The organism is Streptomyces kurssanovii (assembly GCF_040677245.1).
GTDB classification, from domain to species: domain Bacteria; phylum Actinomycetota; class Actinomycetes; order Streptomycetales; family Streptomycetaceae; genus Streptomyces; species Streptomyces kurssanovii.
In genome coordinates this window covers 1-45,748 of the sequence record NZ_JBFAQK010000060.1, presented here as the reverse complement: position 1 = coordinate 45,748, position 45,748 = coordinate 1, and the positions used below count along the sequence as shown (strand labels likewise).

Sequence of the window (45,748 nt, the reverse complement as noted above, 5' to 3'; positions counted from 1 at the left end):
CTCCTTTTTTTTGTTTTCCTCGCGGCGCGGCGGCCCGCCGCCCCCCCCCCCCGCCCCACGATCCCCCCTCGATTCCCCCGCGTCCCCCGCACAGTTTCTATCCACCCAGGCCCTTCGGTTCACCCCTTCGAGCAGGCGCTCGGAGTGAACCGGGGTGCACTGGGGGGCGCGTTCGAGATCCGCGCTTCTCTTCTTGATCATCGTCTGCCTAACGTCATCCGTATGGGACGCGCTGACCTGGCAACTTTGGTACGGATCTGCGATCCGGCCGGTCGGCCGCACGGCACCGGCTTTCTCGCCGACGACCTCGGCACGGTCGTGACCGGCCATGACGTCGTCCATGGCCTGGCCCGGCCCGTCGTGCTGCCGTTGGACGGCGGTGGTCCCGCGGTCGAGGCCGACTCCGTCACCCCGCTGCCCGGCAGCGGCCTCGCCCTCGTGCACACGAGCGGTCTTCGCGTCGTGCCCCTGCCGATCGGGGCACGCGAACGCGTGGAACCGGGCACGTACGTGCGCCTCGCGGCGGGTGGCTGGCGTGAGGCGCGCGTCCTCGCCGCCGCGCACGGCGTCCTGGAGCTCGCCATCGGCACGGACGGCAGCGACGCCCTGCGCCTCGTGGGCGGAGCCACCGGCGGGCCGGTGCTCGACGCGGCGACCGGGGCGGTCCTCGGCGTGCTCGCCGCCCCACCGCCACCGGGCACCGCCACGGCGGCCGTGCTCGTGCACCCCCTGGGCACCGCTCGCTCCGAGCCGCACGCCGCGCTCCTGCGCAGGAACGGCGCCCTCGCGCCCGCGTACGGACCGGACCTGAATCTGGCCGCGGTACTGGAGCTGACCGCGACCTCGCTCGCCCAGGCCGCCTGTCCGGACGCATGGCCCGAGCCCGTCCCGCGGCCCGAGGTCGCGGAGGAGTTCGCGGCGTTCACCGCGCACCACGGCGCGGCCGTGGTCCTCGGACTGGTCGGCGCACCCGGCACGGGCCGTACGACAGAGCTGCGCGCGCTCGCCGCTCGCCGCGCCCAAGGGCCGCGGCCCGCGCCCACGCTGTGGTTGCGCGGCGCCGACGTCCGGGCAAGCGACGCCTCCCTCGCCGACGCCGCGGCCCGCACGCTGCGCGGGGCCGCCCGCATCGTCGCCGTACCGGAGCACGCGGACGGCCGCGAGCGCGGGGCGAGCCCGGACCGGGTGGCGCGCCTGGCCGCAGAGGCGGGCCGGCCGCTGCTCGTCGTCCTCGACGGCCCGGAGGAGATGCCACCCGCGATGGCAACGGCGCTGCCGGGCTGGACGGCGTCCACCGCGGCGTGGCTGGCCGCCTCGGGCACCCGGCTGGTCGTGGCATGCCGTCCGGAGCACTGGGAGCAGGCCGGGGCGCTCTACCCGCCGCACCTGCTGCACCGCCCGGTCGGCGGGCCGACGCGATGGCCGGCAGGGGCCGCCCGCACGCAGACCGAAGGCATCCCGGCGGGGCCGGTGCGGGGGCAGGCGCGGATGCACGGGGCTGCGGCGGCGCGTGGAGTGCATGGAGCGCATGGGGTGCGGGAAGCGCAGGCGGCTCATGCGGAGCAGGGGGCCCAGGGAGCCCACGTGGTCCGGGGGCCTGCCGTCCGGGCCGAACACGGACAGCAGGCGGCGCAGGCGGCTGACGCAGCTCATGCGGAGCAGGCGGCCCAGGGAGCCCACGTGGTCCAGGGCCCTGCCGCCCGGGCAGCACAGGGACAGCACGCGACGCAGGCGGCTGACGCAGCGCACGCGGCGCCGGCAGTTCAGGCAGCGCACGCGACGCCGGTGCACGCTGCACACGCGACGGTGGCAGCTGACGCAGCCCACACGGCGTGGGCGGCTCATGCAGCGCCGCTGATCGGGGACGAGCCGGAACGCAGGGTTCCGGCGCCCCGTTCCCCGCACGCGCCGCCGCCGTCCCCCGCCGCAGGACCGGGCTGTCCCCACCCCCGTGTCCGGGACCCGCAGCCGCCGCCCGCCGTGCGTCTCGGCGACCTGAACCCCGAGCAGGCCCGGGCGGCCCGGCAGAGCTACGGGCTGGGACCCGGCAGCGTGGCAGCCGAGGACGAGCGGCATCCGCTCGTGCTCCGGCTCCTCTCGGAGGTGCACCGGGCCCTGCCCGGCGCCGTGCCGGGCACACCGGGGCGGGACGACGTCTTCGGCGCCTACCTCGACCTCCTCTGCCTGCGGATCGCGGTACGCATCACCGCCGCGGCCGGGTCCCCGCCCCGGGGCACTGCCGTCCGCCGGCTCGCCACCCGCGTCGCCGGGCGGGTGCACGAGGCCGCCCGGCGCTGCCTCGGGACCGGTCACGGCCAACTCGACCGTGCCTCGTTCGAGGAGCTGTTCCCCTGGGCGGGCGGCTGGGCGTCCGCCGCTCTCACCGAGACCCTCTTCGTCCCGGCGGGCAGCGGCTACCGCTTCGCCCATGAGGAGCTCGCCGACTGGATCCAGGGCGCGCATCTCGACGTCGACGCCGCGCTCCACTCGCTTGTCCACCGCCGTGAGCAGCACGGGCCGGGGGAGGACGGCCCGCCGCCCGTGCCCCGCCATCGCATCGGTCCCGTCTCCGAGGCCCTGCTGCGTCTCGGCCGCGAGCGCGGAGCACACCGACTGGCCCACCGGCTCGCCGGACTGGCCGAGGTGGCCCAGGACGACGCCCACGGCCGGCGGGACCCGGACGCTCGCTGGTGGGCCGTCAGGCTGCTGCACGAGGTGCTCGGCCGGGTGCCGGACGCCGAGCCGTGTCTCGCCGTCCTGCAACGGCTCGCGGAACGGCCGGGCGACGACTTCGGGCCCGCGTTCTGGGCGGGTCTGAGGCTCGCGGACCCGGCGAGGTTCGACCTCCTGCGGCGGCTCGTACCCGGCGACCCTTCCCCGCCGAGCGGCACCACACCCCACTTCCTGGAGCTCGCCGACGCGCGGCTGGCCGCCGCCCCCGCTGCCGTCCAGCCGCTGCTGTGCCGGTGGTTCGACGACGACACGCCCCTCACCGCGGGACCCGGCGCCACGGTGCGCCCCACGGTCGGCGCGGCCGCGCAGGCGCTGCTCTACGCCCGCCGGGACCTCGCGGCCGACGACCTGGCCGAAGCCCTGGCGGACACCTCCCATCCCCGCGCCGCCGAACTTCTCCGTGCGCTCGCGGAGGACGAACCGTCCGCGATGTGCCGGGCCGTGGACCGCTGGGCCCGTGACCCGCGCCCCGGGCGACGGGCCGCCGCCGCCCACTTCGGGCCGCTCATCGCGGCCGCGGCCATGAGCGACACCGACCGGGAACTGCTGCGACGGGCCGCCCGCGCCCTGCTCGCCGGCACCCGGGGCGCGCACGGACCCGCGCTCACGCTGCTGGTCCGCGACCCACTGAGCCGGGAGAGGCACCTGCCGCGGGCACTCGAGCTGTTCGCCGCCGGCGACCCCTGTCTGCCCGTCGACGCCCTCGCCGACGCGCTGACCACCCATCCCGGCCCGGTGCTCGCCGCGTTCAGGAGCCGGCTGCTGAGGCCGGGCACCTCCGCCCGAGCGGGAGAGACACTCGCCGCGCTCGCCGATGCCGCCACCTCCGCCGTGGCCCGCCGGGCGGCCGCCCTGGTCTGCGAGTACGTCGACCACCGCCCGGACGGCGCGGTGCACGCCGCCGCGTACCTCCACCACCGCCTCGAGCACGGACCGGACGGCCGGGACGTGCTGTTCCCGCTCGTCACCCACCTCGTGCGCGGCCGCCCCGCCCGGGTGCGCGGCGCCCTCGCTCCCGTGCTCGCGGCGGGCGGGGCTCCCGCATCCCGCCCCCTGCGCGCCGAGCTGCTGGAGGTCCTGTTGCGGTACGAGCAGTACGAGGCCCGTGACCTCACCGTCCTCGACGACCTGCTGTGCGCCGCCGCGCACGGCTGCGGGACCCGCGAGGAACAACGGACCCGGTCGCTGGTCCACCGGACGGGCCTGCTGCTCGTCCGCACCCCCAAAGGCGCGGCGTGCTTCGACCGGAGGCTCACCGAGCTGGCCCGTGAAGTGCCCGGCTTCGCCGTGCTCATGGCACGCTGGCCGGTCGCGGATCCGAAGCAATGGGCCGCGGTGGAGGCATGCCGGGCCCTCGGGATACGGGGGAGCCCGGTGCCGATGCCGACCCGGGCCGCCGGGCATGGCAGTCTTAGACCTGCGTAATCGGCAATCACGTACACAGGTTCGGGCGAGGAGCGGTCACAGTGCAGCGCTGGCGTGGCTTGGAGGACATCCCCCAGGACTGGGGACGCAGCGTCGTCACCATCGGCTCCTACGACGGCGTGCACCGTGGGCACCAGCTGATCATCGGACGTGCGGTCCAGCGGGCGCGCGAGCTGGGCGTGCCGTCCGTCGTGGTGACCTTCGACCCGCACCCCAGCGAGGTCGTCCGCCCGGGCAGTCACCCGCCGCTGCTCGCGCCGCACCACCGCCGTGCGGACCTGATGGCCGAGCTCGGCGTGGACGCGGTGCTCGTCCTGCCTTTCACCGCCGAGTTCTCCAAGCTCTCACCGGCCGACTTCATCGTGAAGGTGCTGGTCGACAAGCTGCACGCACGGGCGGTCATCGAGGGCCCCAACTTCCGCTTCGGTCACCGGGCGGCCGGCAATGTCTCCTTCCTCGCGGAGATGGGCCGGACGTACGACTACGAGGTCGAGGTCGTCGACCTGTACGTGCGGGGCGAGGCGGGCGGCGGTGAGCCGTTCTCGTCGACGCTCACCCGCCGGCTGATCGCCGAGGGCGACGTCGAGGGGGCCTCCGAGATCCTCGGCCGCCCGCACCGCGTCGAGGGCATCGTCGTGCGCGGCGCCCAGCGCGGGCGCGAGCTGGGCTTCCCGACGGCCAATGTCGAAACCCTGCCGCACACCGCGATCCCGGCCGACGGCGTGTACGCGGGCTGGCTGACGGCCGCCGGCGAGCGGATGCCGGCGGCGATCTCCGTGGGCACGAACCCCCAGTTCGACGGCACGGAGCGGACCGTGGAGGCGTACGCGATCGACCGGGTGGGACTCGAGCTGTACGGGCTGCACGTGACGGTGGACTTCCTGGCGTACGTGCGCGGCCAGGAGAAGTTCGACACCATCGACTCGCTGCTCGTGGCGATGGCGGACGACGTGAAGAAGTGCCGCGAGCTCACAGCGTCGTACGACGCCGGTCACTGACCCGCCGCAAGGCCGGGCGGCCTCGGGGCCGACCGGGGCGAGGCGCCCCCGGCCGCCCCACCAAGGAGCCTCAGTCCGCCTTCGTCGCCCAGTGACACGCCACCTGAGGTCCCGGCGCGTTCGGCAGGACCGGCAGCTCCCGCGAGCGGCACAGGTCGGCCACGCCGGCACGGGCCGCTTCGCCCGACGCCAGGATCTGGCAGCGGGCGTGGAAGCGGCAGCCCTCCGGGACACGGGACGGGTCCGGCGGTTCGCCGGTGAGCACCACCGGCGCGGACTCCGACTCCGGCAGCACCGACAACAGAGCCTGTGTGTAGGGATGCCGAGGTGACGTCAGCACGTCCTCCACGGGACCGGACTCGACGATCCGCCCGAGGTACATCACCGCCACCCGGTCCGCGATGTTCCAGGCGAGGCCCAGGTCGTGGGTCACGACCAGCGCGGAGAGCCCCAGTTCGTCCCGCAGCCGCAGCAGGAGCGCCAGGATCTCGCCGCGTACGGAGGCGTCGAGGGAGGCCACCGGTTCGTCGGCCACGATGAGTTCTGGCTCCAGCACCAGGGCACCCGCGATGACGACGCGCTGCCGCTGGCCGCCCGACAGTTCGTGCGGATAGCGGAGGAAGAAGCGCTCCGGCGGGCGCAGTCCGGCCCGGGACAGCGCCTGGGCGACCGCCGCGCGCTCGTCGCCCGCGTAGCCGTGGATCCGCAGGCCCTCCGCCACGGCGTCGTACACGGTGTGCCGGGGGTTGAGCGATCCGCTCGGGTCCTGGAGCACCAGTTGCACCCGCTTGCGGTACGCCTTCAGGGCGCGCGAGGCGTATCCGAGCGGCTCCCCGCCGAAGGTGACGCGCCCGGAGGTGGGCGGCACCAGGCCGAGGAGCGAACGCGCGAGCGTGGTCTTGCCGCAGCCGGACTCGCCGACCAGGGCGACGATCTCGCCCGCGCCGATGTCGAGGTCGACGCCGTCGACGGCCCGGGCGGAGGGCCCGCCGCGACGGCCGGGGAAGGCGACGTGGAGTCCGGTGGCGGAGAGCAGGGAAGAGGTGGTGGTCATGACGTGCTCCTGTGTCACTGCTGCTTCTCCGTCCCCACCAGCAGGCACGCCGCCCGGTGTCCCTCACCCGCCGTGACCAGTTCCTGGTCCTGCTCGGCACACGAGTCGAGCGCGACGGGGCAGCGCGGGTGGAACGTACAGCCGCCGGGAAGCGACGACGGGTCGGGCGGGTCGCCCGGCAGCCCGCGTGGGGCCCGGCGGGAGGCGGGGTCGCCGATGCGCGGGAAGGCGGCGGACAGGGCCCGCCCGTACGGATGCTCCGCCGTGCCGTACACGGCGCGGGCGGGACCCTCCTCCACGACCCGGCCCGCGTACATCACGGCGAGACGGTCGCAGGTGTCGGCGAGGACGCCCAGGTCGTGGCTGATCATCAGCAGACTGATGTCCTTCTCGGCGACCAGCTGCTCGATCAGCCGCAGGATCTGCGCCTGGATCATCACGTCGAGCGCGGTCGTCGGCTCGTCGGCGACGATCAGCTGCGGATCGCACGCCAGAGCCATCGCGATCATCACACGCTGGCGCTGCCCGCCGGACAGCTCGTGCGGGTACGCGTCAGCCCGGGCGGCCGGCAGCCCGACGTGCTGGAGCAGTTCACCGACACGGCGTTTCGCCTCGGCCGGTGTCGACCTCCGGTGCAGCATGATCGGCTCGGCGATCTGGTCGCCGACACGGTGCACGGCGTTCAGGGAGTGCATCGCGCCCTGGAAGACGATCGACGCGCCCGCCCACCGCACCGCCCGCAGCCGGCCCCACTTCATCGTGAGGACGTCCTCGCCGTCGAGCATGATCTCGCCGGTCAGCCGGGCGGAGACCGGCAGGAGCCGCAGCAGGGCGAGTGCCAGCGTCGACTTGCCGCAGCCCGACTCGCCCGCGACACCGAGCTTCTGCCCGGCGGCGAGGGACAGGTCGACACCGCGTACGGCGGGCACCGCGCGCTTCCCCGAGCCGTAGGTCACATGGAGGTTCCTGACCTCGAGCACACTCAACGCGCCACTCCCAGCTTCGGGTTGAGTACGGACTCGATCGCGCGCCCGCACAGGGTGAAGGCGAGCGCCACGAGTGCGATGGCGATTCCGGGCGGGGCGAGATACCACCAGTGCCCCGAGGAGACGGCGCCGGCCTCACGCGCGTCCTGGAGCATTCCGCCCCAGGAGACGACGGTCGGGTCACCGAGGCCGAGGAACGCGAGCGTCGCCTCGGTGAGGATGGCGCTGGAGATGCCCAATGTCGTCTGGGCGAGGACCAGCGGCATCACGTTGGGCAGGACATGCCGGTTCATGATGTGCCCGTGGCCGCCGCCGAGCGCCTTGGCACGTTCGATGTAGGGGCGGGACTCCACGGCGATGGTCTGCGCCCGGACGAGCCGCGCCGTGGTGGGCCAGCTGGTGATGCCGATGGCGATGATGACCGTCCACACGTTGCGGGACATCACGGTCGCGAGCACGATCGCCAGCACCAGTGCCGGCATGACGAGGAACCAGTCCGTGATCCGCATCAGCACGGTGGAGAACCAGCCGCCGTAGTGTCCGGCGATGATGCCGACCAGTGTGCCGATGGCGACCGACAGCGCGGCGGCCAGCAGACCCACGGTCAGCGAGATCCGCGCGCCCCATACCAGCAGTCCCAGCAGCGAGCGGCCGAACTGGTCGGTGCCGAGCGGGAATTCACCGCTCGGCTTCTCCATCGCCGTGCCCGGCGCGTTGGTGACGCTCTGGACGTCACCGCCGACGAGCAGCGGCGCGGCCAGCGCGGTCAGCGCGATGAGCGCCAGCGCGGCGAGGCCGAAGAGCCCCGCCCGGTGGCCGCGGTACGCACTCCAGAAGCGGGCCACGGAGTGCCGGCGGCGCGCCCACGTCAGGGACCTCGCGGTCGGGGCGTTCTTGCCGGCCGGGTCGGCCGGGGCGGCGGGAGCGGTCTTGGTCGGCGGCGTCGGTGTCGTCGTCATCGGCCCACCCGGGGATCGAGCAGCGGATACAGAAGGTCGGCGAGGAGGTTCATCACGATCATCGCGCCGGCGAAGACGACGAACAGTCCCTGGACGAGCGGCAGGTCGGGCACGCTGAGCGCCTGGTAGAACAGCCCGCCGAGCCCGGGCCAGGAGAACACCGTCTCGACCAGGATCGAACCGGCGGCCACATGGCCCAGGTTGATGAACACCATGGTGACGGTCGGCAGCAGCGCGTTCGGGACGGCGTGCCTGCGCCGTACGACATCGTCACGCAGGCCCTTGGCCCGTGCCGTCGTCAGGTAGTCGCTGCCCATCTCGTCGAGCAGCGACGACCGCATCACCAGCAGTGTCTGCGCGTATCCGACGGCGACCAGTGTGAGGACCGGCAGCACCATGTGATGGGCCACGTCGACCACGTACGCGAAGCCGCTCTCGGTGCCCGACTCCATGCCTCCGGTCGGGAACATCCCCGGGATCGGGCCGATCCCCACCGAGAAGGTGATGATCAGCAGCAGCCCGAGCCAGAATCCCGGCACCGACCACAGGGTGAGCGCCACGCCCGTGTTGAGCCTGTCGCCGAGGCTGCCGTGCCGCCAGGCGGATCGCGTGCCCAGCCACAGCCCGATCGCCGAGTAGATGACGACCGCCACACCCGTGAGCAGCAGCGTCGCCGGCACCTTCTGGAGAATCAGCTCTCCCACGGGCGCACGGAACTGGTACGACATCCCGAGGTCGCCGCTCAGCGCGCCGGCGCAGTAGTCCGTGAACTGCTGCCACATCGGCTTGTCGAGACCGAACTGCCGTCTCAGCGTGGCCATCTGCTCCGCCGACGTCGGCATGCCATGGGTCATGGCCTTCACCGGGTCGCCGGGGATGATCCGGAACAGGAAGAAGCTGGTGACGAGCACGGCGAGCAGCGAGACCGCCGCTCCGCCGATCTTGCCCGACACATAGAGCAGATAGGCGCGTACGTTGCCGCGCGCGGCGCGGGCCTCGGAGGCCCGCGCCACAGCGGTCGTGCCGGTGGTGCTTGTGGTGCTCATCGACTATTCACGGTCTTCCGCGGTGGAACGGCGACGCATCGCGACGAACAGCCCGAGAGCGGCGGCGAGGACGACGACCGCGCCGATGCCGATCGCCACACCCGCGGAGGAGCCGCTGTCCGAAGCACTCTCGGCCGCGGCCGGCTCCGCCGACCACCAGCTCCAGTAGCCGTCCTGGCCGTAGATGTTGCCGGCCGCCTCCGGCATCGTCGTGATGGACTTGATGTGGTCCGTACGGTACGCCTCGACGGCGTTCGGGTACGCGAGGATGTTCATGTAGCCCGTGTCGTACAGCCGCGACTGCATCTGCTTGACCAGGTCGGCGCGCTTGGCCGCGTCGTACTCGACGGCCTGCTTGGCGTAGAGGTCGTCGAACTGCTTGTCGCAGATGAAGTTGTCCGTCGCGCCGGTGTCCTTGGGCGTGGCGGGCAGTGCCGCGCAGGTGTGGATCGACAGGACGAAGTCCGGGTCGGGGTTGACGGACCAGCCGTCGAAGGCCAGGTCGTAGTCCCCCGCGAGCCACGGGTCGGAGACGTTGTCGAGGCACTCCACCTTCAGCCCGATGCCGAGCTCGCCCCACCACTCCTGGAGGTACTTGCCGATGGCCTTGTCGTTCGGGTCCGTGGCGTGGCAGAGGATCCGGAAGCCGAGCGGCTTGCCGTCCTTGTCCAGGCGCTTGCCGTCGGCGTTCTTCTTGTATCCGGCCTGGTCCAGGAGCTGGGCCGCCTTGGCCGGGTCGTAAGCGATCTTCTGGCTCGCCTCCGGCTTCCAGAAGTACGACTCGAAGCGGGGCGGGATGTAGCCCTCGCCCTCCACGGCGTGGCCCTGGAAGACCTTGTCGACGATGGTGGCGCGGTCGGTGGCGTGGAACAGCGCCTTGCGCACGGCCGGGTCGAGCAGCGCCTTGTGACCGTTGCCGAACTTCTTGCCATCCTTGGACTGCGCGCCCGGGTTCGTGGCGAGCGCGAAGAAGCGACGGCCGGGAGCGTCGTTGACCTTGATGTTATCGGCGCTCTTCAGCGCAGCGGCCTGGGCCGGGGTCAGGCCCTGGACGAACGACACCTCACCCTTCTGCAGGGCCGCGACGGCCGCGTCACCGTCCTTGTAGTACTTGAAGACCAGCTCGTCGAACTTGGGCGCGCCGCGCCAGAAGTCCTTGTTCGGCTTCAGCTTCAGATACTGGTCGACCTTGAAGTCCGTGATGACGAACGGGCCGTTGCCGACGATCGGGAACTGCTTGTCGTTGTTGAACTTGGAGAAGTCGTCGACCTTCTCCCACACATGCTTCGGGACGATCGGCACATCGAGCGCCGTCATCGTCGCCTGAGGCTTCTTCAGCTCTATGACGAGCGTCTTCGGGTCCGGAGCCGTGACCTTCTTGAAGTTGGAGGTGAAGCTGCCGTTGGCGGTGGCGGCGTTCTCGTCCGTCATCATCTTGTTGAACGTCCAGGCCGCGTCCTCCGCGGTGGCCTGCTTGCCGTCCGACCACTTGGAGTCGTCGCGGATGGTGTACGTCCACGTCAGCTTGTCGGGGGACGACTCCCACGCGGTGGCGAGTCCCGGGACGGTGTGGCCGTCCTTGACGTCGTAGTTCGTCAGGTAGTCGTAGGCCAGGCGGTGGATGGAGGTGCTGACCAGGCGCTGCGCCAGGAACGGGCTCAGCGAGTCGATGCTCTGCGACACCGCCACGGTGAGGACCTGCTTGCCGTCGTCGGCGGCCGCGGCCCGCGCCTGCGACTGCGCGACCGGACGGTCCTGCGGCCGGGCCTGTGCCTGGGGGGCCACGGCCCCCGCCGTCACCAGTGCCGTGGCCGCGGCGCCAGTGGCCAGGACCAATCGGAAGCGGGGGCGTTGCCGGGTTCTCTTGGATGAAGCCGTTGTGACCATGGACAGTGACCTCGCGTCATTACTCGCACGGAGAGGGCGGGTTGGTGATCTCTGGTTCGCCGGTTGGTGAAGCGAAGGTTTATCAGGGTGGTCATGCCGCGTCAACGGCCGCTCAAACCCCGTGTGGGCTGCGGGAATGCGACGAGGGCCCGCACCGGGGAGTCGGTGCGGGCCCTCATTGGTCAAGACCTCTGTCGCGTTACTGCTGAGGGGCTGGCGGCGCCTGCGGAGGCTGCTGCTGCGGCCATCCGGCGGGCGGGAACCGGCCGGGTGGAACGTGTCCTTGCGGATCGGTCACGGCGCCTGCGGGAGGCGTCGGACCGGCGGGGTTCGCCGGCGCCGTGGCCTGCTGCGGATGAGTTTGCTGCGGGTGCGGCGGCTGCTGGTGCGGCTGCGGCTGGGCGGGATGCGGCTGCTGCCAGCTCTGCGGCGGGTGCTGTCCCTGCTGCGGCGCGCCGTAGGGCGGCTGGGGCTGCTGCTGCGGGTGCTGAGGCTGCTGGTGCTGCGGCGGGTACGGCTGGCCGGGCACCGGTCCGCCGGGGGCGGGCTGGTGGCCCTGTGGGTGCTGCGGGTGAGGCTGCTGGGGCTGGCCGTGAGGCTGGCCCTGGGGGTGTCCCTGCCACTGTCCCTGGCCGTGGCCCGGCATCGGCGGGGCGGCCTGGGGCGGCGGGTTGCCGTCCGCCGTCCAGAGCCCCTGCTGCTGCTGGGCCCGCACGAAGTCCTCGGCGATCAGCGCCGACAGATTGAAGTACGCCTCGCGGGTCTTGGGCCGCATCATGTCGAGATCGACCTCGGCGCCCGCCGCCAGGTGCTCGTCGAACGGCACCACGACCACGCCGCGGCAGCGGGTCTGGAAGTGCTGCACGATGTCGTCCACCTTGATCATCTTGCCGGTCTCGCGGACCCCGGAGATGACCGTGATGGAACGCTGCACCAACTCGGCGTACCCGTGGGCGGACAGCCAGTCGAGCGTCGTCGACGCGCTGCTCGCACCGTCGACGGACGGCGTCGAGATGATGATCAGCTGGTCGGCCAGGTCCAGCACGCCGCGCATCGCGCTGTAGAGCAGGCCGGTGCCCGAGTCGGTGAGGATGATCGGGTACTGCTTGCCCAGCACGTCGATCGCGCGCCGGTAGTCCTCGTCGTTGAACGTCGTCGAGACGGCCGGGTCCACGTCGTTGGCGATGATCTCCAGACCGGAGGGCGCCTGAGAGGTGAACCGGCGGATGTCCATGTACGAGTTGAGGTACGGGATCGCCTGGACCAGGTCCCGGATCGTCGCCCCGGTCTCCCGGCGCACCCGGCGGCCGAGCGTACCGGCGTCCGGGTTGGCGTCGATCGCGAGGATCTTGTCCTGCCGCTCCGTGGCGAGGGTCGAGCCGAGCGCGGTGGTGGTCGTGGTCTTGCCGACACCGCCCTTGAGCGAGATCACCGCGATCCGGTAGCAGGACAGCACCGGCGTGCGGATCAGCTCCAGCTTGCGCTGCCGCTCGGCCTCCTCCTTCTTGCCGCCGAGCTTGAAGCGCGTGGCACTGGAGGGGTTACGGCTCGACTTGGGCTTCTGCTTGTTGTTGCGCAGCAGCCGGTCGGAGGAGAGCTCGACGGCCGCCGTGTATCCGAGCGGAGCTCCCGGTACGGAACGCTCACGCTGGTCGTGCGTGACCGGCGTGGGCCAGGCGCCACCCGTACGCGGGTCGACGGCCGGACCGGACGGCTGGGGAACGGCGTAGGCCCCGCCGGGCTGGGGCGCCGCCTGCGGAGGCGCGGCGTGAGGCGCCTGGCCCTGAGGGGGCTGGTGGCCCTGCGGCTGCTGACCCTGGTTCTGCGGCGGTACGGGGGCACCCGGCTGCACCGGCTGCTGTCCGGGCTGCTGCTGCCCCGGGTGGCCCGGCTGCTGCGCCGGCTGACCGGGCTGCTGACCCGGCTGGGGGAAGCCGTAACCGCCCTGTGGCGCGGCGGCATTGGGCACAGGAGCGCCGGGGTGTCCCGGCCCGCCCTGTTGCGGGAAGCCGTACCCGCCCTGCGGCGCGGGCGCCGGCTGACCCGGTGCCGCGGGCCCGGCCTGCTGCGGGAAGCCGTAGCCGCCGCCCTGGGGCGCGGTGGGGGGCTGTCCCGGGGCGCCCTGCTGCGGGAAGCCGTACGCGGGGGCCGGCGCGGGCTGCCCCGGTGCGGCGGGCCCGGTCTGCTGCGGGAAGCCGTAACCGCCTTGCGGCGCGGGGACCGCGGGCCCGCCGGGCTGCCCCTGCTGCGGCGGCTGCTGTGCCGGTTGCGGGAAGCCGTAGCCGGGGGCCTGGGCGGGCACCTGGGCGGCCGGGTCCGCGGCCGGTGCGGGCACGGTCCACTGCGGCGCGGCCGTCGGCGCCGCCGGCTGGAACTCGGGCGGCAGGGGCGGCAGTCCACCGCTCTGCGGCGGCGCCGCGGGAGCGGGGGCCCACGGCGCGGCTCCGGCAGGAGCGTCCTGCGGCTCGGCAGGGGCGGGCGCGGCGTCCTGGGGGGCGGCGGGCGCGGGAGTGGCGTCGGAGGGCTCGTCGTCGGCGTGCGGACCGGAGTCCGTGACGGCGGCGGCCTCGCCACCGTCCGTGTCGTCGCCTTCGTCGCCCGTGCTGCTCGCATGACCGCTCGGGGCGTCGGCGGACGACGCGTCGTCGGCCACGGGCTCGTCGGAGGCGTCGCTGTCCGCTCCGTCGGCACGTCGGGGGTCGTCCGAGGCGTCCGCAACGGATGCGTCGGCGACCACCGGCCCGGGCACGGCGCCCTCGGCCTCTGCTCCCGGCCCGGTCTCCGTCTCCGCCGGGGCCTCGGATTCCGCAGCCGGTTCCGTCTCCGCGTCCGGCTGCGGGCCGTCGGCGGCCTCGGCGTCCGTCCTGCCGGCCTCCGCGGCGGCCAGCTCGGCCATCTCGCGCTTGAGGGCGGCGGGGGAGAAGCGCATGGTGGCGCCGCTCTCCACGTCCCCGTCACCGAAGGACTGCCACGACAACTCCGGTGCCTGCGGCGTCGCGGGATCCTGCGCGGGCTCCTCGGCCGGGGCGGGCGCCTGCTCGGCCTCAGGAGCGGGCGCGGGAGCGGCGTCAGGCACGGGCACAGGAGTGGGCGCGGGAACAGCCGGAGGCGCGACGGGCGCCGGCTCCTGCGGGGTGGATTCCTGCTGCTGGGCGGGCGTGGGGGCGGGCGGCGTCTGCGACCAGTTCGGTTCGAACCCGCTGCCCGTGGGCAGTCCCGGCACCGCGACCGGCGCGCCCTGCGGCGGGGGCGGCGGAGGCGTCTGTGCCCCGGTGCCGCCCGCAGTGTCACCCGACGCGTTCTGTGTGTACCAGGCAGGCGGGGTGTAGTCGATGGTGAACTCACCCGTCAGCTCGGCGGGCTCCGCGTCGGACTCGTCGACGGGAATGTTCCAGCCCCCGTGGATGTCGTCCCGATCGCCGTTCACTTTGCCTCCTGGTGTGGTCGAGCACCCTTGTGCCGTCGTGGGTGGGGGCCACCGCCTTCTTCGGATCGGCCCGGCTCTCCCCCTGGGACGCTGTCGGCACACCCGTAGGTTCTTGTGCCGCGCCCCGACCCACCCTAATCGCCAACAACGCCACTCCGGCAGGCCCGTCAGGCCGTCGGCCACTGTCCAGTGCGTCACGCCCTGGCCACAGGTGACCCTGCTGCATCAGAGCGTGAGAAATCCGGCAGATCAAACCGGGACAACCCCGAACGGAACCGCCCGCACGGTCCATTCACCGGGCGCTGCCCAACAATCCGGTCTCGGCATCGGTGGCCCGTACCGCTGCGTTCTCGGCCGGGCATCAGGGAGGCCGGGGCGGGAGCCTGAGCTCCTGACCTCCGGCCTCGCCGACGCGGGACGTTACGCGGCCCGATCGTCAGCGCAGATCGAACTCGCCGTCGCGGGCGCCCATGACGAAAGCGCGCCACTCGGCTTCCGTGTAACGCAGGACCGTGTCGTGGTCCAGGGACGATCGCATCGCGACGGCACCGCCGGGAAGATGGGCGATCTCCACGCGCTCCTCGTCCGGGCTCGTGCCGGGGGCGCCGTGCCACTCGGCTCCGGAGATGTCGAGGGCGTACAGCTCGTCCTTCTCCTGCTGGCTCCCCATGGTTCAACTTCCTTTCGGTATCAGCCGAGATGAACGCGCCCCTACGCCGAAGGGGCGGCGGACAGCGGAGTGCCTCACGCCTTCGCCTACGGCATCCTAGGTCAGCTCGGCCACCGAGGTGGGCGTCCATCGGACTGTCCACCTGGGAGGGTGACACCGGAGAAAGCGGCCCGTCCGGCGCCCGGCTGTCAGTCCATCCGGCGGGCAACCCCGAGGAGGCCGGTCTCCGCGTCCGTACCGCTTGTCAGCACCCACTGGCGTTCACGACCGGAGCACCACAGGGTCACACCGTCCGCGAGAGTCGGCAGGGCGTCGCTCTCGCCCTTGGTCAGACCCAGGATCCGTCCGATCTGTGCGGCTTCCTGCGGTGAGACCCGCTGGATGCCCACCATGGTCGAGTCCCGCAGGAGCCGGGGGGCCACCGGGCTCAGGTAGGGCAGCAGCGTCAGTACGGACTGCCACGGTGACGAGACGACGCGACCGCGCGGGGGCCGCATGCCACAGTCCCGCACCACGACCACGGGGCTTCCCACCGTCGCACCCATCGGCGGGACGCGGCCCACGTCGTGGAGCGTGATGCACTGCAGGCCGGCACCCGCCGCCTGCGCCAGAGTGGTCCACTCCTGGGGGCGGCCCGTTTCCACGGCCACCCGGGCGCCCGTGCCCGCCGCGCGCAGTGCCAGCACCTGCGCAGTCCACAGACCGCCGATCAGAAGCACCTCGTACGGAGTCGAACGGTGGAAGCCCACGATCTGCGGGCGGCCCTCCGCGTCGTCACCGATCACGACGCCGTCGTCGCCGACCGGCAGAGAGAGGGCCCCGAGGTGATCAGCGACCATCGTGTGTCCGGCGTGACGCGGGCCGAGAACGCCCCGCAGGCCTCGCTTCGTTGTGGACCGGGCCATCAGCGGGCACCTCCCAGCGGCATCGTGGCCAGCACACCGGGCAGCTGTTCCCGGTCGAGGCGTACCAGGCCGACCTTCGCGGAACGTGCCGCCTGCTCCAGTGCCCGCCGGACGCCGACCAGTTCGGTGTCGGAGCCCCCGGTGACACGTACGTGCCCGCCCACGTCGATGGTCCCCTGCCGTGCGCCACGGCGCACCGTGAGACTGAAGGTCGTCGCGTAGGCCGGAGCCGCGGTGAGCAGCGACACCAGCTTCGGCAGCGGCGTCGCGCCACGGCCCAGGACCGGCCAGCGGCCCACCGCGTAGGTGGTGTGCCACCGGTCGTCGCACCGCCAGACACGTGCCGTCTCCGCTGTACGCCGCTGCGGTGCCGCGTCCGGACCGCCGGGACGGGTCGCCAGCCGGGGGCTCGCGCATGCGGCAGTAGCCATGGTGGAGTTCAGCTCCTCCTGGTCAAGTACCACTGCCTGGAAGCCGGCACCGGTGATACGGCTCGCCACGTGGTCCGCCATGCGAACCAGGCATCGCTGGGCGCCTGCGACGCCGCCGCCACGTGCCTCGATCGCCTCCCGGCAGAGTTCCGGATCGAGTTTGACCGCCACCCACGTCATCCGCAGTGCGGGTGCGCCGGTCCGCTCCTGAAGCGGGGCGTAGGAGAGCCGGGCCACCGACTGCTGCGGCAGATGCGGCGCGGGGGCCGAACGCACCTGCTGGACCAACTGCGCCGACTCCAGGGCGATGTCGTCCACTTCGAGAGCGTCACCGAGCAGGGACAGGGGCAGCGCGCGGGCTCCGGCGGCCGGGCGCAGCGCCGCCCCGCTCGCCTCCACCCGCACCACCGCGGTCAGGAACGTGCCGTCACCGAGCATGCCGACGGTGCGGCGCTCGCGGTCGACGTAGGGGAACGGCCGGATCCCCGGCACCCCTTCCACGACGGGGGCGAGCGAGACGTCCACATCCGCCGCGGAAGGGGCAGAGGCCCGCTTGCGGGAACGCAGGGCCACAACCGTGGCGAGCCAGTCCGGCAGGGCATGACCGCGGCGGCGGATCACTGCCAGCAGTACCAGCACGGACGCCACGGAGCAGGTCGGGATCAGCCAGAGACCACCGAGCGCGAAACCCACGGCCGCCATCGCCAGCCCCGCCTCGACGAGCACCAACTGCCGCAGTTCGACAGGTCCCACACGGCTGGTGCGGGAAAGGGGACGGAGGGTGGTCGTCGCCGGGACGGCCTGCGGCGCAGCGGTGGAAGGCGCGCCATTGCGGCGTTGCCGTCGGGAATTGCCGGAGGCTCGAGCGGGAGTCCGCCCACTTCGCGTGCGAGTCGCGGTACTCATCGCCGCGTTGCCCCCTCGTGTCCGTAATTACCAGAATCCAATGGACGTTGACCGGGCGATCACCCTACCTGAGCAGTGGGGCGCAAGCGCCAGCAGGCATAGTAGGGGGCGGTTACGACGGCAGGGCCCTCTCGATGATGTGGGAACCTGGTCGCCCAGCGGGGAGAGGGACAGCGGACAGATGGCATCACGACGGGACGAACTCAACGCCTACACCTTCGCGAAGCGAAGGCTCGTTGCGCAGTTCCTCCAGCCGAATGCGACAGGATCCGAGGAGGGAGCTCCGCGTCCTCTCCGCGCGGTCTTTCCGGGCGCCATCGTCGGTGTGGTGATTCTGGCCATTTTCGGGGCGTGGGGAATGTTCAAGCCCGTCGCGCCCAAGAACTGGAACGCTCCCGGCGAGAACGTCATCATCGCCAGCAAATCGACCACCCGCTACGTGGTGTTGAAGACGGACGGCAAGACACAGCTCCACCCGGTGCTGAACATGTCCTCCGCCCGGCTTCTGCTCAACCCTGACAAGGGCAAGGTCATCAACGTCGACGAGTCGGTCCTCGACAGCGGCAAGATCCCGCACGGAGCCACCCTGGGCATTCCTTACGCGCCCGACCGGCTCCCGGACGCGAAGCAGGCAGGGGCCGCCAAACGATGGGCGGTGTGCGAGAGGCCGGGCGAGGGCGGCCGGGCCATCCAGAAGGCGGCGTTCGTCTTCGCCGAGCGCGAGCAGAACAGGACCGAGGGGACCAACCGCCTCACCGGCGGCGAGCTCATCTACGCAGAAGGCCCGGACAAGGTCCGGTATGTGATCGATGCCGCCGGCACGGCCTACCCGGTAGCGGACGACGAACTGCTCCTGCGTCAGCTGGTCGGCCAGGGCAGGGTGCCCCAGCGGGTGTCCACGGCGTGGCTGGACACCCTGCACAAGGGCGATGAGATCGCCTTCCCGAAGATCCCCGGAGTACCCGGCGAGGCCGCCGGTGTCCCGGGGGACCTGGCCCCCGACGCGAACAGGGTGGGTATGGTCCTCACCGCCACCGACGGCACCAGGGACCAGCAGTACGTGGTGCTGCCCGGCCGGGTCGCCCCCGTCTCCGACCTGATCGCCAAGCTCCTGCTCAACAGCAAGGACCTCATCGGCCTCGGACAGGCCGGCAAGGTGAAGTCGGTGAGCGCCGGCGCCTTCCAGCCCGGTCAGGCCTTCGGGCAGGACAAGAAGTGGCCGCAACCCGCCCCGGAAGCCGTGAACTCGGCGAGCACTGCGGACGGCAGCCGTAACACCGTGTGCAACGTCCTGCGCAAGGTGGACGAGGACAACGGCACCACGACCCTCAGCACCTGGGCCGGGACCTCGTTCCCGGCGACTCTCCCGACGGGCGCGAGCAGTGCCTACGTCACCCCCGGATCGGGCCAGCTCTTCCGGCAGTTCACGGGGTCCACGACCAGCTCCGGCTTCCTCTTCCTCGTCACCGACACAGGGCTGCGCTACGCCATGCAGTCCAACGGCGACACCGTGGCCGACGACTCCGGCATCGGTTCCTCCGGTTCCGAGGAGGAGAAGCAGAAGCGCCTCCAGGAGGCGCAGCAGGCCCAGAGCCGACTCGGCTACAAGGACGTGCAGCCGCTGCCCGTGCCCGCCGCCTGGTCGTCCTTCCTGCCGACCGGCCCCCGATTGTCGACCGGCGCCGCCCGCCAGCCGCAGGGCTCGTGAGGACGGGGCCGACGTGACATCCATCAAAAGGCGCCTGCTCGCGTCCGCGGCCGCCACGGCGGTCGCCCTCATCGGTCTGCCGACGACCCCGGCCGTCGCCGACTCACCGGGCCAGTGCACCTACCCGAACAAGAAGTACGAAGGCCGGCCCTGGGCCCTGCAGCGGGTCCTTCTCGACGAACTGTGGAAGCAGTCCACGGGCAAGGGCGTCCGGGTCGCCGTCATCGACACGGGCGTCGACACGAGGCACCCGCAGCTCCGTCCCGCCGTCGACGCCGGGAGCGGCAAGAACCTGTTGCCCAAGAAGCTGAAGGACGCGAACGGCAACGAGATCGAGCGCGGCAAGGAGAACGGCACCACCGACGTCGTCGGCCACGGCACCAAGGTCGCCGGCATCATCGCCGCCCGGCCCGGGAAGGGAACCGGCTTCGTGGGCCTGGCCCCCGACGCCACGATCATCCCGATCCAGCAGAACGACGCCGACGGGCACGGGACGGCGAAGACGCTCGCCGAGGCCATCGACTACGCGGTGGACCAGAAGGCGGGTGTCATCAACATCTCCCAGGACACCGCGAACGCCGTCGAGCCGACCCCCCTGCTCAAGCAGGCCGTCGACCGGGCCCTCGCCGAAGAGGTGGTGATCGTGGCCTCGGCGGGCAACGACGGTCTCGGTGGCAACGTCAAGAAGACCTATCCGGCGTCGTACGACGGCGTGCTCGCCGTCGCCTCGTCCGACCGCAACAACGAACGAGCCGCCTTCTCCCAGTCGGGCGACTTCGTCGGCATCGCCGCCCCGGGTGTGGACATCATCACAACCGTGCCGGGCGGCGGTCACTGCGCCGACAACGGCACCAGCTTCTCCGCGCCCTACGTCGCGGCAGTCGCGGCCCTCGTCAAGAGCAAACACACGGACTGGGAGCAGGAGCAGATCGTCGCCCAGCTCCAGCAGACGGCGGAACGCTCCACGGCGGGCCCGGACCGGCTGGTGGGATGGGGCGTCGTCGATCCGGTCCGCGCGCTGACGGAGGACGACAAGCCGATCGAGAAGCCCGTCGCCGGCGGAGGCATGACCAACGCCGAGGCCCCCACCCCCGCCGAACTCCACATGGGCGAGACCCCGGATGAACGCAACGCCCGCCTCGCGACGTACGTGATCGTGGGCGGCGGCGTCCTGGTCGCGGCCATCGCCGGCGGCGCGGTCGCCCTACGGGACTCACGGCGCCGGTCGAGGCGATCGGTCGCGGGAGGCGCAACGTGACGAGAACGACGCCTTCCGGTTGCAACCGCACAGGGAAGCGCGACGTCTCATCCAGGAAACGTTGTACGGGGTAAGCCACTTGGGCCTGTCATGGCCAGTGACTAGAGTGGTTGCAACGCAATCGCCAGGACGGCGAGTCACCACGATCGCAATGTATGACCAGGCTGGAGCAAACGGGGAGGAACGGGCATCGTGCTCGAGGCAGTTGGTGGGGGCGGCGGAGCAGGCGACCTCGAGCGCGGGCTCGGCGCTCTGAAGGACTTCCACAAAAAGGTGATAGCGCTCCTCAGCGAGCTGGAAGGCAGCCCCGGCAGCAGCACGAAGGTCGCTCAGGCGACCGTCACCCGTGCTTCTTTCGGCTCGGGCGCACTCCAGTTCCCCGAGGCGGACGACTTCTTCTCCGAGTATCAGCGCGTTCATCAGTCGATCGTCAGACTGTCCAAGCAGCTGGGTGACCAGATCGAGGCCCTCAGCATCGCCGTCCACGGTGCCGACGTCGGATACGGCAACCTTGAGGAAGATCTCCGCCATCGTTTCTACGCCATCCAGGCGCGCCTGGACAAGGAGCGGGAGAAGCAGCAGGAGCAGCGCGAGAAGGACCAGCCGAACGGGCAGCAGCAGCCCCGCGACGACGACAAGTCCCTGCCCACGGACATGGGGTGACGTTCCATGAGTGACGAGAAGCAGCCGGCGACACCGCCGCAGCCGCCCAAGGAGCCGCAGACGGCGGCCGAGCACATCGCGGACCAGCAGAAGTCCGTGGAAGCGGTCAAGCAGAATCTGACGACCACCGACGGCGTCGTCAAGGTCATCGACAAACTCCCCTCGATATTCGGTCTCAACCGAAACGGCGGGAACTTCTTCGGCTCGTCCAGCTTCGAGAACACCGACCTCAACCGCATGCTCGACATCCTCGACAGCGCGGTACCGAGCGAACTGGAAAACGCCGGCGACGCCCTGCAGAAGGCGAACGAGGCCCTCAACAAGGCGGCCAAGGAGCTCGACGAGTTCGTCAGGAAGACGGACTGGAAGGGCGAGGGCGCCACCGCTTTCCAGAAGTACAGCGCCGATTTGGTCCAGCACGCGTGGGACGTCAGCAAGTACGCCAACACCGTCGGCGCCCAGATGAAGGTCGCCAGCACGGGGCTCACCACGGTGCGCAACTCCAAGCCCCCGCGCGACAGCCGGTCCGTGGAGAAGCGGCCGCATCAGTTCTCCGAGGCGGAGAAGACACCGGACAACCCGGATTACCAGAAGGCCGTCGCGGTGGAGAAGGACCGCCAGGAGGCCATCAACCTGATGAACCGCCTGGCGTCCTACTACGCGGTTTCGCGCGGGACGCTGGCGAGCCAGCCGGAGCCGCAGCTTCCGGAGGGGCTGAAGGCGGCGGTGCCGCGGCCGCGGGTCGGTTTGGAGGAGAATTCTTCCACCGGAGAGGCGAAATCCGAGACGGCGCGCTCTTTTACGCGGGATGCGTCGATGACCCGTTCGGAAGAGACTGGGTCGCGAGGCGAGGTCGTTCGGGAGTCCCTCGGACCTGTGGTGGGGCCCCGGACCCCCGACACGTCCATGGTCATCGACAGCGTGGCGCCACCGCAGTCGCCGACGGTCCCCACCGGCCCGACGACCGCGCCGCCTGTCACGGGGCCGACAGGACAAACGAACACCACGCCGCCGTTCGTGCCCGGCATTCCCGCGAACTCGGTCAAAAGCACTGCCAAGGCCACGGGGCGCCCAGGAGCTCCGCGTATTCCTGGCGGCCCGAACCCCATTGCCACGGGACGCACCGGCCAGACGAACGGCGGCACGCCACCTATGGGTCGCACAGCGACCGGCGGCCGCCCCGGAATTCCCAGTACCGGTCCTACGGCGACCGGCCGTTCCGGCGAGATGATGGGCCGTCCGACAGCCACAGGAGGTCCTGCCGGCCGAGCGGGCGGCCCCACCCCGACGGGGCAAGGCCCCATGGCAGGGCGCCCCACAACCACGGGACAGCCCGGGACCGGCCGTGCGGGCACATCGGGGCCCACGGGTACGCGAGGCCGTGCCGACGGGATCATCGGCGGAACTCCGCAGCGAGCGACAACGGCCTCGTCGGGCCCCAGAGTTCCACGAGGAAACGTCATCGGCGCCGACGGCCCGGCGCAAGGCCGCTCCTCGGCCGCTCGGCCCGGCCAGTCGGGTGTCGTCGGTGGATCCGCGGCCCAGCCTGGGCAGCGTCCCGCAAGGCCGGGGCCTTCCGGTCCCGGTGGCGTCGTAGGAACTCCCCGCGACACGAACCGAGGCCCGCGCCCTGGTGCGGGCGGATACACGACGGGCGGGGCGGCTGTCCTTGGCGGCAGACGTAATCAGCGCCGCCCCGAGGACGACCAGGACAACACGGACGCCACGCGGCCGGACTACCTGACCGAAGACGAAGAGACGTGGGCGGCCAGGCGCCGTCCTGCCGCGCCCCCGGTGATCGAGTGAGTACACGAAAGGTTCGGAAGTCGGGATGACCTCAAGGAAGAACCGGGTGGGGGGCTTTGGCGTCTCCGGCCTTCGCGGGGCCACGCTCTGTGCCCTGGCTACGGCGATGGTGTGGAGCGCCGGTGCTGTCGGGTTCGCCGCGCCGGCGTCCGCAGAGGACATGCGGTCGAAGCAGTGGTACCTCGAAGCCATGGACGCGGAGAAGATCTGGAAGACCGCGACCGGAGAAGGCATCAAGGTTGCGGTCATCGACTCGGGAGTGAATCCTGACACGCCTTCCCTCAAGGGCAAGGTACTCAAGGGCCTTGATGCCACGGACGCGGCCGGTGAAGCAACGGACGACTACACGGGGCACGGCACGACCATGGCCGAACTCATCGCGGGCAGTGGAGAGGGCGGAGGGCTTCACGGGCTTGCCCCCGGGGCCGAGATCATGCCCATGCGTATCGTCGCTAAGGGCTTCAAGCCCAAGAAGGTGAATGAAGCGAGCATCGCCACGGCCATCCGTGCCGCGGCCGACAGTGATGCGCACATCATTTCCATGTCCATCGGAAGCGAGTTCCGGGATGATGTGGAACACGAGGCGATCAAATACGCGCAGAGCAAGGGGAAGCTGCTCATCGCCGCAGCCGGGAACAGCGGGGACGAGGACAACAAGCCTTCGTATCCCGCAAAGTATCCAGAGGTCGTGGGCGTGACAGCCGCAAGCCCCGAGGGTGAGGTGGACGACTATTCTCATCACGGTGCCCTTGTGGATCTGGCCGCACCTGGTAGCGACATCCCCAAGTGGTGTGATGCGACCTTCACCCGCTACTGCGACGGTAGCGACGGAACCAGCGCCGCCACCGCAATCGCCTCCGCCTCCGCCGCGCTGATCTGGTCGGCCCACCCCGAGTGGACCGCGAACCAGGTCCTCCGTGTCATGTTCGAGTCCGCCGGCGCGGGCAAGGACGGCAACAAGAAGACCCTGAGCAACTACTACGGGCACGGAGTCGTCCGACCCGGCGCCCACATCAACCGGGGCCTCGGCAAGCCGGGTGACGCGAACATCAGCCCGCTCACCAACAAGCCGACCGGCAGCGCCTCCTCGCCGGCCTCCTCCCAGCCCTCTGCACCGGCTTCGTCACAAGCCCCTGAGGGCAAGCCCGGAGCCGACGCCGCCGTGGCAGGCTCCAGTACGAAGACCGAGGACGACAGCCAACTCGGCCTCGCCATCGGCGGGGCTGCGGCTGTCGTCGTCCTCGCAGGAGTCGTCTTCGCCGTCGTACGGAAGCGTCGAAGCGCCTGACCTGACCATCAGACCTTCGCCTCAAGTCCGGCGCCACTCGTCAACGCCTGGTGGCGCGCAACTCAGCCGGTCACAACGGTAATTCAGAAGGGAACGCAACTGTGTCTCAGGGCCAGCGGCTTACAGACCAGCAAGTAGCGCAGCTCGAGAAGGAGCTGTTCGAGAAGTTCACCTCGCTCAAGGGCCAGCTCCAGCAGATCCAGGGCACGATCGACAGCCTTGAGGGTCAGTGGAAGGGTATCGGCGCCGGGGCCTTCAACTCGAAGCAGGAAGAGATCAACACCTCCATGGTGCGTCTCGGCAACATCCTTGCGAAGTTCCTCGAGGCGACGAGCCAGTCGAGGAAGATCAAGGACGGCACGGAGGACGACGTCCGTGCTGCGGTGCAGAGCATCAACGTCGACCTCGGCGTCGGCACGACTGCGAAGTCGAACCTCAGCAGCCTCTAGTACCACTGGGCGGGCGGGCTCTCGGCATACCGGGAGCCGAATGACAACAACAGGTGAGATGAGGGAATCATGGGCATGAACTCGTACGACGAGCTCGTCGTCAAGTACGGAGCTCTCGACGCGACGGCGACTGTGCTCGGCAACCAGGCCAAGAAGCTCGAAGAGGACCTGGCGTCCATCAAGAGGGCCATGGCCAGTGTCGCTGCCGGCTGGGAGGGCGAGGCGCACACCGCCTACGTCCAGGAGCAGGTGAAGTGGGACAAGGAAGCCGCGGACATCCACCGTGCGCTCATGCAGATCACCCAGGTCGTCTCCAACGCGGGCGGCGACTACATGGGTGGCGACAAGCGGGCGGCCGGCTACTTCGCGTGATGCTGTCGACTTCCGTCGAGGACGCAGAACGTTGATCAGGGTGGGCACGCGCGAGGGGTGCCCACCCTGATTCGTCCCGACGAACGAGAGACCCCGGGAGCCGCACAGGCGGCTCCCGGGGTCTCTGCCGTTCGTTCAGACGCAGAGCACGCGGCCCGGCCTCATGACGCGGCCCCCGTGCAGGCCTTCGAGTCGGCGACGGACTTGGAGTAGGCGAGCAGCAGGTCCTTCGCCGCGTCGGCGTCCGCGAGCTTCTCGTCGTGGATGAGGATTCTGACGAAGAGCTGATTCAGGTCGGGATGGTCCTTGGCGGCCACGGGGCACGGAATGCGGCGCGCACCGCCTCGTTCGGACCACATGTAGGTCCCGTCCTCGCTGGTGTGGTCGTCGAGGTCGAGGTACGGGTTGCTGCGAGCCACTTTGCTCACGGAAGGCTCGTCCGTCCACTCGGAGAAGGCGGCGATCACTGTCGCGCCGTCGACGTTGACCCGACAGTGGGTTGCACCCACCTCTCGCGACCGTGCTTTGGCCTCCAGGGTCTTGCCGCTCTTGGGCAGAATTGCGTCCAGCACAGCGGTGGGCACCGGGGTGCCGCAGAGATCCGACGGCACGGCGAAAGACCGCTTTTCCTCCGGCTGCGAGCAGGCGGTGAGGGCCAGTGCGAGAGCGGCCACTGGCAGATGGGAAAGCAGCAGTCGCGTTCTCCGCTGTCCCGGAGCAGGCGCGCCCCGTCCGGGGGGAGCAGGCATACGAGGAGGTGTCATGCCGCTGGAACCTCCGTGGTGAGATGGTCCGCCATGCGCTGGGCGTTGGTCGCTGCATCGTTGAAACCGTCGTTGCGGCCCTGGAGGACCCAGTCCGCCACTTGGTTCTGATAGGGAAGGTCATGCGCCTTGGCAGCGTTGATGGCCGCCATTTGACCGTGTTCCGCGCTCAGATCCCTGTTCTTCTCCCAGAGACCGCTCGCTTCCTTGCTGGCTTCCGTCAGCACGTCCGTCTCGGACTGCTGGAAGATGTGCTCAAGGACCATGCTGCTGACAGTCCCGGCGACTCCACCGGCGACTGCTCCGCCCACCGGTGTGGCGATGAAGCTGACGCCGACACCGACGCCGGTTCCGATGGCCCCGGACCACGCGTTCTTCTGCTGCGCGACCGAGTCCGAGAACTCCTTCGCCTCCTTCCCGGCCGGGCCCAGGACGGCTTCCTGCATGCCGATGGCGAGCGATCCGCTGACTTCCCCGGAACTTCGGGCGATCGCCTGAACCGTTTCCTCGGGGGAGTGCGGATAGCGCTGGTCCGCAGGCAGGTCCGGATTGAGGTGGTAGTCCATGAGACTGGCCATGTAGGCCTTCTGGCCGACTTCGACGGCTGCGTTCCCGTCGGGGCTCTGACCCACGGTGACCAGAAGGGCGGTCACGTCCTTGTGCTCGAGCTGGGCCTGGGTGCCCGCGAGGGGGAAGAGTTTGTCGGTGTTCCCGTGCGGATCGTCCGCGAGCGCGCGGTTGATGTCCGGCAGGTACTCGGAGGTGATCTGCCCCACGCTGTCGGACATGTAGGCATGATCCGTGAGTCGCGTCGGGTCGTCCGACACCGACGCCACGAGGTCCGACATGAGACGGGCCTGGCCCTCGTTGTGGGGCTCCGTGTACTGGTTCGGCATCTCACCCGCCGGGTGACCGGTCGTCGCGGCCTCCAGCGCCATCGCCAGGTTGTTGCGCCCCGCGATGCTCTCCTCGCCCTCCTTGTCGAAGTCCCGGGGCCAGTCTCGCTCCTCGAAGAAGTAGTCGAAGTTGCTGAGCGTCCGCCGTTCCTGCTTGCCGTTGTTGTTCGCGTCCTCGGTGAAGTCGTGGTCCTCGTCGTTCGTAAGGAACGTGCCGTTGAAGAAATCGGTAGCCGCGTCAGGGCTGTTGGCGAGGGCCTTGAAGTACCCGGTCATCGGGTCCCAGCCGGAGTCGGTTCCCGTGTGGTTCAGATCGGGATCCATCCCCATGGGCTGCCAGGCGACATGGGCACCGTTGTTGGTGAGCTTCTTCTCCGCCTCGACCAGCTTGTTGCCGTAGTCGTTCAGGAACCTGTCGTCGTAGTCGCCCCACCGCATCAAGTTACTCATGACCTGGCCGCCGAAGGGCATGCCGCCGTTCTTCTCGAGCGGCTTGTCGGCAAAGGCGACGACGTCCCGCTTCCATGTCTCCATGGCAACCGTGTCGCTCTGGCTGGCGGTCGCCAGCGTCAGTCCGAGGTTCTTCTGGAGGTCGGCCATCTGATCACGCCGCTCGCGCGTGAGCTCGGGGTTGATCATGGGCTGGTTCAGGTCGGCCCAGAAATCCAGGGTTCCCTTGCCACCGAGGTTCGTGGCGAAATGCTCGGCGAAGAGGTCGTCGTTGGCGTACTTCTTGAGGCCGGCGTTCAGCAGGTCGAACTCCTTGACCGTGAGGTCTTCGGGGTTCTTCTTGGCGATCTTCGCCAGCGCTTCGGCTTCCTTGAGGGCGGCGTCCGCGGTGTCGCGGTCCTTGTACTTCGCGTCGGAGAACCCGTAGTCCTTGAGGTCCACGAGCGCCTTGAGGGCTTCGGAGCCGGAGGTGTCGGACTCGGTCGCCTTGTCCAGTATGCCTTGGAGCTCGCGGCACAGGTCGTCGACATCGGTCTGGCCGTTGGGCGCCTTCTTGTCCGGGTTCTCCCGGACGGTGAAGCCGCCACCGCTGGGTGTGACGGACAGATTCTTGCCCCGTCCCCGCTCGATCGCTTCTTTGAGCAGGCGCTGCTGGGTCTTCAGCTCGTCGCGCGTGTCCCGCAGGATGTTGTGGATCGACGTTGCCTGGGTGTGCGCGTCGCCGAACTCGCCGGCGGACTTGATGATGAACTCCCGGGAGACTGTCGCGTTGTAGCCTGCCCAGTTCGCCTTGAGCGCCTTGCCCTGCAGGCCGTCCTTGGCGTCCTTCTCGAGCGTCTTCAGCTTGGTGAGCATGCTCGACCAGTCGGTGACCAGGTCGTCGAGCAGTGTGAACTTGGCGGAGTGAAGGTCTTCGAAGTCCATCGGTCAGCCCCTAGTCCTTCTCGTCCTTCTTGTCTTTCTCGCCATAGATCGAGTTCTTCTCACCCGGCGGCGCGTACGACTCGTCGAATCCCTTGTCGAGGGTGTGGATGCTGCTCACATGGCGCTCGATGAAGATCTCGTCCCCGGCGTGAGCGTTCTTCGTGAAGTCCATGTGGTTCGAGATCAGCGCGCAGGCGTCCATGACCGAACCGAGCTGCTTGTCCCAGCGCGAGGAGACGTGCGTCAAAGCCCCGCCGAGAGCGAAGCCCTGGCTCGTCAGGTCGCTGCCCGTGGAATAGGTGTCCGCGACTCGCGCTTCCTTCCACAGCCGGTTGTACAGCTTGAACGCCTCGTCGCCTATGGCCGCCAGGTCCTTCTGATGGACCTGAAGGTCCCCTGTCGGGCCGCCGGCGTTCGGCCGGTCCTCCTCCGGCAAGCCGTTCAGCTGCATCTGCGCCGACGACTGCTTCTCAGCCGCCTGTGTTTTGAGCTGTTCCCACTCGTCCCAAGCCATTTCTTCGCCTTTCCCCTCGTCGGCCGGCTGCCGCAACGGCAGCCGACAAGGCCTCGCTGTCACTCTTCCGTACACGCGCCGTCCGCGGCTTCCGCCCGCAGATCGAAGTTGACCGGTCCCATGGAGTCCGGGACCGGCTGGTTCCGAGAGGGCGTGGCCGTCACCGTCAGGCAGACGGTGGCGTCCTCACCGCTCACGTCGTAGCGCTCCTCGTTGCCGTCCGGCTGCAGCGGGCCCGAGCTCCACGCGAGCCAGGCGGTGGGGTCGTCCTTCTCGGGGCCGCGGAGCTCGGGATCTATCCAGTCACTCCATGTCCCGCTCTCGTCGGTGCCCAGCACCGACGGCTTCGTCACGCCGTCCAGCGTCTGCGCGACCGACCGGACCCGCTCCAGCAACTCGTCGTGGTCCACCCCGTCCGGTGTGACGGTGCGGTACAAGTCGAACGAACCCCAGAAGGCCATGGCCGCGACCGCGAAGCACAGCACGCGCTGGACGACGAAGCCGGCATCGGACGGTTCGTGAGCCGCCGGATCGGCGTGCCGGCGGGCCTGGAAGCGCCACCAGATCGCCCGATGGTTCGCAAACCCCAGGGCCACGAACCCCAGACCGAAGATCGCCATGAAGACGATCAGCGCTGTCATGTCGCTTGCCTTGTCGCGCGAGCCTGTCGCGTCGGGAGGCCGGCCGCGCCCGGTGCTCCGAGTTGCGTCCGGGCGCTCACTCCGGGTCCCCCAGCCAGCCGGTCTGCACCAGCGGGATGCCCCGCTGCCGGGAGGCGAAGAAGCCCCGGCCCGCCGGCATCGGACGCATCCGCACGCCGAGCACTTCTCCTTCGGACGGGTCGCCGGAGAGCAGCAGGCCCTGCGCGCCGAGTTCCGTCATGCGCTGCATGAAGGGTTCGTAGGCGGCGCGGCTGGCTCCCGCGCTGTTGCGGGCGATGATGAAGCGGACGCCCACGTCCCGGGCGAACGGAAGGTGCTCGGTGAGCCTTGCCAGCGGGTTTCCGCTCGACGTGGACACCAGGTCGTAGTCGTCGACCACGACGTAGACGTTCGGGCCCTGCCACCAGCTGCGGTCGCGCAGCTGCTGGGCCGTCACGTCGGCGGACGGTGTGCGGCGCTGCATCAGGTCGGCGAGCGCGTCGACGTGGTGCTCCATGTTGTTGGACATGGGGACGTACTCGGCCAGGTGGGTGGCGGGAGTGACGTCCAGCAGCGCACGCCGGTTGTCGATGACGAAGAACTTGGCGGCGTTGCCGTCCTCCCTCTCCGTGATCTGCTTGATGAGGAGCCGCAGCAGGTTCGACTTACCGGACTCGCTCTCACCGAACACGAGGAAGAACGGGTCGCGGTCGAAGTTGACGTAGACCGGTGCCAGGTTGTCCTCGTCGATGGCGAACGCCACCCCGCGCCGGGCCTCGGCGAATCCCGGCGGAAGGCTCTGTGCCGGCAGTTCGCGGGGCAGCAGACGGACCTTGGGGGCCGTGGGGCCGGTCCAGTGGCGGTTGACCTCCTGGCCCATCGCGGCCGTCGCCTCGGACAGGTCGCTGTCTGAGTTGATGCCGTCGATGCGCGGTACGGCGGCCATGAAGTGGAGCTTCTCCGGAGTCAGACCACGACCGGGCACGCCCGAGGGCACGTTGACGGCGATCTTGCGGTCCACCTCGGAGTCCATGGCGTCACCGAGGCGCAGCTCGAGCCGGTTCATCAGGTGGTCCTTGAGGTTGGAGCGGACCTCCATCGAACGCGACGCGGTGAGGATCACATGGATGCCGTAGCCGAGGCCGCGCGCGGCCATGTCGACCACGGCCTGCTCGAGGGCTTCGTAGTCCGAGCGGAAGTTGCCCCAGCCGTCGACGACCAGGAACACGTCGCCGTGGGGCTGGTCCTCGAGCGAGATCTCGCCCCGCGCACGCAAGCGGCGGTACGTCGCGATCGAGTCGATGCCGGCGCTGCGGAAGTACTCCTCGCGGCGCGCCATGATGCCGTACACCTCGGCGACGGTGCGCCGTACGCGCTCGGGGTCCAGGCGGGAAGCCACCCCACCCACGTGTGGCAGTCCGGCGATCGACGACAGTCCGCCACCACCGAAGTCCAGGCCGTAGAACTGGACTTCGTACGGTGTGTGGGTCAGGGCGAACGCGGCGACGAGCGTGCGCAGCAGGGTGGATTTGCCCGACTGCGGGCCGCCGATGATCTGCATGTGACCGGCGGCTCCTGAGAAGTCCCGGCTCAGCGTGTCCCGGCGCTGCTCGAACGGCTTGTCGACGACGCCCAAGGGTACGACGAGTCGTCCCGCGCCCGGATAGCCGGGCTGCGTCAGCCCGCGGCCCTCCACACCGCTGAGCCCGGGGAGGAGTTCGTCCAGCGACGGCGGGTTGTCCAGCGGCGGCAGCCACACCTGGTGGGCCTCCGCGCCGCGGCCTTCGAGCCGGCGGACGATCACGTCCAGGACGGTGTCCGCCAGCGCGTCGTCCTCGGCCCGGCGGGCGTCGGGGACCCGCGTCCGTGAGGTCGGCTCGATGTAGCGCACCGGCACCGGTGCGGCGGTGAACGGCACCGGCCGGCGGTCGACCGGGAGCGAGCCTCCGGAGTCCGCGCCGCGGGCGCCCGAGCGGTACACCCCGGAGACGTAGGCCGCCTTGAAACGCACCATCTCGTCGGTGCCGTACTTCAGGAAGCCGGAACCGGGGACGTTGGGAAGGGTGTACGCGTCCGGCACGCCGATCGCGGCGCGTGATTCCGCCGCGGAGAACGTGCGCAGACCGACCCGGTACGAGAGATACGTCTCCAGGCCGCGCAGCCGGCCTTCCTCGAGACGCTGCGAGGCGAGCAGCAGGTGGACGCCGAGCGAACGGCCGATGCGCCCGATCTGCACGAACATCTCGATGAAGTCCGGCTTGGCGGTGAGGAGTTCGCTGAACTCGTCGATGACGAGGACGAGCGACGGGATGGGCTGCAGTGCGGCGCCCGCGGCCCGTGCCTTCTCGTAGTCGTGGATGTTGGCGTAGTTGCCGGCGTCGCGCAGCATCTCCTGCCGCCGGTTCAGCTCGCCACGGATCGAGTCACCCATGCGGTCGACCAGCGTCAGATCGTCCGCGAGGTTGGTGATCACCGCGGCGACGTGCGGCATCTGGGACATGCCGGCGAAGGTCGCACCGCCCTTGAAGTCCGCGAGAACGAAGTTGAGGGTCTCCGAGGAGTGCGTGACGGCAAGGCCCAGGACGAGGGTGCGCAGCAGTTCGGACTTGCCGGAACCGGTGGCGCCGACGCACAGCCCGTGCGGGCCCATGCCTTCCTGCGCCGCCTCCTTGAGGTCCAGCATGACCGGCGCGCCGTCCTCGCCGACACCGATCGGGACGCGGAGCCGCTCCGACTGGGAGCGGGGGCGCCAGGTGCGGGTGACGTCGACGGAAGCGGCGTCGCCCAGATTCAGCAGGTCGGTGAACTCGAGGTTGGCGAGCAGCGGTTCGTCGTCGTCCCCGCCCATGGCCACGCGCAGCGGGGCGAGCTGCCGGGCGAGTGCTTCGGCTGCTTCGAGACTCAGCCGGTCGGGGGAGCCGTCGTACACGAGGCCGTGCCCGGACTCCAGTTGCAGGGAGTCGGGCTGGACGGTGACGGACAGGCCGCCGCGGGCCCCGGTGAGTTCGCCGGGCACGACCTCGATGAGGGTCACGCCCTGGAGCCCTTCGGCGGCGGCGAGCGCCGACATGGGCGGTACGGACTGGCCGTCGAGCACGACGACGACGTGAGGCTGGTCCAGAAGCGGGTGGTTGCCGCCGTGGAACCGCGGGCGGCCCTCGAGATGCGACGCGAGCATGTCCTGCAGGTCGCGGGAGTCGGTGGTGATGTAGCGCCGGCTTCCCGCGCCGTCCCCGGGACCCGGGGCCTGGACGTGGGGGAGCCACTTCGCCCACTCCCACTGGGAGGCCTCTCCCTGGCCGCAGGCGATGGCGATGACGAGGTCTTCGGGGGAGTGCAGCGAGACGAGTGAGCCGATCATCGCCCGCGCGGTCGCCCGTACGGACTCCGCGTCGCCGCTGACCGTCAAGTGGTAGAAGGCGCGCAGCGACACGGCCATGGGCAGGCCGTCGAGGGTGCTGTGGGCCGTCAGGAACTGCTGCATCGCGCCCGCCGTGAGCGGTTCCAGGTCGTCGACCGGCGCGGTGTCCGCGGGGACGAGCGGGGTGGCGAGCTGCTGGCTGCCGAGACCGATGCGGACCTGGGCGAAGTCGGCGTCGGCCACGCGGCGCTCCCACACCCGGCTGCCCTCGGCGACCAGGGCCCACAGTTGCTCGGGGGACGGGTGCAGATAGAACTGGGCGTCCCGCTGGAGATGTGCGGTCCGCAGCACGGTACGCCGGGTCTGGGTGAGGTACTTGAGGTAGTCGCGCCGCAGGTCCGCCAGCTGCCCCTGGGTGCCGCGTCGGTAGCGGACCAGCATGGCGATCGCCATCGCGACCGTCGACGCGATCATCACCATGCCCATGATCCGCATGATGGGATTCGGAGTCATGAAGAAGAAGACGACAGATCCGCCCATACCGAGCATCGGCAGCAGCTGCATCAGCGCTCCCTCCTGCTGCCCTCGCGGCAACTCGGGAGGGGGTTGCAGTTGCACCTGCTCGCTGGGTACTTCGGACGGCAGGGCCCGTGGTGGGCGCTTGACGACGATCTGACTCACAGCTCACCAATTCCCTTGCCGGACGGAAATGTTCCTATCGGCGCCCCCGTGGCGACGGGTTCCATCCGCGGGGAGGATCCTACTTGCGTAGGGGGTGACGGGTGGGCGGTAGGGTGGCGCGAGGCGTTTGCGTAACGATGAACTACCGCAAAAAAAGGGTCATTCGGAGCGCAATGCCAGTGCCTGCGGTCCGACTGCCTGGCCTACGATCCGTACGATCCACCTCCCAGGCCCAGGATCGACGAGAACCACGAGGGGAAGCAGCAGGTGAGTATGACGGCCCCAGCCGCCGCCACCGGAACCGGCCAGCCCGCTCCCGCGACTGTGTCCGGCGGCGGAACCGGCTTCTGCCGTGTCACGGTCGTCGCGCCGGACGGTCGCGTCGACGTGGCGTTGCCCGAGGACATTCCCGTCGCCGATCTCTACCCGGAGATCCTGCGTCTGTCCGGACAGGGCCCCGCCCCCGGTGCCCCCGTCGGGTACCACCTCGTGCGTCGCGACGGAAGCGTGCTGGAAGGGTCGCGTTCGCTGGCCGCCCAGCGCATCCTCGACGGCGAGCTGCTGTCCCTGCGGCCCTTCTCCGAGTCGCTGCCGCCGGCGGTCTTCGACGACGTCTCGGACGCCGTGGCGTCCGCCGTCGCCCGCGACCGGACGCTGTGGAGCGACGGACTGATGCGGGCTTCCGGCCTGCTCGGCGGTTCCGTACTGCTGGTGCTGCTGGCGTTCGTGCTGTGGACGTCCGACCCGCTCCACGACATGCACGGGCTGCCCGGGATCCTCGCCGGTGTCGCCGGCGTGCTGCTGCTGGCACTCGCCGGCGTGCGGGCCCGGGTCTACGACGACCGGGGCTCGGCCGTCGCCCTCGGTGCCGGCGCCATGGCGAACGCCGCTGTCGCCGGGTCGGGTCTCCTGTCCCTCGCGGACGGGCAGGGCATCGGAAGGCTGCAGTTCCTGCTGGCCTGCGCGGCCGTTCTGGTCGTCTCGGTGATCCTCACGATCGTGTCCCCTGGTGGCGACGGTCCCTTCGTCGCCTTCGTCTTCGCGTCCACCGTCGGACTGCTGGTGACCTTCGTCGCGATCATGACGGGCATGACCCCCAGCGAGACCGCCGCCGTGTGCGCCCCGCTCGCCGTGGGCTCCCTCGCGTTCCTGCCGGGTCTCTCGACCCGCTTCGCCCGGCTGCCCATCGGTTTCGAGCCGCCCCGCACGGCGGGCGGCGACTACGGGAACGACCCCGCGACGACCCAGGGTCCCGTCGACGCGCGGCGCATCGCCGCCCAGGCCCGGCGCGGCCACGAGCTGCTCCTCGGCCTCGTCGGCGGCTGCGCCCTGGTGGCCGTCGGTTCCGCGGCCGTGCTGGGCTTCTCGGACAGCGTCTGGGCCCAGCTGCTGGCCCTGGCCACCGGCGTCGCCATGCTGATGCGGGCCCATCTCTTCCGCTACACGACCCAGGTCGGCTGCGCCCTCGCGGCCGGGCTCGGCGCGCTGGTGCTGCTGGGGCTGGGGCTCGCGCTGAACCCGCCGACGGCCCTGTTCGTCGACGCCCTGAAGGGCGACTCCACGGCACTGGACATCCGTACGGTGTGGCTCAGCGCCGCGATCGCCGGGATCGCCGCGCTGATCGTCGCCATCGGGCTGATCGTGCCGCGCAAGGGGGTCACCCCGTTCTGGGGCCGTTTCCTGGAGATCGCGGAGACCTTCGTCCTGCTGACGCTCGTGCCCCTGTGCCTCGCCGTGTTCGACGTCTACCACTCCATCCGTGCGCTGACGTCTTAAGCGGGCTGGTACGCTGTGTAACGGCCGTTTGTGTACGCGTCCCCGGATCATCTGGGGACAGCGCCCATCGGACCTCCGCCTCCGAGTCACGGAAGCTCCCCTGAGACAAAGACCAGGGGCACTCGCGGGCGCACAGAACACCATGAGGAGTACCGAGTGTCTCTCGACGCCGCTACGAAGAAGCAGCTCATCAGCGAGTTCGGCACCAAGGAGGGCGACACCGGCTCCCCCGAGGTCCAGGTCGCGATGCTCTCCCGCCGCATCTCGGACCTGACCGAGCACCTCAAGACGCACAAGCACGACCACCACTCCCGTCGTGGTCTGCTGATCCTGGTCGGCCAGCGCCGCCGCCTGCTGCAGTACCTGGCCAAGAAGGACATCCAGCGCTTCCGTACGCTGGTGGACCGGCTCGGTATCCGCCGCGGTGCTGCCGGCGGTGCCAAGTAAGACGCCGTGAAGGGAGCGGTTCCCACTCTTAGGGGGCCGCTCCCTTTGCTGTACGTGCGCGATGTGTCGGACGCCAATTAGTCTGGTCGCACGACGCAATCCCACGAGCGAGAAGCCGCCTGCTCGCCGCCGGTCCTCGGTAGTGGCCCCCGGACATCATCCCGGGTGCTTCGATCGAAGACCGGCCCGCACCCAAGGCGCTTCTCCTCCACCACCGTCCCCGGCCACACGGGCCGACGGACGAAAAGACGAACACGTAGGAGAAACCCATAGTGGAGAACGAGACCCACTACGCCGAGGCCGTCATCGACAACGGTTCCTTCGGCACCCGCACCATCCGCTTCGAGACGGGCCGCCTGGCCAAGCAGGCCGCCGGTTCCGCCGTGGCGTACCTGGACGACGACACCATGGTGCTGTCGGCCACCACCGCTTCGAAGAAGCCCAAGGACCAGCTCGACTTCTTCCCCCTCACGGTGGACGTCGAGGAGCGGATGTACGCAGCCGGCAAGATCCCCGGCTCCTTCTTCCGCCGTGAGGGCCGGCCCTCCGAGGACGCGATCCTCACCTGCCGCCTGATCGACCGCCCGCTGCGCCCCTCCTTCAAGAAGGGCCTGCGCAACGAGATCCAGATCGTCGAGACGATCATGGCTCTCAACCCCGACCACCTGTACGACGTGGTCGCGATCAACGCCGCCTCCTGCTCCACGCAGCTGGCCGGCCTGCCCTTCTCCGGCCCGATCGGCGGCACCCGTGTCGCCCTGATCAAGGGCCAGTGGGTCGCGTTCCCGACGCACACCGAGCTCGAGGACGCCGTCTTCGACATGGTGGTCGCCGGCCGCGTCCTCGAGGACGGCGACGTCGCGATCATGATGGTCGAGGCCGAGGCCACCGAGAAGACGATCGAGCTCGTCAAGGGCGGCGCCGAGGCGCCGACCGAGGAGGTCGTCGCCGCGGGTCTCGAGGCCGCGAAGCCCTTCATCAAGGTCCTCTGCAAGGCGCAGTCGGACCTCGCCGCCAAGGCTGCCAAGCCCACCGGCGAGTTCCAGGTCTTCCTCGACTACCAGGACGACGTCCTGGAGGCGCTGACCGCCGCCGTCAAGAGCGAGCTCGCCCAGGCGCTGACCATCGCCGGCAAGCAGGAGCGCGAGACCGAGCTCGACCGCATCAAGGAGCTCGCCGCCGAGAAGCTCCTCCCGGCCTTCGAAGGCCGCGAGAAGGAGATCTCGGGCGCCTACCGCGCGCTGACCAAGAAGCTGGTCCGCGAGCGGATCATCAAGGACAAGGTCCGCATCGACGGCCGTGGCATCACGGACATCCGTACGCTCGCGGCCGAGGTCGAGGCGATCCCGCGGGTGCACGGCTCCGCGCTGTTCGAGCGTGGCGAGACCCAGATCCTGGGCGTCACCACCCTGAACATGCTCCGCATGGAGCAGCAGCTGGACACCCTCTCCCCGGTGACCCGCAAGCGCTACATGCACAACTACAACTTCCCGCCGTACTCCGTCGGTGAGACCGGCCGCGTGGGCTCGCCCAAGCGCCGCGAGATCGGCCACGGAGCGCTCGCCGAGCGCGCCATCGTGCCGGTGCTGCCGACGCGCGAGGAGTTCCCCTACGCGATCCGCCAGGTCTCCGAGGCGCTGGGCTCCAACGGCTCGACGTCCATGGGCTCGGTCTGCGCCTCCACCATGTCGCTGCTGAACGCCGGTGTGCCGCTCAAGGCCCCCGTCGCCGGTATCGCCATGGGCCTGATCTCCGAGCAGATCGACGGCGAGACGCACTACGTCGCCCTCACCGACATCCTCGGTGCGGAGGACGCCTTCGGCGACATGGACTTCAAGGTCGCCGGCACCAAGACCTTCGTCACCGCGCTTCAGCTCGACACCAAGCTCGACGGCATCCCCGCCTCGGTCCTGGCCGCCGCGCTGAAGCAGGCCCGTGACGCGCGTCTGCACATCCTCGACGTGATGAACGAGGCGATCGACGTTCCGGACGAGATGTCCCCGAACGCGCCGCGCATCATCACCGTCAAGATCCCGGTGGACAAGATCGGTGAGGTCATCGGCCCCAAGGGCAAGATGATCAACCAGATCCAGGAGGACACCGGCGCCGACATCACGATCGAGGACGACGGCACCATCTACATCGGTGCCGCCGACGGCCCGGCCGCCGAGGCCGCCCGTGCCACGATCAACGGCATCGCCAACCCGACCATGCCGGAGGTCGGCGAGCGTTACCTGGGCACCGTCGTGAAGACGACGACCTTCGGTGCGTTCGTGTCCCTGCTCCCGGGCAAGGACGGCCTGCTGCACATCTCGCAGATCCGCAAGCTCGCCGGTGGCAAGCGCGTGGAGAACGTCGAGGACGTGCTCGCCGTGGGCTCCAAGGTCCAGGTCGAGATCGCCGAGATCGACTCGCGCGGCAAGCTCTCCCTCATCCCCGTGGTCGAGGGCGAAGAGGGCGACGAGACGAAGGACGACGCTGCCCAGTGACGTCCCGTAGTTCACAGGCGACGGCCCGCACCTCCTCGGAGGCGCGGGCCGTCGCCCGTACCCAAACACTCCTCAAGGGCAAGGACGGCATCGGCACCGTCCGGCGCACCACCCTCCCCGGTGGTCTGCGCGTCGTCACCGAGACGCTGCCCTCCGTACGGTCCGCCACCTTCGGTATCTGGGCGAACGTCGGCTCACGCGACGAGACGCCCTCCCTCGGCGGCGCGACGCACTATCTCGAGCACCTCCTGTTCAAGGGCACCCGCAAGCGGTCCGCCCTCGACATCTCCGCCGCGATCGACGCGGTCGGCGGCGAGATGAACGCCTTCACGGCCAAGGAGTACACCTGCTACTACGCGCGGGTGCTCGACACCGATCTGCCGCTCGCCATCGACGTGGTCTGTGACATGCTCACCGGCTCGCTGATCCTTCAGGACGACGTCGACGCGGAGCGCGGCGTCATCCTCGAAGAGATCGCGATGACCGAGGACGACCCCGGCGACTGCGTCCACGATCTGTTCGCGCACACCATGTTCGGTGACACGCCCCTGGGCCGCCCGGTGCTCGGCACCGTCGACACCGTGAACGCCCTGACCGCGGACCGTGTGCGGCGCTTCTACAAGAAGCACTACGACCCGACGCACCTCGTCGTCGCGGCCGCGGGCAACATCGACCACGCCACGGTCGTACGCCACGTCCGCCGCGCCTTCGACAAGGCCGGCGCACTGTCCCGTACGGACGCCGTACCCACGCCGCCCCGCGACGGCAGCCGCGCGCTGCGCACCGCGGGCAAGGTCGACGTGATCAGCCGCAGGACGGAGCAGGCGCACGTCGTGCTCGGCATGCCGGGCCTCGCCCGTACCGACGAGCGGCGCTGGGCCCTCGGCGTCCTGAACACGGCGCTCGGCGGCGGCATGTCGTCCCGCCTCTTCCAGGAGGTCAGGGAGAAGCGCGGCCTCGCCTACAGCGTGTACTCGTACACGTCCGGCTTCGCCGACACCGGCCTGTTCGGCGTGTACGCCGGCTGCCGGCCCAGCCAGGTCCACGACGTGCTCAAGATCTGCCGCGACGAGCTCGACCGGGTCGCCTCCGACGGCCTGCCCGACGAGGAGATCGAGCGCGCCATCGGGCAGCTCTCCGGCTCCACGGTCCTCGGCCTGGAGGACACCGGCGCACTGATGAACCGCATCGGCAAGAGCGAGCTGTGCTGGGGCTCCCAGATGTCGGTCGACGAGATGCTGGCCCGGATATCGGCCGTCACCCCCGACGAGGTGCGCGCGGTGGCCGGAGAGGTGCTCGGACAGCGCCCGTCGCTGTCGGTCATCGGCCCGCTCAAGGACAAGCAGGCGGACCGCCTCCACGAAGCGGTCTCCTAGGAACGAGGGAAGTTAGCGATGAGCAAGCTGCGCGTGGCCGTCCTGGGCGCCAAGGGCCGTATCGGCTCGGAAGCCGTACGCGCCGTCGAGGCCGCGGAGGACATGGAACTGGTGGCGGCCCTCGGCCGCGGCGACAAGCTGGAGACCCTCGTGGACTCCGGCACCCAGGTCGTCGTCGAGCTGACCACCCCGGCCTCCGTGATGGGCAACCTGGACTTCTGTGTACGCCACGGCATGCACGCGGTCGTCGGCACCACCGGCTGGACCGACGACCGCCTGGCGCAGCTGAACACGTCGCTCGCCGCCTCCCCGGAGACCGGCGTGCTCATCGCGCCCAACTTCTCCATCGGCGCGGTCCTCACCATGAAGTTCGCCCAGCAGGCCGCTCGCTACTACGAGTCGGTCGAGGTCGTCGAGCTGCACCACCCGAACAAGGCCGACGCCCCGTCCGGCACCGCCACCCGCACGGCCCAGCTCATCGCCGCGGCCCGCGCCGAGGCGGGCTGCGCGCCGCAGCCCGACGCCACGGTCACCGCCCTCGAGGGCGCGCGGGGCGCGGACGTCGACGGCATCCCCGTGCACGCCATCCGGCTTCGCGGGCTCCTGGCCCACCAGGAAGTGCTGCTCGGCGGCGAGGGCGAGACCCTGACCATCCGTCATGACTCCCTGCACCACAGCAGTTTCATGCCCGGCATCCTGCTCGGCGTCCGCCGTGTGGTGTCCGCTCCCGGCCTCACGTTCGGCCTGGAGAACTTCCTCGACCTCGGCTGAAGCGGACCATGCGCGCAAAGATCACGTACTTCGTCACGGCTGCCGTCCTGGTGGTCTACTTCGTCCTCGTCGGCAGCCGGGGCGTGATGCTGCTGAAGCAGGGCACCGCGCTGACCGTCACCTTCGGTGTGGCGGTGCTGATCCTGCCGGTGATCGGCGTCTGGTTCCTGTGGATGAACACCCGTTTCGTCAACCGCGCAAACCAGCTGGCCGCCGAGCTGGAGGCGGAGGGCGGGCTGCCCGTCGACGAGCTGGTCCGCACGCCCGGCGGACGCATCGACCGTGACTCCGCGGACGCCGTGTTCGCCAAGCGGCGCGCGGAGACGGAGGACTCGCCCGGCGACTGGCGCTGCTGGTTCCGGCTGGCCGTCGCCTATCACGACGCCCGTGACACACCGCGGGCCCGCCGCGCGATGCAGCGCGCGATCGCGCTGCACGACGGCAGGCCCGTCCCGAACTGAATCCGGCGCCGACAGGGGCGGCGGGGAAGTGGAGGGTCAGCCGGCCCGGTACTCCGCGCCCCACGCCTCCACGGTGTCCGCCGCGCGGTCGAAGGCTTCCGTCCGTGACAGGAAGTCGGCGTTGTGGTCGGTGAGCAGCGTGAGCGGCTCCCCGCCCGGGCGGGCGGCCACGAGCGCCTGGCCCTGCACCGTACGGGGCAGGCCCAGCCAGCGCACCGGCTGCTGCACGGTGCGCAGTTCCGAGGTACGGCGCCACGGGACGGTGGTCGTCGCGAAGAAGGCCACGCGCCGCAGGCCGTGCCGGCTGACCCAGACCCCCATGCGCAGCAGCCGCAGCGCGGCCGCGATCATCGCGAGGCCGAGCACGAAGCACGCCCCGGCGCCCGACGCGGCCCCCGCGAAGGCGATGATCACGCCCGCGATCAGCACGAACGAGGCGAGCAGCAGCAGCAGGGCCGCGGCCCCGACCCGCCATGGGCCGGGTCGGTACGGACGCCGCCACTGGTCGTGATCGTCGAAAGGCAGCGCGACGTCGTCCTCTTGCGTGTCAAAAGCACGGTCGGCCGTCAGAAAGGGCAGGGGCACGACTGATCCTCACTCACCAGCACACTCGGTTGGGCTGTGCCCGGTGAGGCTACCGAGGCCGCCGGGCGCCGACCACCCCAGGGGGCCGTGGGGGCCGTTCCGTGCCGCCCGGCGGCGACGGCCTCAGCGGCTCTGGGACGCTTCGGACTTCTTGGGATGCGAGGGCGTGCTGCCGGCGTCCAGCGCCGGCAGCCCGAAGAGCAGCGACCCCACCAGGCCGGCCACGACGGTCAGCCCGACAAGAACCCGTCCCGCGAGCTCTGAGCGGCTGGGGCGGACGGGGGGAGGGGGAGTGACGTTACTGCGGAAGGCATCGGCCTCGGCGACGAACGCGAAGGGGACGGCCTCTCGCCGGGGGGCACCGCCCAGCGATGGCTGGGGGAGGGACATCAGGGACTCTCCTGTAACTCGTGACGGAACGGCTGCGCGGTTGAACACCGCTACTCGTACAGACGAGCGCAGACGTCATTCGGTGCCCGAATTCCCCGAATTGACCAAAGGACACCTCGAACGGCGGCATGGTCGGCGCTGTCGGTGCCGCGCCGTAGAGTGGGCGCCGCCCGAGCGATGCAGATGGAAGGACCCGCCGGTGAGTGAGACCCCCGCAGAGATGGCCGAGCCCAGTTTCCGAAGCGACGTGACCGTCGAGTTGGTGAAGCACACCGCCGGAGACTCCGACGTGCTGTGGGCCGCCCGTGTCTCCACCGCGGGCGAGCAGTCCCTCGAGGAGCTCTCGAAGGACCCGGAGCGCTCCAAGGGCCTGATCAACTACCTGATGCGGGACCGCCACGGAAGCCCGTTCGAGCACAACTCGATGACGTTCTTCATCAGCGCCCCGATCTTCGTCTTCCGTGAGTTCATGCGGCACCGGGTGGGCTGGTCGTACAACGAGGAGTCAGGTCGCTACCGCCAGCTCGAGCCGGTCTTCTACGTCCCGGGCGAGGACCGGAAGCTCGTCCAGCAAGGGCGCCCAGGCAAGTACGAGTTCGTCCAGGGCGACCCGAAGCAGCACCAGGTGGTGACCGAGGCCATGGAGGACTCGTACCGAAGGTCGTACGAGCACTACATCGCGATGCTCGACGCCGGCGTCGCCCGCGAGGTGGCCCGGGCCGTTCTGCCGGTCGGTATGTACTCCTCGATGTACGCGACGTGCAACGCCCGCTCGCTGATGCACTTCCTCGGCCTGCGCACCCAGCACGAGCTGGCGAAGGTCCCGTCCTTCCCACAGCGTGAGATCGAAATGGTCGGCGAGAAGATGGAAGAGCACTGGGCGAAGCTCATGCCGCTCACATACGCCGCATTCAACGCCAATGGACGCATCGCACCGTAGTAGGGCACACATGTACGGCGGGCCCGGACGAGGTGTCCGTATTGCGGCGTTTCGAGAAGTTCATCTAGGCTGATCAAACGGACCCGGCACTGCTTGAACCCCCGAGCAGGCAGTGCCGGGCTCCGCATGCCACGTCGTACGTCACGGCCCCCAAGGGGGCATCCGGCGATGAGCAGCGAGTAGCGTGTTACCCATGGCTCCGATCTCCACTCCGCAGACCCCCTTCGGGCGGGTCCTCACCGCCATGGTCACGCCCTTCACGGCGGACGGCGCACTTGATCTCGCGGGCGCCCAGCAGCTGGCGGCCCATCTGGTGGACGCAGGCAACGACGGCCTGGTCGTCAACGGCACCACCGGCGAGTCGCCCACCACCAGCGACGCGGAGAAAGACCAGCTCGTAAGGGCAGTACTGGAAGCGGTCGGAGACCGGGCCCATGTCGTCGCCGGTATCGGCACCAACGACACCCGCCACAGCATCGAGCTCGCCCGCGCCGCCGAGCGCGCCGGCGCGCACGGCCTGCTCGCCGTCACGCCGTACTACAACAAGCCCCCGCAGGAGGGCCTGCTCCGCCACTTCACGGCCATCGCGGACGCGACCGCGCTGCCCGTGATCCTGTACGACATCCCCGGCCGTAGCGGCGTGCCCATCGACACGGAGACGATCGTCCGTCTCTCCGAGCACCCGCGGATCGTCGCCAACAAGGACGCCAAGGGCGACCTCGGCCGCGCCAGCTGGGCCATCGCCCGCAGCGGCCTCGCCTGGTACTCGGGCGACGACATGCTCAACCTGCCGCTGCTCTCCGTCGGCGCCTGCGGCTTCGTCTCCGTCGTGGGCCACGTCGTCACCCCCGAGCTGCGTGCGCTGCTCGACGCCCACCGCGGCGGTGACGTCCAGAAGGCGACGGAGATCCACCAGAAGCTGCTGCCGGTGTTCACCGGCATGTTCCGCACCCAGGGCGTCATCACGACCAAGGCGGCACTGACCCTCCAGGGCCTGCCCGCCGGTCCGCTCCGGCTTCCCCTCGTCGAGCTCTCGCCGGAAGAAACCGCGCAGCTCAAGGTCGACCTGGCAGCCGGCGGGGTAGAGCTCTGAACAGACTTCACAACTGAATAGACGCATCCCGGCCGACGAGACCGAGACGGGCCGACCCGCAGCGGTCGGCCGACGGACCCGGCTGGACCACAGACAACAGCAAGTGCACGAATGTCATGTACGCCACGTGCCCCCGCGGCAGGTGGCGTACATGGTGAGGAGAGTCTTTTGAGTCATCCGCATCCTGAACTCGGCGCGCCGCCCAAGCTGCCGAAGGGCGGCCTGCGCGTCACCCCGCTCGGCGGTCTCGGTGAGATCGGCCGCAACATGACCGTCTTCGAATACGGCGGACGGCTGCTCATCGTCGACTGCGGTGTCCTCTTCCCCGAGGAGGAGCAGCCCGGCATCGACCTGATCCTGCCGGACTTCACCACCCTCAGGGACCGCCTCGACGACATCGACGGCATCGTGCTCACGCACGGCCACGAGGACCACATCGGCGGTGTCCCGTTCCTGCTCCGGCTGAAGCCGGACATCCCGCTGATCGGCTCCAAGCTGACCCTCGCGCTGATCGAGGCCAAGCTCCAGGAGCACCGCATCCGCCCCTACACCCTCGAGGTGACCGAGGGGCATCGCGAGCGCATCGGCCCCTTCGACTGCGAGTTCATCGCGGTCAACCACTCCATCCCGGACGCCCTGGCGGTCGCCATCCGCACCCCCGCGGGCATGGTCGTCCACACCGGTGACTTCAAGATGGACCAGCTTCCGCTGGACCGGCGCCTCACCGACCTGCACGCCTTCGCGCGGCTGAGCGAGGAGGGCATCGACCTCCTGCTCTCCGACTCGACGAACGCCGAGGTCCCGGGATTCGTCCCGCCCGAGCGCGACATCTCGAACGTCCTGCGCACGGTCTTCGCCAACGCGCAGAAGCGCATCATCGTGGCCAGCTTCGCCAGCCACGTCCACCGCATCCAGCAGATCCTCGACGCCGCACACGAGTACGGCAGGCGCGTGGCCTTCGTCGGCCGTTCGATGGTCCGGAACATGGGCATTGCCCGGGACCTCGGGTATCTGCGGGTCCCGGCCGGCCTGGTCGTGGACGTGAAGACGCTCGACGATCTTCCCGACCACCAGGTGGTGCTCGTCTGCACCGGCTCCCAGGGGGAGCCGATGGCCGCTCTCTCCCGGATGGCCAACCGCGATCACCAGATCCGCATCGTCCAGGGTGACACGGTCATTTTGGCCTCGTCCCTGATCCCGGGGAACGAGAACGCGGTGTACCGCGTGATCAACGGCCTGACCCGCTGGGGCGCGAACGTCGTCCACAAGGGCAACGCCAAGGTCCATGTCTCAGGCCACGCGTCGGCCGGTGAGCTGCTGTACTTCTACAACATCTGCAAGCCGAAGAACCTGATGCCGGTCCACGGCGAATGGCGCCACCTGCGCGCCAACGCGGAGCTCGGCGCCCTGACCGGTGTCCCCAAGGACCGGATCGTGATCGCCGAGGACGGCGTGGTCGTCGACCTGATCGACGGCAAGGCCACGATCGTCGGCAAGGTCCAGGCCGGCTATGTGTACGTCGACGGTCTTTCCGTCGGAGATGTCACGGAGCCCGCGCTCAAGGACCGCCGCATCCTCGGTGAGGAAGGCATCATCTCGGTCTTCCTCGTCGTCGACAGCACGACGGGCAAGGTCGTGGGCGGACCGAACATCCACGCGCGGGGCTCGGGCATCGAGGACTCGACCTTCTCGGCGGTCATGCCGAAGATCGAGGACGCGATCGCCAAGGCGGCCTCCGACGGCGTCGCCGAGCCGCACCAGTTGCAGCAACTCGTGCGTCGCACGGTGGGCAAGTGGGTCTCCGACACCTACCGCCGGCGTCCGATGATCCTCCCGGTCGTCGTCGAGGTCTGACGCCTCCGACGCCACCAACTCCGGAGCGGAGCCCCCGATTTGCATCGGGGCGCTCCGCTCCAGTACGTTTACGTCTCCGCCCGAACGGGAACCCCGCACACTCATGCGTGCTGTGTGGTGCCCGCAGGGGGCGGGGAATTCCGACTCAGAACTTCTGATAAAGTCGGAGTCGCCGGAAAGGGAAACGCGAAAGCGGAGAACTGAAAGGCAAAACCCGCCGGCCGGGAATCGGACACGAAAGAGTCTGATAGAGTCGGAAACGCAAGACTGAAGGGAAGCGCCCGGAGGAAAGCCCCAGAAAATGTTCTGCGGGTGAGTACAAAGGAAGCGTCCGTTCCTTGAGAACTCAACAGTGTGCCAAAAA

At 70.0% G+C, this 45,748-nt stretch carries 34 protein-coding genes; 18 read left to right on the top strand and 16 right to left on the bottom strand.

Going from position 1 to position 45,748, the window contains the following annotated elements; translation table 11 throughout:
• Nucleotides 1-222 precede the first annotated feature (222 nt).
• Both AB0K36_RS29075 and AB0K36_RS29070 read left to right on the top strand, forming a co-directional pair.
• Nucleotides 223-4,158, top strand: a complete 3,936-nt coding sequence (locus AB0K36_RS29075) for a serine protease (RefSeq protein ID WP_364599989.1) — start codon at nucleotides 223-225, stop codon at nucleotides 4,156-4,158.
• A gap of 41 nt (nucleotides 4,159-4,199) precedes the next feature.
• Nucleotides 4,200-5,156, top strand: a complete 957-nt coding sequence (locus AB0K36_RS29070; protein ID WP_189473312.1) for a bifunctional riboflavin kinase/FAD synthetase — start codon at nucleotides 4,200-4,202, stop codon at nucleotides 5,154-5,156.
• Nucleotides 5,157-5,226: 70 nt separating this feature from the next.
• On the opposite strand, the gene AB0K36_RS29065 is transcribed toward AB0K36_RS29070, so the two are convergent.
• The 9 genes from AB0K36_RS29065 to eccE all read right to left on the bottom strand — a co-directional run bounded on the left by AB0K36_RS29065 (nucleotide 5,227) and on the right by eccE (nucleotide 17,427).
• Nucleotides 5,227-6,210 carry an ABC transporter ATP-binding protein gene (locus AB0K36_RS29065; protein ID WP_364599987.1) on the bottom strand — a complete coding sequence of 328 codons (984 nt, stop codon included), beginning with the start codon at nucleotides 6,208-6,210 and terminating at the stop codon, nucleotides 5,227-5,229.
• Between the two features lie 14 nt (nucleotides 6,211-6,224).
• Nucleotides 6,225-7,196: an ABC transporter ATP-binding protein gene (locus AB0K36_RS29060; protein WP_364599985.1), complete on the bottom strand. Its 972-nt coding sequence runs from the start codon at nucleotides 7,194-7,196 to the stop codon at nucleotides 6,225-6,227.
• Entirely contained in the window at nucleotides 7,193-8,155 is a 963-nt protein-coding gene (locus AB0K36_RS29055; RefSeq protein ID WP_364599983.1) for an ABC transporter permease, read from the bottom strand. The genes AB0K36_RS29060 and AB0K36_RS29055 overlap by 4 nt, the downstream gene beginning before the upstream one ends.
• Nucleotides 8,152-9,201 (bottom strand): ABC transporter permease, encoded by a 1,050-nt coding sequence (locus AB0K36_RS29050; protein WP_364599981.1) that lies wholly within the window; start codon nucleotides 9,199-9,201, stop codon nucleotides 8,152-8,154. The genes AB0K36_RS29055 and AB0K36_RS29050 overlap by 4 nt, the downstream gene beginning before the upstream one ends.
• 3 nt (nucleotides 9,202-9,204) lie before the next feature.
• Nucleotides 9,205-11,088, bottom strand: coding sequence for an ABC transporter substrate-binding protein (locus tag AB0K36_RS29045; RefSeq protein WP_364599979.1), 1,884 nt, complete (start codon nucleotides 11,086-11,088; stop codon nucleotides 9,205-9,207).
• 199 nt (nucleotides 11,089-11,287) lie between these two features.
• Nucleotides 11,288-14,515 carry an SCO5717 family growth-regulating ATPase gene (locus AB0K36_RS29040; protein ID WP_364599977.1) on the bottom strand — a complete coding sequence of 1,076 codons (3,228 nt, stop codon included), beginning with the start codon at nucleotides 14,513-14,515 and terminating at the stop codon, nucleotides 11,288-11,290.
• 436 nt (nucleotides 14,516-14,951) lie between these two features.
• A complete protein-coding gene (locus AB0K36_RS29035; RefSeq protein WP_189473307.1) occupies nucleotides 14,952-15,185 on the bottom strand; it encodes a DUF397 domain-containing protein in 234 nt (77 codons plus the stop codon).
• 188 nt (nucleotides 15,186-15,373) lie between these two features.
• Nucleotides 15,374-16,090, bottom strand: a complete 717-nt coding sequence (locus tag AB0K36_RS29030) for a hypothetical protein (protein ID WP_364599975.1) — start codon at nucleotides 16,088-16,090, stop codon at nucleotides 15,374-15,376.
• Nucleotides 16,090-17,427, bottom strand: coding sequence for a type VII secretion protein EccE (eccE, locus tag AB0K36_RS29025; protein WP_364599973.1), 1,338 nt, complete (start codon nucleotides 17,425-17,427; stop codon nucleotides 16,090-16,092). The genes AB0K36_RS29030 and eccE overlap by 1 nt, the downstream gene beginning before the upstream one ends.
• A gap of 181 nt (nucleotides 17,428-17,608) precedes the next feature.
• On the opposite strand from eccE, the gene eccB reads away from it, so the two are divergent.
• The 7 genes from eccB (at nucleotide 17,609) to AB0K36_RS28990 (ending at nucleotide 24,971) form a co-directional block, all read left to right on the top strand.
• The gene (eccB, locus tag AB0K36_RS29020) at nucleotides 17,609-19,135 is read left to right on the top strand and encodes a type VII secretion protein EccB (RefSeq protein WP_364599971.1); all 1,527 of its coding nucleotides are present in this window, start codon (nucleotides 17,609-17,611) and stop codon (nucleotides 19,133-19,135) included.
• A gap of 13 nt (nucleotides 19,136-19,148) precedes the next feature.
• A complete protein-coding gene (gene mycP, locus AB0K36_RS29015) occupies nucleotides 19,149-20,393 on the top strand; it encodes a type VII secretion-associated serine protease mycosin (protein ID WP_364599969.1) in 1,245 nt (414 codons plus the stop codon).
• Between the two features lie 192 nt (nucleotides 20,394-20,585).
• Nucleotides 20,586-21,056 (top strand): DUF2563 family protein, encoded by a 471-nt coding sequence (locus tag AB0K36_RS29010; RefSeq protein WP_364599967.1) that lies wholly within the window; start codon nucleotides 20,586-20,588, stop codon nucleotides 21,054-21,056.
• A 6-nt stretch (nucleotides 21,057-21,062) separates the two neighbouring features.
• Nucleotides 21,063-22,862 carry a hypothetical protein gene (locus AB0K36_RS29005; RefSeq protein ID WP_364599965.1) on the top strand — a complete coding sequence of 600 codons (1,800 nt, stop codon included), beginning with the start codon at nucleotides 21,063-21,065 and terminating at the stop codon, nucleotides 22,860-22,862.
• Nucleotides 22,863-22,887: 25 nt separating this feature from the next.
• Nucleotides 22,888-24,150, top strand: a complete 1,263-nt coding sequence (locus tag AB0K36_RS29000; RefSeq protein ID WP_364599963.1) for a S8 family serine peptidase — start codon at nucleotides 22,888-22,890, stop codon at nucleotides 24,148-24,150.
• Between the two features lie 101 nt (nucleotides 24,151-24,251).
• Nucleotides 24,252-24,599: a WXG100 family type VII secretion target gene (locus tag AB0K36_RS28995; RefSeq protein WP_307708583.1), complete on the top strand. Its 348-nt coding sequence runs from the start codon at nucleotides 24,252-24,254 to the stop codon at nucleotides 24,597-24,599.
• A gap of 69 nt (nucleotides 24,600-24,668) precedes the next feature.
• A complete protein-coding gene (locus AB0K36_RS28990) occupies nucleotides 24,669-24,971 on the top strand; it encodes a WXG100 family type VII secretion target (protein WP_307708584.1) in 303 nt (100 codons plus the stop codon).
• Between the two features lie 161 nt (nucleotides 24,972-25,132).
• On the opposite strand, the gene AB0K36_RS28985 is transcribed toward AB0K36_RS28990, so the two are convergent.
• From AB0K36_RS28985 to eccCa, 5 genes are all read right to left on the bottom strand, one after another.
• Nucleotides 25,133-25,645, bottom strand: coding sequence for a hypothetical protein (locus AB0K36_RS28985; protein ID WP_364599961.1), 513 nt, complete (start codon nucleotides 25,643-25,645; stop codon nucleotides 25,133-25,135).
• Nucleotides 25,646-25,731: 86 nt separating this feature from the next.
• Nucleotides 25,732-28,005, bottom strand: a complete 2,274-nt coding sequence (locus tag AB0K36_RS28980) for a hypothetical protein (RefSeq protein ID WP_364599959.1) — start codon at nucleotides 28,003-28,005, stop codon at nucleotides 25,732-25,734.
• A 10-nt stretch (nucleotides 28,006-28,015) separates the two neighbouring features.
• Nucleotides 28,016-28,519, bottom strand: coding sequence for a hypothetical protein (locus AB0K36_RS28975; protein WP_364599957.1), 504 nt, complete (start codon nucleotides 28,517-28,519; stop codon nucleotides 28,016-28,018).
• 59 nt (nucleotides 28,520-28,578) lie between these two features.
• Entirely contained in the window at nucleotides 28,579-29,160 is a 582-nt protein-coding gene (locus AB0K36_RS28970; protein WP_364599955.1) for a hypothetical protein, read from the bottom strand.
• Between the two features lie 76 nt (nucleotides 29,161-29,236).
• The gene (gene eccCa, locus AB0K36_RS28965; protein ID WP_364599953.1) at nucleotides 29,237-33,202 is read right to left on the bottom strand and encodes a type VII secretion protein EccCa; all 3,966 of its coding nucleotides are present in this window, start codon (nucleotides 33,200-33,202) and stop codon (nucleotides 29,237-29,239) included.
• Nucleotides 33,203-33,475: 273 nt separating this feature from the next.
• Between eccCa and eccD the strand changes: the two genes are divergently transcribed.
• The 6 genes from eccD (at nucleotide 33,476) to AB0K36_RS28935 (ending at nucleotide 40,522) form a co-directional block, all read left to right on the top strand.
• A complete protein-coding gene (gene eccD / locus AB0K36_RS28960) occupies nucleotides 33,476-34,978 on the top strand; it encodes a type VII secretion integral membrane protein EccD (RefSeq protein ID WP_364599951.1) in 1,503 nt (500 codons plus the stop codon).
• Nucleotides 34,979-35,134: 156 nt separating this feature from the next.
• Nucleotides 35,135-35,425: a 30S ribosomal protein S15 gene (gene rpsO, locus AB0K36_RS28955; protein ID WP_205373205.1), complete on the top strand. Its 291-nt coding sequence runs from the start codon at nucleotides 35,135-35,137 to the stop codon at nucleotides 35,423-35,425.
• A gap of 272 nt (nucleotides 35,426-35,697) precedes the next feature.
• Nucleotides 35,698-37,914 carry a polyribonucleotide nucleotidyltransferase gene (locus AB0K36_RS28950; RefSeq protein WP_364599949.1) on the top strand — a complete coding sequence of 739 codons (2,217 nt, stop codon included), beginning with the start codon at nucleotides 35,698-35,700 and terminating at the stop codon, nucleotides 37,912-37,914.
• Complete coding sequence (locus AB0K36_RS28945) at nucleotides 37,911-39,290, top strand: M16 family metallopeptidase (RefSeq protein ID WP_364599947.1); 1,380 nt, start codon at nucleotides 37,911-37,913, stop codon at nucleotides 39,288-39,290. Before AB0K36_RS28950 ends, AB0K36_RS28945 begins: the two co-directional genes overlap by 4 nt.
• Before the next feature lie 18 nt (nucleotides 39,291-39,308).
• Nucleotides 39,309-40,061, top strand: a complete 753-nt coding sequence (dapB, locus tag AB0K36_RS28940; protein WP_189473290.1) for a 4-hydroxy-tetrahydrodipicolinate reductase — start codon at nucleotides 39,309-39,311, stop codon at nucleotides 40,059-40,061.
• A gap of 8 nt (nucleotides 40,062-40,069) precedes the next feature.
• The gene (locus AB0K36_RS28935) at nucleotides 40,070-40,522 is read left to right on the top strand and encodes a tetratricopeptide repeat protein (RefSeq protein ID WP_005311182.1); all 453 of its coding nucleotides are present in this window, start codon (nucleotides 40,070-40,072) and stop codon (nucleotides 40,520-40,522) included.
• A gap of 36 nt (nucleotides 40,523-40,558) precedes the next feature.
• On the opposite strand, the gene AB0K36_RS28930 is transcribed toward AB0K36_RS28935, so the two are convergent.
• On the bottom strand, nucleotides 40,559-41,107 hold the full coding sequence (locus tag AB0K36_RS28930; RefSeq protein WP_364599945.1) for an SCO5741 family PH domain-containing membrane protein: 549 nt from the start codon (nucleotides 41,105-41,107) through the stop codon (nucleotides 40,559-40,561).
• Nucleotides 41,108-41,230: 123 nt separating this feature from the next.
• Nucleotides 41,231-41,497, bottom strand: coding sequence for a hypothetical protein (locus AB0K36_RS28925; RefSeq protein WP_364599943.1), 267 nt, complete (start codon nucleotides 41,495-41,497; stop codon nucleotides 41,231-41,233).
• Nucleotides 41,498-41,696: 199 nt separating this feature from the next.
• On the opposite strand from AB0K36_RS28925, the gene thyX reads away from it, so the two are divergent.
• From thyX to AB0K36_RS28910, 3 genes are all read left to right on the top strand, one after another.
• The gene (gene thyX, locus AB0K36_RS28920; RefSeq protein ID WP_364599941.1) at nucleotides 41,697-42,437 is read left to right on the top strand and encodes an FAD-dependent thymidylate synthase; all 741 of its coding nucleotides are present in this window, start codon (nucleotides 41,697-41,699) and stop codon (nucleotides 42,435-42,437) included.
• A gap of 193 nt (nucleotides 42,438-42,630) precedes the next feature.
• Nucleotides 42,631-43,530, top strand: coding sequence for a 4-hydroxy-tetrahydrodipicolinate synthase (gene dapA / locus AB0K36_RS28915; protein WP_189473285.1), 900 nt, complete (start codon nucleotides 42,631-42,633; stop codon nucleotides 43,528-43,530).
• Nucleotides 43,531-43,698: 168 nt separating this feature from the next.
• On the top strand, nucleotides 43,699-45,384 hold the full coding sequence (locus AB0K36_RS28910) for a ribonuclease J (RefSeq protein WP_364599939.1): 1,686 nt from the start codon (nucleotides 43,699-43,701) through the stop codon (nucleotides 45,382-45,384).
• Nucleotides 45,385-45,748: the final 364 nt, after the last annotated feature.

Bases quoted from the DNA above. Each gene is read 5' to 3' on its own strand.
- AB0K36_RS29075 (WP_364599989.1), top strand. From the start codon at position 223: ATGGGACGCGCTGACCTGGCAACTTTGGTACGGATCTGCGATCCGGCC.
- AB0K36_RS29065 (WP_364599987.1), bottom strand. From the start codon at position 6,210: ATGACCACCACCTCTTCCCTGCTCTCCGCCACCGGACTCCACGTCGCC.
- AB0K36_RS29055 (WP_364599983.1), bottom strand. From the start codon at position 8,155: ATGACGACGACACCGACGCCGCCGACCAAGACCGCTCCCGCCGCCCCG.
- AB0K36_RS29050 (WP_364599981.1), bottom strand. From the start codon at position 9,201: ATGAGCACCACAAGCACCACCGGCACGACCGCTGTGGCGCGGGCCTCC.
- AB0K36_RS29045 (WP_364599979.1), bottom strand. From the start codon at position 11,088: ATGGTCACAACGGCTTCATCCAAGAGAACCCGGCAACGCCCCCGCTTC.
- AB0K36_RS29035 (WP_189473307.1), bottom strand. From the start codon at position 15,185: ATGGGGAGCCAGCAGGAGAAGGACGAGCTGTACGCCCTCGACATCTCC.
- AB0K36_RS29030 (WP_364599975.1), bottom strand. From the start codon at position 16,090: ATGGCCCGGTCCACAACGAAGCGAGGCCTGCGGGGCGTTCTCGGCCCG.
- eccE (WP_364599973.1), bottom strand. From the start codon at position 17,427: ATGAGTACCGCGACTCGCACGCGAAGTGGGCGGACTCCCGCTCGAGCC.
- eccB (WP_364599971.1), top strand. From the start codon at position 17,609: ATGGCATCACGACGGGACGAACTCAACGCCTACACCTTCGCGAAGCGA.
- AB0K36_RS29005 (WP_364599965.1), top strand. From the start codon at position 21,063: ATGAGTGACGAGAAGCAGCCGGCGACACCGCCGCAGCCGCCCAAGGAG.
- AB0K36_RS29000 (WP_364599963.1), top strand. From the start codon at position 22,888: ATGACCTCAAGGAAGAACCGGGTGGGGGGCTTTGGCGTCTCCGGCCTT.
- AB0K36_RS28990 (WP_307708584.1), top strand. From the start codon at position 24,669: ATGGGCATGAACTCGTACGACGAGCTCGTCGTCAAGTACGGAGCTCTC.
- AB0K36_RS28980 (WP_364599959.1), bottom strand. From the start codon at position 28,005: ATGGACTTCGAAGACCTTCACTCCGCCAAGTTCACACTGCTCGACGAC.
- AB0K36_RS28975 (WP_364599957.1), bottom strand. From the start codon at position 28,519: ATGGCTTGGGACGAGTGGGAACAGCTCAAAACACAGGCGGCTGAGAAG.
- AB0K36_RS28970 (WP_364599955.1), bottom strand. From the start codon at position 29,160: ATGACAGCGCTGATCGTCTTCATGGCGATCTTCGGTCTGGGGTTCGTG.
- eccD (WP_364599951.1), top strand. From the start codon at position 33,476: ATGACGGCCCCAGCCGCCGCCACCGGAACCGGCCAGCCCGCTCCCGCG.
- dapB (WP_189473290.1), top strand. From the start codon at position 39,309: ATGAGCAAGCTGCGCGTGGCCGTCCTGGGCGCCAAGGGCCGTATCGGC.
- AB0K36_RS28935 (WP_005311182.1), top strand. From the start codon at position 40,070: ATGCGCGCAAAGATCACGTACTTCGTCACGGCTGCCGTCCTGGTGGTC.
- AB0K36_RS28925 (WP_364599943.1), bottom strand. From the start codon at position 41,497: ATGTCCCTCCCCCAGCCATCGCTGGGCGGTGCCCCCCGGCGAGAGGCC.
- dapA (WP_189473285.1), top strand. From the start codon at position 42,631: ATGGCTCCGATCTCCACTCCGCAGACCCCCTTCGGGCGGGTCCTCACC.